Origin of the sequence: Streptomyces sp. NPDC057617 (genome assembly GCF_042800555.1) — a bacterium.
In the GTDB taxonomy this organism is placed as follows: domain Bacteria; phylum Actinomycetota; class Actinomycetes; order Streptomycetales; family Streptomycetaceae; genus Streptomyces.
In genome coordinates this window covers 880,441-938,111 of sequence record NZ_JBHVGV010000001.1, presented here as the reverse complement: position 1 = coordinate 938,111, position 57,671 = coordinate 880,441, and the positions used below count along the sequence as shown (strand labels likewise).

Annotated in this window: 43 protein-coding genes and 1 pseudogene (1 of these 44 running past the window's edge); 30 read left to right on the top strand and 14 right to left on the bottom strand. The window is 70.7% G+C overall.

All coding sequences use genetic code 11. The features are described from left to right. From ACFU9P_RS04120 to ACFU9P_RS04110, 3 genes are all read right to left on the bottom strand, one after another. On the bottom strand, positions 1-880 hold the beginning of the coding sequence (locus ACFU9P_RS04120) for an ATP-binding cassette domain-containing protein (RefSeq protein ID WP_384077691.1). It extends 1,379 nt beyond the left edge of the window; the window shows 880 of its 2,259 coding nt (coding positions 1-880); its start codon is at positions 878-880; its stop codon lies beyond the left edge, outside the window. 158 nt (positions 881-1,038) lie between these two features. Further along, the gene (locus ACFU9P_RS04115; RefSeq protein ID WP_384077690.1) at positions 1,039-2,814 is read right to left on the bottom strand and encodes an ABC-F family ATP-binding cassette domain-containing protein; all 1,776 of its coding nucleotides are present in this window, start codon (positions 2,812-2,814) and stop codon (positions 1,039-1,041) included. Positions 2,815-3,129: 315 nt separating this feature from the next. Next, positions 3,130-3,546, bottom strand: a complete 417-nt coding sequence (locus ACFU9P_RS04110; RefSeq protein WP_046503833.1) for an SsgA family sporulation/cell division regulator — start codon at positions 3,544-3,546, stop codon at positions 3,130-3,132. A gap of 193 nt (positions 3,547-3,739) precedes the next feature. Here ACFU9P_RS04110 and ACFU9P_RS04105 point away from each other — a divergent pair, with 193 nt between their 5' ends. From ACFU9P_RS04105 to ACFU9P_RS04085, 5 genes are all read left to right on the top strand, one after another. Then, the gene (locus ACFU9P_RS04105) at positions 3,740-4,771 is read left to right on the top strand and encodes a DUF4331 family protein (RefSeq protein ID WP_384077689.1); all 1,032 of its coding nucleotides are present in this window, start codon (positions 3,740-3,742) and stop codon (positions 4,769-4,771) included. 64 nt (positions 4,772-4,835) lie between these two features. Continuing rightward, positions 4,836-5,528, top strand: coding sequence for an endonuclease V (locus ACFU9P_RS04100; RefSeq protein ID WP_384077688.1), 693 nt, complete (start codon positions 4,836-4,838; stop codon positions 5,526-5,528). Between the two features lie 190 nt (positions 5,529-5,718). Continuing rightward, on the top strand, positions 5,719-6,933 hold the full coding sequence (locus ACFU9P_RS04095) for a CaiB/BaiF CoA transferase family protein (RefSeq protein WP_384077687.1): 1,215 nt from the start codon (positions 5,719-5,721) through the stop codon (positions 6,931-6,933). Then, positions 6,930-8,144, top strand: coding sequence for an acetyl-CoA C-acetyltransferase (locus ACFU9P_RS04090; protein WP_384077686.1), 1,215 nt, complete (start codon positions 6,930-6,932; stop codon positions 8,142-8,144). The genes ACFU9P_RS04095 and ACFU9P_RS04090 overlap by 4 nt, the downstream gene beginning before the upstream one ends. Before the next feature lie 116 nt (positions 8,145-8,260). Next, the gene (locus tag ACFU9P_RS04085; protein WP_384077685.1) at positions 8,261-10,465 is read left to right on the top strand and encodes a 3-hydroxyacyl-CoA dehydrogenase NAD-binding domain-containing protein; all 2,205 of its coding nucleotides are present in this window, start codon (positions 8,261-8,263) and stop codon (positions 10,463-10,465) included. A gap of 113 nt (positions 10,466-10,578) precedes the next feature. Here the strand turns inward: ACFU9P_RS04085 and ACFU9P_RS04080 are convergent, their stop codons facing one another. Together ACFU9P_RS04080 and ACFU9P_RS04075 are read right to left on the bottom strand one after the other, a co-directional pair. Then, positions 10,579-11,334 (bottom strand): MerR family transcriptional regulator, encoded by a 756-nt coding sequence (locus ACFU9P_RS04080; protein WP_384077684.1) that lies wholly within the window; start codon positions 11,332-11,334, stop codon positions 10,579-10,581. A 239-nt stretch (positions 11,335-11,573) separates the two neighbouring features. Next, complete coding sequence (locus tag ACFU9P_RS04075) at positions 11,574-12,752, bottom strand: DUF3103 family protein (RefSeq protein ID WP_384077683.1); 1,179 nt, start codon at positions 12,750-12,752, stop codon at positions 11,574-11,576. A 507-nt stretch (positions 12,753-13,259) separates the two neighbouring features. Between ACFU9P_RS04075 and ACFU9P_RS04070 the strand changes: the two genes are divergently transcribed. After that, positions 13,260-15,515, top strand: coding sequence for a glycosyl hydrolase (locus tag ACFU9P_RS04070; protein WP_384077682.1), 2,256 nt, complete (start codon positions 13,260-13,262; stop codon positions 15,513-15,515). Positions 15,516-15,611: 96 nt separating this feature from the next. Here the strand turns inward: ACFU9P_RS04070 and ACFU9P_RS04065 are convergent, their stop codons facing one another. After that, positions 15,612-16,652, bottom strand: a complete 1,041-nt coding sequence (locus ACFU9P_RS04065; RefSeq protein ID WP_376376867.1) for a LacI family DNA-binding transcriptional regulator — start codon at positions 16,650-16,652, stop codon at positions 15,612-15,614. A 313-nt stretch (positions 16,653-16,965) separates the two neighbouring features. Between ACFU9P_RS04065 and ACFU9P_RS04060 the strand changes: the two genes are divergently transcribed. Together ACFU9P_RS04060 and ACFU9P_RS04055 are read left to right on the top strand one after the other, a co-directional pair. Beyond that, positions 16,966-18,978, top strand: a complete 2,013-nt coding sequence (locus ACFU9P_RS04060) for a Xaa-Pro dipeptidyl-peptidase (RefSeq protein ID WP_384077681.1) — start codon at positions 16,966-16,968, stop codon at positions 18,976-18,978. Further along, complete coding sequence (locus ACFU9P_RS04055) at positions 18,975-20,279, top strand: M14 family metallocarboxypeptidase (protein WP_384077680.1); 1,305 nt, start codon at positions 18,975-18,977, stop codon at positions 20,277-20,279. Before ACFU9P_RS04060 ends, ACFU9P_RS04055 begins: the two co-directional genes overlap by 4 nt. A 22-nt stretch (positions 20,280-20,301) precedes the next feature. Here the strand turns inward: ACFU9P_RS04055 and ACFU9P_RS04050 are convergent, their stop codons facing one another. Continuing rightward, on the bottom strand, positions 20,302-21,303 hold the full coding sequence (locus ACFU9P_RS04050; RefSeq protein ID WP_384077679.1) for an FAD-dependent oxidoreductase: 1,002 nt from the start codon (positions 21,301-21,303) through the stop codon (positions 20,302-20,304). Positions 21,304-21,580: 277 nt separating this feature from the next. On the opposite strand from ACFU9P_RS04050, the gene ACFU9P_RS04045 reads away from it, so the two are divergent. Further along, positions 21,581-22,114 (top strand): TrmH family RNA methyltransferase, encoded by a 534-nt coding sequence (locus tag ACFU9P_RS04045; protein ID WP_384077678.1) that lies wholly within the window; start codon positions 21,581-21,583, stop codon positions 22,112-22,114. Between the two features lie 53 nt (positions 22,115-22,167). Further along, a complete protein-coding gene (locus ACFU9P_RS04040; protein ID WP_376376856.1) occupies positions 22,168-23,805 on the top strand; it encodes an ABC-F family ATP-binding cassette domain-containing protein in 1,638 nt (545 codons plus the stop codon). 59 nt (positions 23,806-23,864) lie between these two features. On the opposite strand, the pseudogene ACFU9P_RS04035 reads toward ACFU9P_RS04040, so the two are convergent. Together ACFU9P_RS04035 and ACFU9P_RS04030 are read right to left on the bottom strand one after the other, a co-directional pair. Then, positions 23,865-26,159 (bottom strand): annotated as a pseudogene (locus ACFU9P_RS04035) (Tex family protein); the annotation flags it as partial. A gap of 204 nt (positions 26,160-26,363) precedes the next feature. Beyond that, complete coding sequence (locus ACFU9P_RS04030; RefSeq protein WP_384077677.1) at positions 26,364-27,125, bottom strand: enoyl-CoA hydratase/isomerase family protein; 762 nt, start codon at positions 27,123-27,125, stop codon at positions 26,364-26,366. Positions 27,126-27,362: 237 nt separating this feature from the next. Between ACFU9P_RS04030 and ACFU9P_RS04025 the strand changes: the two genes are divergently transcribed. Continuing rightward, entirely contained in the window at positions 27,363-27,866 is a 504-nt protein-coding gene (locus ACFU9P_RS04025) for an ATP-binding protein (protein ID WP_384077676.1), read from the top strand. Here the strand turns inward: ACFU9P_RS04025 and idi are convergent. From idi to galE, 3 genes are all read right to left on the bottom strand, one after another. Beyond that, complete coding sequence (gene idi / locus ACFU9P_RS04020; protein ID WP_376376848.1) at positions 27,841-28,434, bottom strand: isopentenyl-diphosphate Delta-isomerase; 594 nt, start codon at positions 28,432-28,434, stop codon at positions 27,841-27,843. The two genes, ACFU9P_RS04025 and idi, sit on opposite strands and share 26 nt — an antisense overlap. A gap of 120 nt (positions 28,435-28,554) precedes the next feature. Then, positions 28,555-29,493, bottom strand: coding sequence for a cation diffusion facilitator family transporter (locus ACFU9P_RS04015; protein ID WP_376376846.1), 939 nt, complete (start codon positions 29,491-29,493; stop codon positions 28,555-28,557). A gap of 142 nt (positions 29,494-29,635) precedes the next feature. Continuing rightward, on the bottom strand, positions 29,636-30,655 hold the full coding sequence (galE, locus tag ACFU9P_RS04010) for a UDP-glucose 4-epimerase GalE (protein WP_384077675.1): 1,020 nt from the start codon (positions 30,653-30,655) through the stop codon (positions 29,636-29,638). A 249-nt stretch (positions 30,656-30,904) separates the two neighbouring features. On the opposite strand from galE, the gene ACFU9P_RS04005 reads away from it, so the two are divergent. From ACFU9P_RS04005 to ACFU9P_RS03915, 19 genes are all read left to right on the top strand, one after another. Continuing rightward, a complete protein-coding gene (locus ACFU9P_RS04005; protein WP_384077919.1) occupies positions 30,905-32,803 on the top strand; it encodes a DUF5941 domain-containing protein in 1,899 nt (632 codons plus the stop codon). Beyond that, the gene (locus ACFU9P_RS04000) at positions 32,800-33,549 is read left to right on the top strand and encodes a sugar phosphate nucleotidyltransferase (protein WP_376376842.1); all 750 of its coding nucleotides are present in this window, start codon (positions 32,800-32,802) and stop codon (positions 33,547-33,549) included. Before ACFU9P_RS04005 ends, ACFU9P_RS04000 begins: the two co-directional genes overlap by 4 nt. Continuing rightward, positions 33,537-34,598: an iron-containing alcohol dehydrogenase family protein gene (locus tag ACFU9P_RS03995; RefSeq protein WP_376376840.1), complete on the top strand. Its 1,062-nt coding sequence runs from the start codon at positions 33,537-33,539 to the stop codon at positions 34,596-34,598. The genes ACFU9P_RS04000 and ACFU9P_RS03995 overlap by 13 nt, the downstream gene beginning before the upstream one ends. Further along, positions 34,576-35,361 (top strand): CDP-alcohol phosphatidyltransferase family protein, encoded by a 786-nt coding sequence (locus tag ACFU9P_RS03990; RefSeq protein WP_376376838.1) that lies wholly within the window; start codon positions 34,576-34,578, stop codon positions 35,359-35,361. The genes ACFU9P_RS03995 and ACFU9P_RS03990 overlap by 23 nt, the downstream gene beginning before the upstream one ends. Before the next feature lie 5 nt (positions 35,362-35,366). After that, positions 35,367-36,239: a glycosyltransferase family 2 protein gene (locus tag ACFU9P_RS03985; RefSeq protein ID WP_384077918.1), complete on the top strand. Its 873-nt coding sequence runs from the start codon at positions 35,367-35,369 to the stop codon at positions 36,237-36,239. Positions 36,240-36,345: 106 nt separating this feature from the next. After that, on the top strand, positions 36,346-37,275 hold the full coding sequence (locus ACFU9P_RS03980) for an ABC transporter permease (protein ID WP_376376836.1): 930 nt from the start codon (positions 36,346-36,348) through the stop codon (positions 37,273-37,275). Then, positions 37,268-38,080 (top strand): ABC transporter ATP-binding protein, encoded by an 813-nt coding sequence (locus ACFU9P_RS03975; protein WP_376376834.1) that lies wholly within the window; start codon positions 37,268-37,270, stop codon positions 38,078-38,080. The genes ACFU9P_RS03980 and ACFU9P_RS03975 overlap by 8 nt, the downstream gene beginning before the upstream one ends. Before the next feature lie 409 nt (positions 38,081-38,489). After that, positions 38,490-39,407, top strand: a complete 918-nt coding sequence (gene hpnC / locus ACFU9P_RS03970; RefSeq protein ID WP_384077674.1) for a squalene synthase HpnC — start codon at positions 38,490-38,492, stop codon at positions 39,405-39,407. After that, positions 39,404-40,354, top strand: a complete 951-nt coding sequence (gene hpnD / locus ACFU9P_RS03965) for a presqualene diphosphate synthase HpnD (protein WP_384077673.1) — start codon at positions 39,404-39,406, stop codon at positions 40,352-40,354. The genes hpnC and hpnD overlap by 4 nt, the downstream gene beginning before the upstream one ends. A gap of 109 nt (positions 40,355-40,463) precedes the next feature. Beyond that, positions 40,464-41,852: a hydroxysqualene dehydroxylase HpnE gene (gene hpnE / locus ACFU9P_RS03960; protein WP_384077672.1), complete on the top strand. Its 1,389-nt coding sequence runs from the start codon at positions 40,464-40,466 to the stop codon at positions 41,850-41,852. Then, the gene (locus ACFU9P_RS03955; RefSeq protein WP_376376826.1) at positions 41,849-42,979 is read left to right on the top strand and encodes a polyprenyl synthetase family protein; all 1,131 of its coding nucleotides are present in this window, start codon (positions 41,849-41,851) and stop codon (positions 42,977-42,979) included. Before hpnE ends, ACFU9P_RS03955 begins: the two co-directional genes overlap by 4 nt. Before the next feature lie 102 nt (positions 42,980-43,081). Next, positions 43,082-45,082 (top strand): squalene--hopene cyclase, encoded by a 2,001-nt coding sequence (gene shc / locus ACFU9P_RS03950; RefSeq protein WP_384077671.1) that lies wholly within the window; start codon positions 43,082-43,084, stop codon positions 45,080-45,082. Continuing rightward, positions 45,082-45,735: a 1-hydroxy-2-methyl-2-butenyl 4-diphosphate reductase gene (locus ACFU9P_RS03945; protein WP_376376822.1), complete on the top strand. Its 654-nt coding sequence runs from the start codon at positions 45,082-45,084 to the stop codon at positions 45,733-45,735. The genes shc and ACFU9P_RS03945 overlap by 1 nt, the downstream gene beginning before the upstream one ends. A gap of 5 nt (positions 45,736-45,740) precedes the next feature. Further along, positions 45,741-46,760 carry an adenosyl-hopene transferase HpnH gene (gene hpnH, locus ACFU9P_RS03940; protein ID WP_376376820.1) on the top strand — a complete coding sequence of 340 codons (1,020 nt, stop codon included), beginning with the start codon at positions 45,741-45,743 and terminating at the stop codon, positions 46,758-46,760. Positions 46,761-46,767: 7 nt separating this feature from the next. Further along, the gene (ispG, locus tag ACFU9P_RS03935; protein WP_384077670.1) at positions 46,768-47,934 is read left to right on the top strand and encodes a flavodoxin-dependent (E)-4-hydroxy-3-methylbut-2-enyl-diphosphate synthase; all 1,167 of its coding nucleotides are present in this window, start codon (positions 46,768-46,770) and stop codon (positions 47,932-47,934) included. A gap of 24 nt (positions 47,935-47,958) precedes the next feature. Beyond that, positions 47,959-49,878, top strand: a complete 1,920-nt coding sequence (gene dxs, locus ACFU9P_RS03930; RefSeq protein WP_376376816.1) for a 1-deoxy-D-xylulose-5-phosphate synthase — start codon at positions 47,959-47,961, stop codon at positions 49,876-49,878. Continuing rightward, positions 49,875-51,266, top strand: coding sequence for an aspartate aminotransferase family protein (locus ACFU9P_RS03925; RefSeq protein ID WP_384077669.1), 1,392 nt, complete (start codon positions 49,875-49,877; stop codon positions 51,264-51,266). Before dxs ends, ACFU9P_RS03925 begins: the two co-directional genes overlap by 4 nt. Before the next feature lie 261 nt (positions 51,267-51,527). Then, positions 51,528-52,082: a helix-turn-helix domain-containing protein gene (locus tag ACFU9P_RS03920; protein ID WP_376377095.1), complete on the top strand. Its 555-nt coding sequence runs from the start codon at positions 51,528-51,530 to the stop codon at positions 52,080-52,082. A 40-nt stretch (positions 52,083-52,122) separates the two neighbouring features. Beyond that, a complete protein-coding gene (locus ACFU9P_RS03915) occupies positions 52,123-52,308 on the top strand; it encodes a DUF6126 family protein (protein WP_384077668.1) in 186 nt (61 codons plus the stop codon). A 76-nt stretch (positions 52,309-52,384) separates the two neighbouring features. Here ACFU9P_RS03915 and ACFU9P_RS03910 read toward each other — a convergent pair whose 3' ends face one another. Both ACFU9P_RS03910 and ACFU9P_RS03905 read right to left on the bottom strand, forming a co-directional pair. Continuing rightward, positions 52,385-53,386 (bottom strand): LuxR C-terminal-related transcriptional regulator, encoded by a 1,002-nt coding sequence (locus tag ACFU9P_RS03910; RefSeq protein ID WP_376376810.1) that lies wholly within the window; start codon positions 53,384-53,386, stop codon positions 52,385-52,387. A 210-nt stretch (positions 53,387-53,596) separates the two neighbouring features. Further along, positions 53,597-57,454, bottom strand: coding sequence for a S8 family peptidase (locus ACFU9P_RS03905; protein ID WP_384077667.1), 3,858 nt, complete (start codon positions 57,452-57,454; stop codon positions 53,597-53,599). Between the last annotated feature and the right edge of the window lie 217 nt (positions 57,455-57,671).

Genomic DNA, 57,671 nt, shown 5'->3' with positions numbered 1-57,671 from the left:
CCAGATCGGCGACCTCCATCGCTGTGTGGTCGGCGATGTTCAGCCCGTCGATCCGGGTCGCCAGCGCGGCCTCATTGAGTCTGGCTCCCCGGCAGGCCTCGCACAGCCGGTCCACGGTGAAGCGGGCCGCCGACTCCCGGCGCTTCTCCGACATGGCGGCGGTGTCACGCTTGAGGAAGAGCCGGGTGAACCGGCTGACTATCCCCTCGAACTTCATGTCCACCGAACCCGACTTCAGTTTCAGCCGGACCTTGAAGTCCGCGCCGTGCAGCAGCAGTTCGCGGTCCTCCTCGGAGTACTCACGGATCGGCCTGGTCCGGTCGAAGCGCCCGGAGTCCGCGTACAGACTCCACTCCCAGCTCCCCACCGAGAGCCCCGGCAGCAACAGGGCACCCTCGTCGAGGGATTTGGTCCAGTCGATCGCCCGGTCGAGATCGAGCGCGACCACCCGCCCCACCCCGTCACAGACGGTGCACATCCCCGAGGGATCGTTGAAGGAGTACGCGGCGGCCGGACCCGCGCTCGGTACGCCGTGGCGCGAGAACAGCACCCGGATCACCGAGTAGATATCGGTCATGGTGCCCACCGTGGACCGGACATTCCCCCCGATCGGCTTCTGGTCCACCACCACGGCCACCGACAGATCGTCGATCGCGTCGACCTGCGGCCGTTCGTACTTCGGCAGAAAGTTCCTGATGAACGAGGTGAAGGTCTCATTGAGCTGCCGCTGCGACTCCACGGCGACCGTATCGAAGACGATCGAGGACTTCCCCGACCCGGACACCCCCGTGAACACAGTGATCTTGTTCTTGGGAATGCTGAGCGACACATCCCGGAGATTGTTCTCCCGGGCACCGGTGATGACGATGTTCTGAGGCATGCCGCGACGCTAACGGCTAATCCCGACAACTTCTGTCGAGTTTCGGGGCCTTGGGGGTACGGAGGGCGGACCCGGACCCGGGTGCGGGTACGGGCGCGAGTGCGGCTGTGACCGGCACAGCCGCGCCCGCGCCCGGTCCGCGTCGGATCCGCGGCCGGCTACGGCAGGTGCGTCTGCCGTACCTCCTCGGCGCTTGTGTCCCGCAGCTCTCCGTCCAGGAGCAGCCAGCGGGTGATGCCGATCGACTCCAGGAACGGGACATCGTGGCTCGCCACGATCAGCGCTCCCTCGTACGACTCCAGCGCGGCGGTCAGCCGGCGGACGCTGGCCATGTCCAGGTTGTTCGTGGGCTCGTCCAGCATCAGCAGCATCGGGGCGGGTTCGGCGAGGAGGAGGGCGGCGAGCGAGGCTCGGAAGCGCTCTCCGCCGGAGAGGGTTCCGGCTCGCTGTTCGGCACGGGCGCCGCGGAACAGGAAGCGGGCCAGCCGCGCCCGGATCGCGTTGTTCGTGGCGGCGGGCGCGAAGCGGGCCACGTTCTCCACGATGGTCAGCGCGTCGTCGAGCACATCCAGCCGCTGGGGCAGAAAGCGCAGCGGTACGTGGGTGAGCGCCTCGCCTGAGAGCGGTTCCAGCTCCCCGGCGAGCGTCCGGAGCAGTGTGGTCTTGCCCGCGCCATTGCGCCCGACCAGAGCGATCCGCTCGGGCCCGTGGATCTCCAGCCTGACTCCTTTCCTGGCCTCGGCCTCGGTGGCGGTCCCGGTCCCGGTCCCGGTCCCGGTGCCGGTGCCGGTGGCGGGCTCGGCCTCGGTGGCGGTGGCGGTCCCGGTGGCGGGCTCGGCCTCGTCCGCGGGCTCGGTCTCCGCCCTCGCCCCGCTCCCGTACCGCAGCCGCACATCACGCAGGCTCAGTACGCTCTGGCCCGGGTGGACCCGGGTGTGCGGGAGGTCGATACGGACCTCGTCGTCGTCCCGTACCGCCTCCACCGCCTCGTCGAGGCGCTCCTTCGCCTCCGCGAGTTTCTCCGTGTGCAGGACACGCTGTCGGCCCGCGGACTCCTCGGCGGCCCGTTTGCGCAGGCCCATCACAATGCGCGGCTCGCGCTTGTTGTCGTTCATCTTCTGGCCGTAGCGCGCCCGCTTCGCCAACGCGACCCGCGTATCGGCCAGTTCGCGCTTCTGCCGCTGTACGTCGGCCTCGGCGACCCGCACCATGCGCTCGGCCGCCTCCTGTTCGCGGGCCAGGGTCTCCTCGTACGCCGCATACGTACCGCCGTACCAGCGCACCTCGCCGTCCCGCAGTTCGGCGATCTGGTCGACCCGCTCCAGGAGTTCACGGTCGTGGCTGACCACGATCAGCACACCGGACCAGGACGCGACCGCCGCGTACAGCCGCCGGCGCGCGTGCAGATCGAGGTTGTTCGTGGGCTCGTCGAGCAGCAGGACACCCGGCCTGGCCAGCAGCAACGCGGCCAGCCGCAGCAGTACGCACTCGCCGCCGGACATCTCGCCGATGGTGCGGTCGAGGCCGAGGTGACCGAGCCCGAGCTGATCGAGGGCGGCACGGGCGCGTTCCTCGACATCCCAGTCGTCGCCGACCGCGGTGAAGTGCTCCTCGCTCGGGTCGCCCGCCTCGATGGCGTGCAGCGCGGCACGGGCCGCCGCGATACCGAGGGCGTCGTCCACCCGCAGTCCGGTGTCGAAGACGACAGTCTGCGGGAGGTAGCCGACGTCACCGGAGACCGCGATCGTCCCGCCGGTGGGGGTGAGTTCGCCCGCCATCAGCTTCAACAGGGTTGATTTCCCTGATCCGTTGAGTCCGATCAGACCGGTTCTTCCGGGGCCGACAGCCAGTTGGAATCCGTCGAACACAGTCGTCCCGTCGGGCCAGCCGAAGGAGAGTGCGGTACAGGTGATATGGGCAAGGGAAGCGGACATACGGGTCTCCGGTTGCTGCAAAGTGCGGCGAAATGAGTGCGGCGGGATGGCGGGGCAACGGATGGAGACACCGCGATACGGGGGAGTCCCGGTCGGGGAGGACGGCTCGACGCCGAGGTCACACACGAGAACGCACAGCCGGAAGAGCTGTGCGGCACGGTGTCTCAGGACCTCAGACGAGCAACGTCCTACTCCAATCGACGACAACAGGACGCCGCCCACCGTAGGAAGGCGGGCGGGCGGGTGTCAAAGCGATTAATTACGAGGCTGGGCGAGGCCGGTGATCGGAGGCGGGGCGAGGCCGGGCGTGCGGCCTCAGCAGGCGTCGCGCAGCAGCTCGGTCAGATCGTGGTCCAGGTTCAGATGGAGATGCTCACGCCCCGCGGGGACGAGCCCCTCGGAGCGGTCCAGGAAGCGGCGCAGATCGGCGGTGCGCAGATGGACCATGGCGGTGCCCTCGGGCGCGTGGAACTCCAGGACCGTACGCCCGTAACCGAAGGGCCGTACCCGTACGTCACCGAGACCGACCGGCTCGTCCATGCCCATGGCCAGCAGCTCGCGCGAGAACTCCCAGGTCACTTCGGTGCCTTCGAGTGTCGCGGGCGGCGGGAACGACATACGCACGGCGAAGGGGTCGGCCGGCTCGTACCGGAGCGTCACGACGACCGTCTCGGTCCTGGGGGCGGACGCGACAAGCCGGGCCTGTATGGCATGTTCAATGACGGGTGACATGGCCTGTTCCCCTTCGCCGGACCGACGGTGGATCGGGTGCGCTGCTCACTCCCACAGGGAAAGACGGCTGAGCGACCCGATCCGTACTCCGGAAAATGAGTGACCTACGTCACTTGATGGGCGTTGAATTTGGCGGAAAGTTACTATGGGGTCATATCGGATCATATGGGTCTCCACAGATTGCGAGCATGTCATGTCGCACCATCTCGACTCCCCGATCGCCCGGCAGGACCCCCGGCTGGACATCACCGACTTCTTCCTCTTCCGCGGCGAGCGGGGCACGGTGTTCGTGATGGACGTCTCCCACTCGCTGGCCGGTGAGGACATCCCGCGCGGGTTCCACCCCGAGGGCCGCTACGAATTCAAGATCGACGGTGACGGCGACGCGGTGGAGGAACTGACCTACCGCTTCACCTTCGGCGAGCGGGGGCCCGATGGCCGCCAGGCGTACCGCATGCACCGCCTCACCGGTGTCGAGGCGCAGGACAGCCATGCCGAAGGCACCCTGGTCGTCGAGGGCGCCACGGACCGTACCCAGGACCTCGGCGGAGGTGCCCGGGTGTGGGCGGGCAGGGCCGGAGATCCGTTCTGGATCGAGCCGGACGTGCTGCAGGCCGTCGGCAAGGCCGTCAAGAACGGCACCCGGGCGGACCTGGAGGGCTGGGACCCGGCCAAGGCCGTGAATCTCTTCGCCGGCCACACCGTTCACTCGATCGTGCTCGAAGTGTCCGACAGCGAGCTGCTCGCACTGGCCGGCCCCGACCGGCGTATCAGCGCCTGGACGCTGGCGAGCCTGGCCACCGACGTGGGCGGCTGGAGGCAGATCAACCGGGACGGTCTGCCCATGATCCACCCCTTGTTCACCCAGCTCGATGAGGATCTGGGCGACCGTCTCAACCAGGGCAGGCCCGCCGACGACGTACGGAACTACGCGGGCACCGTGGCCGCCATGATCGCCGGCGCCGTCCGCGCGTACGGCACCAGCGCGGACCCCGACGCCTATGGCCAGAGCTTCGCCGCCCGCGTACTGCCCAACATGCTGCCCTACACCGTGGGCACCCCCGCCTCCTACGGCTTCCTCCAGTGGAACGGCCGCGCGCTGACCGACAACGCCCCCGACGTCATGTTCTCGACGGCGCTCAACACCCCGCTCGGCCTCGGTATCGGCAAGGAGTCCGTCGCTGTCGAACCCGCGCCGGTCTACCCGTACGTACCCGCGGTCTGAACGCCTGGGCCCGGCGCTCGGCCGCTGACGCCGCGTGGAGCCGCACCTCTACGCTGTGGTGACCATGACGACGATCAGGACGCCCGCCGACGAGGCCGAGGCGCGGGCCATTCAGGACGAGCTGCGCGGGCACGTCGTGCTCGACGAGGCGGGGCCGCCGGCCGGCAGCGGGCTGGTGACCGGGGTGGACGTGGCGTACGACGACGTGCGCGACGCCGTCGCCGCCGCGGCCGTCGTGCTCGACGCGGCCACCCTCACCGTGGTCGACGAGGCCACCGCCGTGGGCCGGGTCTCCTTCCCGTACATCCCGGGTCTGCTGGCATTCCGGGAGATCCCGACCGTCCTCGCCGCCCTCGAAGCACTCACCTCGGACCCTGGCCTGGTCGTCTGTGACGGCTACGGGCTGGCCCACCCGCGCCGCTTCGGGCTCGCCGCGCACCTCGGGGTGCTCACCGGACTGCCGGTGATCGGGGTGGCGAAGAACCCGTTCACCTTCTCGTACGAGCAGCCCGGCCCCCGGCGTGGCGACTACTCGCCGCTGCTGGCCGACGACGGCGAAGAGGTCGGCCGGGCGCTGCGGACCCAGCCGGGGGTCAAGCCGGTGTTCGTCTCGGTCGGGCACCGCGTGGACCTGCCGAACGCCTGCGCCCACACCCTGCGGCTGGCTCCCGACTACCGTCTTCCCGAGTCCACCCGCCGCGCCGACGCCCTCTGCCGCAGAGCGCTGCGCGAGGCGACCGCACAGCCGCCCGCATGACCGCCCACCGCCTCCGGTCGTACTCCGACATGCTATGTGGGCCTCCGCGCTGTAGAAACGACCTGTGGACAACCGCGGAACAGCGGAAGCGAGCGACCAAGCGCTTGCTTTCCACAGGGGTTGTGCGGAGTGCGGCACGTTCTTAGCATCACTGCTGTTACATCAGTTGTGTCACAGTGCTGGGGGCCCGATGACAACGACAGCCAATGGTCCGCTGAGCGGCGTACGAGTGGTCGAGCTGGCCGGAATCGGGCCGGGGCCGTTCGCCGCCATGACCCTCGCGGATCTGGGCGCCGATGTCGTACGGGTCGACCGCCCCGGCGGGGCCGGCCTCGGCATCGATCCGGCGCATGACCTGACCAACCGCAACAAGCGCTCCGTACTGATCGACCTCAAGACCGGGAGCGGCGCCGCCCGCGTCCTGGACCTGGCTGAGCGTGCCGATGTGCTGATCGAGGGGTACCGCCCCGGGGTCGCCGAGCGCCTCGGTGTCGGCCCGGACGAGTGCCTCGCCCGCAATCCGCGTCTGGTGTACGGACGGATGACCGGCTGGGGCCAGGAGGGGCCGCTCGCAGACCGGGCCGGGCACGACATCGGCTATATCGCCGTCACCGGCGCCCTCTCCATGATCGGCAAGCCCGACGAGCCGCCCGCCCTGCCGGCGAATCTGCTCGGTGACTACGCGGGCGGCGCGCTCTATCTGGTCATCGGCGTGCTCGCCGCGCTCCAGCACGCGCGTACACCGGACGGTACGGGACAGGTCGTCGACGCGGCGATCGTCGACGGCACCGCCCATCTCACCACCATGATCCACGCCCTGATGGGCGCGGGCGGCTGGCAGGACCGCCGGGGCGCCAATCTCCTCGACGGCGGCAGCCCCTTCTACGGCTCGTACGAGACCGCCGACGGCGAGTACATGGCGGTCGGCCCGCTGGAGCAGCGGTTCTACGACGAGTTCGTGAGGCTGCTCGGCATCGCGGACGAGATCCCGGCCCGCAAGGATTTCGCGCGCTGGGACGAGCTGCGGGAGGCGGTCGCGGCCCGGTTCAGGACGAAGACACGCGAGGAGTGGACGGCGGTCTTCGAGGGCTCCGACGCCTGTGTCGCCCCCGTGCTGTCCCTGCGCGAGGCCCCCGTCCACCCCCATCTCGCCGCCCGGGGCACCTTCACCCGGCACGCCGGGCTCGTCCAGCCCGCGCCCGCGCCCCGTTTCTCCGTCACACCCGGCTCGGTGCGCCGCGCGCCCGCCCTGCCCGGCGCCGACACCGCCGGGATCGCCCGCGACTGGAAGGTGCCGTCGCTCGGACCGGAGCCGTCCGCGTCCGTGGAGCCGTCCGCGTCCGCCACGGCCGACGGCCCCTCCGTATCCGCCGATGTCCCCCTCTCCGAAAGGCAGTCGCCGTGAGCACCGAAGCGTTCGTCTACGACGCGATCCGCACCCCGCGCGGCCGCGGCAAGGCCAATGGCGCCCTGCACGGCACCAAGCCCATCGATCTGGTCGTCGGCCTCATCCATGAGCTGCGCCGTCGGCTGCCAGGACTCGACCCGGCGGCGATCGACGACATCGTTCTCGGGGTGGTCAGCCCGCTCGGCGACCAGGGCTCGGACATCGCCCGTATCGCGGCCGTCGCCGCCGGACTGCCCGACACCGTCGCCGGCGTACAGGAGAACCGCTTCTGTGCCTCCGGGCTCGAAGCCGTCAATCTGGCCGCCGCCAAGATCCGCTCCGGCTGGGAGGACCTGATCCTCGCGGGCGGTGTCGAGTCGATGTCCCGCGTGCCCATGGGCTCGGACGGCGGGGCGTGGATGATGGACCCGATGACCAGCTTCGCGACCGGCTTCGCCCCACAGGGCATCGGCGCCGATCTGATCGCCACGCTCGGCGGTTTCACCAGGCGCGATGTGGACGAGTTCGCGGCGCTTTCCCAAGAGCGGGCCGCCGCCGCGTGGAAGGACGGCCGTTTCGAGCGGTCCGTCGTCCCGGTCCTCGACCGCAACGGGCTCACCGTCCTCGACCGCGACGAACACATGCGCCCCGGCACCACCGCCGACTCGCTGGCCGCGCTGAAGCCGTCGTTCGCGACGATCGGCGAGGCGGGCGGCTTTGACGCCGTCGTGCTCCAGAAGTACCACTGGGTCGAGAAGATCGACCATGTCCATCACGCGGGCAACTCCTCGGGCATCGTGGACGGCGCGGCGCTCGTCGCCATCGGCTCCCGCGAGACCGGCGAGCGGTACGGCCTCACTCCGCGCGCCAGGATCGTCTCCGCCGCCGTCTCCGGCTCCGAGCCGACCATCATGCTGACCGGGCCCGCGCCCGCCACCCGCAAGGCGCTCGCCAAGGCCGGACTGACCATCGACGACATCGACCTGGTCGAGATCAACGAGGCCTTCGCCGCCGTCGTCCTGCGCTTCGTCGAGGAGATGGGCCTTCCCCTGGACAAGGTCAATGTGAACGGCGGAGCCATCGCCCTCGGCCATCCGCTCGGCGCCACCGGCGCGATGATCCTCGGCACGCTCATCGACGAACTGGAGCGGCGGGACCTGCGGTACGGCCTGGCGACGCTGTGCGTCGGCGGCGGCATGGGCGTCGCGACCGTCGTCGAGCGCCTCTGACCGGACCCCGCCAGGCCCCCACACTCCCGGCCGGGCCTGCCCGCCGGCCTCCTGACCGGTCTGTTCGCCCCATTCCTTCGCCCGCCGTCCCCCGTCACGGATTACGGAGCAGCAGCATGAGCGAGTCCACCACCCCGGCGTCCTCGGCCATTCGCTGGGAACAGGACGCGTCGGGCGTCGTCACCCTCGTCCTGGACGACCCTCACCAGTCCGCCAACACCATGAACGAGACCTTCCGGCACTCCCTCGCGGCGATCTCGGCGCGCGCGGAGGCCGAGAAGGACGGCATCCGGGGCATCATCGTCACCTCCGCCAAGAAGACCTTCTTCGCGGGCGGCGACCTCAAGGACATGATCAAGGTCGGTCCGGCGGACGCTCAGCGGGTCTTCGAGAGCGGAATGGCCGTCAAGCACGCCTTGCGGCACCTCGAAACCCTTGGCAAGCCCATCGTCGCCGCCATCAACGGAGCTGCTCTGGGCGGCGGTTACGAGATCGCCCTCGCCTGCCACCACCGGATCGCCCTGGACGCGCCGGGATCCAAGATCGGCCTGCCCGAGGTCACGCTCGGACTGCTGCCCGCGGCCGGGGGAGTGACCCGTACGGTACGGCTCCTGGGCGTCGCGGACGCCCTGCTCAAGGTTCTGCTCCAGGGCACCCAGTACTCCCCGGGGCACGCGCTGGAGGCCGGGCTCGTCCATGAAGTCGCCGCCACCACCGACGAGATGCTGGCGGCGGCCCGCGCCTTCATCGACGCCCACCCCGAGTCCTGGCAGCCCTGGGACATCAAGGGCTACCGGATCCCGGGCGGTACGCCGTCCAGCCCGCGCTTCGCCGCCAATCTGCCCGCCTTCCCCGCCAATCTGCGGAAGCAGCTCGGCGGGGCGCCCTTTCCCGCACCGCGCAATATCCTCGCGGCGGCCGTCGAGGGCTCCCAGGTCGACTTCGAGACCGCGCAGACCGTCGAGGCGCGCTACTTCACCGAGCTGGTCACCGGGCAGACCGCCAAGAACATGATCCAGGCGTTCTTCTTCGATCTCCAGGCCGTCAACTCCGGAGCGAGCCGCCCCAAGTCCATTCCGCCGCGCGAGGCCCGCAGGGTCGCGGTCCTCGGCGCCGGAATGATGGGCGCGGGCATCGCGTACTCCTGCGCGCGCGCCGGTCTCGACGTCGTCCTGAAGGACGTGTCGCAGGACGCCGCCGACAAGGGCAAGGCGTACGCGGAGAAGGTCCTCGCCAAGGCGCTCTCCCGGGGCCGTACGACCGAGGCGCGGCGTGACGCCCTGCTCGCCCGGATCACCCCGACCGCCGACCCCGCCGATCTCGCCGGCTGCGATGTGGTGATCGAGGCGGTCTTCGAGGACCCGGCGCTCAAGCACAAGGTGTTCCAGGAGATCCAGGACATCGTCGCGCCCGACGCACTGCTCTGCTCCAACACCTCCACCCTGCCCATCACCCTGCTCGCCGAGGGCGTGTCCCGGCCCGCCGACTTCATCGGGCTGCACTTCTTCTCACCGGCCGACAAGATGCCGCTGGTCGAGATCATCAAGGGCGGGCGGACCGGCGACGAAGCCCTGGCCCGCGCCTTCGACCTGGTGCGTCTGATCAAGAAGACCCCGATCGTCGTCAACGACTCGCGCGGCTTCTTCACCTCCCGGGTGATCGGGCAGTTCATCAACGAAGGTGTCGCGATGGTCGGCGAGGGCATCGAGGCCGCCTCGGTCGAACAGGCCGCGGCACAGGCCGGCTATCCGGCCAAGGTGCTCGCGCTGATGGACGAGCTGACGCTCACCCTGCCCAGGAAGATCCGGGACGAGACCCGGCGCGCGGTCGAGGAGGCGGGCGGCACCTGGGCCGGGCACCCGGCGGACGCGGTGATCGACCGGATGGTCGACGGGTTCGGGCGTACGGGACGCAGCGGCGGCGCGGGCTTCTACGACTACGGCGAGGACGGCCGGCGCACCGGCCTCTGGCCGGGGCTGCGCGAGCACTTCGGCACGGCGGACGGCGCGCACGCGCTCACCGGCGATCCGCTGCGCGACCTGCGGGAGCGGATGCTGTTCGCGGAGGCGCTGGACTCCGTGCGCTGTCTGGAGGAGGGCGTCCTCACCTCGGTCGCCGACGCCAATATCGGCTCCATCATGGGCATCGGCTTCCCCGCGTGGACGGGCGGAGTGCTCCAGTACATCAACGGGTACGAGGGCGGCCTGCCGGGCTTTGTGGCGCGCGCCCGTGAACTGGCGGAGCGGTACGGAGAGCGGTTCCAGCCGCCCGCGCTGCTGGTGGCGAAGGCGGAAAAGGGGGAGAAGTTCAGCGACGCGTGAGGGCCGTTAGAGCCCTGACCGTGGGCTGTGGCTGTGCCTGCGTTGGGGCTGGTGGCTGTGGCTGCGGTGCTGCGGTCAGGTGCGTGCGAGCCGCGTGGAGGTCGTACCCGTACTCACTCCTCCGCCTGCTCCTGGAACGCGGCCCGCAGCTCCTCCTTCAGCGACCGCTGGAACGCTGTGATCAGCGCCTCTATCACCAGGGGCTCCATATGGGCGGAGAGCGACTTCACCGCCGCGAGCTGCTCGGGATCGGCCGCGCCCGGGCCGTACGGGAGAGACACCTCGTCCCGGAACATCCGGGTCAGTTTGCGTGCCGCCTCACGGGTGTGCTCCAGCAGCACCGTACGGGCCGCGAGGATCGTCTCCTGTGTGATCGGTACGTCGAGAAGCTCGACGCAGAGCCGCAGCAGCGCCGGGTCCAGCCGGTAGGTGTCCGGGCGGTCGGTGCGGGCCAGGGCGCCCATCGCGGCGAGCCGGTCGATGTCGTCCTCCGCCAGCGCCCGTCCCGCCCGGCGCTCCAGCTCCGCCCGGGTCGCCTCCTCCGGCGAGTCCGGTGCCCAGGACGCGACCAGCGCCCGGTGGATCGCCAGATCGCGCGGGCTGAGGCCGGGCGGCAGCCGCTCCAGATAGCGTTCGATCGCGGCAAGGGTCATACCCCGGTGCTGGAGCTCCTCGATCAGCGCCAGCCGGGAGAGATGCCCGGGGCCGTAGCGCCCGACCCTGCGCGGCCCGATCACCGGCGGCGGAAGCAGCCCGCGGGAGCTGTAGAACCGGATGGTGCGCACGGTGACCCCGGCCCGCGCGGCCAGCTCGTCGACAGTGAGCGCCGGCGGCTCGGTCCGGTCCTTGGGTTCGATTTCGGTGGCCATGGTCCGCACCTCGCTTTCCGGCCGGTGTGGTCTCGGCAGACCGGTTCACTCGGCAGTCCGACTCAGTGGAACAGTATTGCTGTGCCACCACTGTGGTGAAAGTGGTCGTGTTGTCAGAGCGGTCTGTGAGCGGCCGTGAAAGCGCCGGTCCCCGGCCCGCGCGGTCGGCAGGACCGTACGGACCGGGGACCGTTTGACCGGTCGAAGGGGATCCCGGCGGTGTCAGCAGCGCTCGTACGTCAGAACTGCTCGACGAAGTAGGGGCTGACCGTCATCCAGCCATTGCCCCGGGCACCGTTGAGGCGGCCGGACGAGTTCTGGCCCAGGGTGTACCACGAGTCCACATAGTCCGGGTCGTTCGTCCACCAGGACGTCGGGATGGCGTCGAGGATGGCGTTGACCAGCGGGATGTAGGCGCCCTGGTCGGTGATGGTGAGCAGGACGTCGGCGATGGCCTTGGCCAGCGCCTGGTAGTTGGTGTCGCCGTCGTCCTCCATCATCACGACGTCGGCGAGGTTGTACTTGTAGGACGACCAGTTGACGAGGATCTGGTTCGGGTAGTAGGTCGTGCCGTCGTTGTCCAGGTACGGCATGGTGACCGTGTCGACCCGTACCTTGCCGTCGAATCCGAAGCCGCTGACGATCGAGAAGATCTCGGCGTCGCCCGAGACCCAGGGCTCCTCGTCGCTGGACAGATAGACGGAGTCGACGCGGGTGGTCCAGAAGCCCGCGGCGGCGGCCCGGTTCTGCGTCTGAGCCTGCGTCCGCGCCTGCGGCGCCTCGGCGGAGGTCAGACCGCGCTTGGTGAGTTCCTTGTCGACAATGCCCAGACCCGCGGCCATGGCCTTGGTGACGTCGATGTCGACGACATAGACGGGCCGGTCCGGGGTGCGGCGGGCGTCCAGGGTGTGGGCGCGGCCACGGCTGTCGTACGCGGTGATCGTCTCCGCGCTGTCGTCGGTGCCGGCGGCGGCGACCAACGGGGCCGTTCCGGCGGCCAGTTCGTCGCGCATGGAGTCGGCGGCCAGGCGCAGGCGCAGCAGTGAACCGGTGTCGGCGCCGAGCCCCTTGGCCGCGGCGATGCGCTGGTCGCCCCGGGCGACCGCGGGCGCGAGGGCCTGTCCGGCGCGGGCCGTGGCCCGGTCGGTCAGCGCACCGAGATCGACCTGCTCCGAGGCGAGGGCCGCGGAGCGTATCTGGGCTCCCCATCTCCGGTCGGCGAGCGAGGTGGCGAGGGCGCGGGCGGTCTGGTCCTCGACCAGGCCGACCGCCGAGGCCGAAGCCGGGGCGGGCGCCGCGGCGGTCGGGGCCGGCTGCGAGGCGCCCGCCATCGGCGAGGCCACGCCCTGGAGGGCGGCGACGGTGACGGCGCAGAGGGTGAGGGCGGTGGCGTGGCGGCGGGTGAAACGCGTACTCAAGGGTTCCTCCTGGAGGCGTGCCGCGTCCGCCTTCCGGCGGGGCGGCGGTTGGGGGGCGTTCAGGATGGAGCCAGATCTCCGAGACAGATCTATGCGGGTAGATTCCGCTGGGGAAAGCATGTCCGTGGCATGCCAATTACGCAAGGACCCGCCACGCCGTTGTCCCCAACCGTCAAGCGCCCAAGCCGAATTGTTCGCGTCGACCCGGGCCGGAGTTCGCCCGTTGTTCAACGCAGGGTTCAGCCCTGCGCGGTGTGCCGTACGCCTGCCCCCCGAGCGCCGAGTGGGAGCGCTCTCACAGCGCTCACGACCCGGCGAACACCGCCCCCACGCCCACCGCACTCCGTCAAGACTCGAACGCACAACGGCCGCCCATACCCCTCGATCAACCCTCAACAGCCGTCCGTGTCAGACGTATTGACACCTCTGTTTCAGGAGTTTTACGTTTCATGGCATCTGAGAGCGCTCTCGGACGCCCTTTCCCCCCATGTCTTCGAGGTGCCGTCCATGTTCGTCTCCCGTGCCAGACCCGCCTCCGCGCTGGTCCTTGTCACCGCCCTGGCCGCCGTCGGCCTGGGTCCCGCCGCCGGTCCGGCGATGGCCGCGAACATCCCCGTGGGTGCGGGCAGTTACTCGGACACCCGTCCCGCAGGCACATCGGGCCCCACCACCAACACCGGCACCCCGGTCACCCCCAAACTGACCGCGGCCGCCAGGAACAAGCCGGTCCCCACCAACGACTGGTGGTCCTCGCTGGCCTTCCAGCGGTACGGCGACAACCCGTACTCCACCCCCATGTACGGCCACCCGCTCACCTATCAGGCCACCGCGGCCGGTCTCCAGGTCGGCTATCCGACCACCCCGACGGTCAGCGGCGACGGCCGCCAGTACGAGTACGCGCACAAGGCCGACCTCACCCTCGGCCTGACCGGCCTCAACTCGCCCGACACCAAGGCCGACTCCTGGTCCGACTGGACCGTCACCCCCTACTGGTCGGACGGCACCCGCACCCTGCGGACCACCATCGGCCACGGACTGCCCTTCGTATACGCCAAGGGCACCGGCGGCGACGCGCGTGTCACCACCGCCGCCACGCCCGAGGTCTTCGCCGACCAGGGCAATGTCCTCGGCATCACCGTCGCGGGTCACCACTACGCCCTGTTCGCGCCGACCGGCAGCGACTGGACCGTGGCGGGAAGCGCTCTCACGGCCGGGCTCGGCGGCCGCGACTACTTCTCGCTCGCGGTCCTGCCCTCCAGGGACGCTCTCGCGACGTACCGGAAGTACGCGTACAGCTTTGTCACCGGGTCGAAGGTGAGCTGGAGTGCCACGGGCGGGACGGTCAGGGCCACCTACAGCCTCACCACCGCGCCCCAGGAGGGCACCGAGACCGGTACGCTCCAGGCCCTCTACCGGCACCAGTGGCTGAACACCACCGACGCGCTCACCCCGTACACCTATGTCTCACCGCGGGGCACGATGAAGGTCCGCGAGTCCACCTCCTTCACGACCGGCCAGCAGTCCGCCGCGGTGCTGCCCGCGCTGCCGCCGTCCAGCGGCGTCGACCGGGCACGGCTCAAGACCCACTTGGACGAGGTGGCGAACGCGGCCGATCCGTTCTCCGGCGCGGTCGACACGTACTGGACCGGCAAGGCGCTGGGCAAGCTCGCCCAACTGGTGCCCCTGGCCGACCAGATCGGCGAGACCGCCACCCGCGACAAGCTGATCGGGCTGCTCAAGGGCAGGCTGGAGCAGTGGTTCACCGCGGGCGGCGCCAACGAGTTCTCGTACGACACGAGTTGGAAGACGCTCACCGGATACCCGGCGTCGTACGGCAGCGACACCGAACTCAACGACCACCATTTCCACTACAGCTACTACGTCTACGCCGCGGCGATCGTCGCCCAGTACGACCAGGCCTGGGCCGCGGGATCGGCCTGGGGCGGCATGGTGAAGACACTCGTGCGCGACGCGGCCAACCCCAGCCGCGACGACAGCCAGTTCCCGTTCCTGCGCGGCTTCGACGTCTACGCCGGACACAGCTGGGCCTCGGGGCACCAGGGCTTCGCCGCGGGCAACAACCAGGAGTCGTCGTCGGAGTCCACCAACCTCAGCGCCGCGCTGGTGCTGTGGGGCTCCGCGACCGGTGACACCGAACTGCGCGATCTGGGCAGCTACTTGCTGACGACCGAGTCCGAGGCGATCGGCCAGTACTGGTTCGACGCCGACCAGGAGGTCTTCCCGGCCTCCTTCGGACATGACACGGTCGGCATGGTGTGGGGCAGCGGCGGCGCGTACTCCACCTGGTGGACCGCCAACCCGGAGGAGATCCACGGCATCAACGCCCTTCCGCTGACCGGGGGTTCACTCCACCTGAGCCGTGAGAAGGACGCGATCAAGCGCAATCTCGCGGAGATGGTACGGGAGAACGGCGGCCCGGCCGTCGAGTGGCGCGACATCCTCTGGGAGTTCGAGGCACTCGCAGACCCGGCGGCGGCCAAGGCCAAGTGGGACGCGGGCAACGCCGGTTACTCACCCGAGGCGGGCGAGTCCCGGGCCCACACGTACCACTGGATCAATACCCTGAACTCCGTGGGCGCTCCGGACGCGACCGTGACCGGGTCGATCCCGACCTCCGCCGTCTTCGCCAAGGGCGGGGTACGGACCTACGTGGCGCACAACTTCGAGTCGGCGGCACGCACCGTCACCTTCTCGGACGGGACGACACTCACCGTGCCGGCGCGCTCGACAGCGACCAAGTAAGGCGATCCAGTACGGCGACCGAGCGGGCGGGGAGCGCTCTCAGCAAGCGGGAGCGCTCTCACCCGACACGTGTACGGACCGGCGGCGGGTCACGGCTCAGGCCGAGGCCCGCCGTACCAGTGTGGTCGGAGTGATCACCGAGGCCGGCGCCTGAGCGCCCTCGCGGTCCCGTTCGAGCCCGCGCAGCAGCAGCCGCGCCATCAGCCGGCCCTGCCCCTCTATGTCCTGCCGGACCGTGGTCAGCGGCGGATCCATGGCCTCCGCGACCGAGTCCATGTCGTCGAAGCCGACCAGCGCCACATCGCGGGGCACCGCACGGCCCAGTTCCTTGAGCACCCGCAACGCGCCCGAGGCCATCAGATCGTTGGCGGCGAACACCGCGTCCAGATCGGGGTGGCGCGCCAGCAGTTCCGCCATCGCGAGCGCCCCGCTCTCCGCCGTGAACCCGCCCTCGGCGATCAGCGCGGGATCCGCGTCCGGCAGCACATCCCGGTAGCCGTCGAGCCGGTCGGTGGCCGAGGCCTGGTCGCGCGGGCCCGCGATATGCGCGATCCGCCGCCGCCCCAGATCACGCAGATACCGCACGGCCGCACGGGCGCCGCCGCGGTTGTCGGCGTCCACGTACGGCACGGCCTGATGGTCCTGGGCGGCCGTCCAGGACGGTCGGCCGCCGTAGACCGTCGGGATCCCGGCCCGCCGGGTGATCTCCGGGATCGGGTCGTCGGTGTGCAGCGAGAACGCGAGCGCGCCGTCGACATGGCCGCCCGCCAGATACCGCGCGATCCGGTCGTAGTCGCCGGGCCCTTCGAGCAGCAGAAGCACCAACTGGGTGTCGTGCGCGGTCAGTTCCTTGCTGATACCGCGGATCTGCTGGGAGAAGAACGGATCGGAGAAGATCCGGATCTCCGGCTCTGCGATGATCACCGCGACCGCCCCGGTGCGCCGGGTGACCAGGGTGCGGGCCGCGTGGTTCGGTACGTATCCCAGTTCGTCGACCGCCCTGCGCACCTTCTCGACCAGCGGCTGCCGCACCCCCGCACCGCCGTTGACGACCCGGGAGGCCGTGGCCCGGGAGACGCCGGCGCGCGCGGCGACAGCTTCCAGAGTGGGACGGAACCCAGGGGACGGTTCGGGCAAGGCGTGCGCTCCTCGTCGGCGGCGGATACGGCGGATACGGCGGATACGGCGGTCAGGGCGGTTGCGTCTGGGACTGACAGGGCGGTTACGTCCGGGACTGATACGGCGGTACCGTACGGCAGCGTCGCATACGGGGGCGAGCCGGGCTGCCGGACAGCTACAGCCTAACCGCTGCCGCCCCGACGATGAGAGCGCTTCCAAAGCGCCCCATCAGGCCTCCTCGCTCTCCCCGGCCTTCAACCCCCGGCCGGCGAGGGGATGTCCGCCGACTGCCCACTTTTGCACGGGAGTTCACCTGGGTACCTTCCGCCCCATGGAGATCCGTGCGCGGGGAACCCGCTGGTCGAGCAGAACGCTGGTCGCGGCGGCCTCCGCCGCCCTGCTGGGGGTGCTGCTCACCCCGACAGGGGCGCAGGGCGCCCAGCCCGGTCCCGGTTCCGCCCCGGGCGGACGGCCGGTGAAGGAGAGTCAGCCGGTCTACTCGTACGACGACGCCATCCGGGAATCCATCTGGGTGGACACCGGGATCGACGGTGACGAGGACGGCAGGACCGACCGGGTCGCCGTCGATGTCATCCGGCCGGGAGAGCCCGCCGAACAGGGCCGCAGAGTTCCCGTGATCATGGACGCCAGCCCGTACTACTCCTGTTGCGGGCGCGGCAACGAGAGCCAGAAGAAGACCTATGACGCCGACGGCAGACCCGTCGGCTTCCCTCTTTACTACGACAACTACTTCGTCCCGCGCGGCTATGCCTTCGTCGCCGTCGACCTCGCCGGCACCAACCGCTCCGACGGCTGTGTCGATGTCGGCGGCCGCTCCGACATCCAGTCGGCCAAGGCCGTGATCGACTGGCTGAACGGCCGCGCCCGCGGTTATGCCACCCGTACGGGCACCGAGCGCGTCCGCGCCGACTGGACCACCGGCGCCACCGGAATGATCGGCAAGAGCTACGACGGCACCATCGCCAACGGAGTCGCCGCCACCGGGGTCGAGGGACTTGAGACCATCGTCCCGATCAGCGCGATCAGCTCCTGGTACGACTACTACTTCCAACAGGGCGCGCCCCTCTACGACTCGGGGCCCGAGTGGCTCTCCGACTATGTCGAGAGCCCCGAGGCCCGCGGCCGCTGCCAGGCCGTCCAGCAGCGGCTGATCGACGAGGCCCCGCGCACCGGCGATCTGACCGGCCTGTGGAACGAGCGCGACTACGTACGGAACGCGCACAAGGTCCGCGCCAGCGTCTTCGCGGTCCACGGCGGGCAGGACCTCAATGTCCGCGCCAAGCACCTGGGACAGTGGTGGGAAGCGCTCTCGGACGCGGGCGTCGAGCGCAAGATCTGGCTTTCCCAGACCGGCCATGTCGACCCGTTCGACTTCCGCCGCGCCACCTGGGTGCCCACCCTGCACCGCTGGTTCGACCACTACCTCCTCGGTTACGAGAACGGCATCGAGCGCGAGCCCATGGCGGACATCGAGCGCGCTCCCGACCAGTGGTCCACGGACCGGGTCTGGCCGCCGCGCACCACCGAGCCCACGGTCCTGCGCCCCGGTACGGGCACGGCCCCTGGTGTCGGCACCCTGAGCCGTACGCCCGCGAGGCCCGGCGCGACCGAGACCTTCACCGACGACCCCCGCCGGAGCGAGATCGACTGGTCCGCCGCGGCCGACCGCTCGACCCCCGACAAGGCCGCGTTCCTCACCGGGCCGCTCAGCCGCGATCTGCGCCTGTCCGGCGCCGGCACGGTCACCGTCACCGCCACACCCAGCACCTCGACCGCGCATCTCTCGGCGGTCCTGGTCGACCTCGGCCCCGACACGATCCGCGACTACGCGGCCTCCGGCGAAGGCATCACCACCCTGACCGAGCGCACCTGCTGGGGCCCGAGCACCACCGCCGACAGCTCCTGCTACCGGGAGACCGCGGCCAGGACCGCCGCTGTCGACTACACCGTCTTCAGCCGCGGCTGGGCCGATCTCGGCACCTACGCCTCCGCCGGCCACGGAAAGCCGCTCACCCCCGGCAAGCCGTACACCCTCACCATCGACCTCGCCGCGAACGACCATGTCGTCCCGGCGGGGCACCGGCTCGCCCTGATCGTCGCCGGTACGGACCAGGGCCTCATCGACCCGCCGTCCACCACTCCCACCCTCACCCTCGACCTGTCCAGGACCAGCGCCCGGCTGCCGCTCGTCGGCGGCGCGCAGGCCTTCGCCCGCGCCACAGCCGGGCCCGTCCCGCCGCGGAGCGCAGCCCCCGAGTCCCTCAAGAACGGCGTGGCCGAGCCGCGCCGGACACCTCCGATCCCGGGAGACAGCAGCCGATGACCCCCTCAAGAGCCACAACTCCCCGTATACGCACCCTCGTTCTCGCCGCGACCGCCACCACCGCCCTGCTCGCCCCGCTGTCCGCCGTCCCCGCCTCGGCCGCCGCCGCGCCCGCCGTGCCGCGCACCGGATTCGAGACGAGCGGGGGCGCCGACTGGACCAGCCAGCCGCAGGAGCAGGAGTTCCTCTCCGCCGTCGACCGGGGGAGCGACCGCGCCTCCCTCTCCACCATCGGCACCACCAAGCAAGGCCGCCCGATCCAGCTCGTACGGATCGGTGCCCAGCACGCGGCCACCACCGTGCTGCTGGTGTGCAGCCAGCACGGTGACGAACCGTCAGGTCGCGAAGCCTGTCTGACCACGGTCCGCGATCTCGCCTACACCAAGGACCGCGACACCCTGCGCTTCCTGGCCCGTACGAGCGTGCTCGTCGTCCCCACCGCCAACCCGGACGGCCGCGCCGCCGACACCCGGGGCAACTCGGACGGCGTCGACATCAACCGCGACCACATCGCGCTCAAGACCGCCGAGGGCCGTGCCTTCGCCGCCCTCATCCGGGACCGGCGCCCAGACGTCATCTACGACCTGCACGAGTACGGCGCCACCCCGCCGTACTACGACAAGGACCTGTTCGACCTCTGGCCGCGGAACCTCAACACCTCCGCCGCGGTCCACGACGAGTCGGAGACTCTGTCCGAGCGGTACGTACGGCCCGCCGCGACCGCGGCAGGCCACTCCATCGGCACGTACGGGATCTGGACCGACCCGGTGACCGGCGAGCCCATCCGGCAGACCGCCGGGGACGGGCAGGAGCGGATCCTGCGCAACGCGGCGGGTGTCAAGCACTCGCTCGGGCTGCTCATCGAGAGCCGGGTCGACGCGCTGACCGACGCCGAGAAGGCCGACCCGGCGCTGAACAAGCGGCGTCGGGTGGACAGTCAACTCGACTCCCTGAAGGGCCTGTTCGCCTTCACCGACGAACGCAGAGCCCGGATCGTCGCCGCCACCGCCACCGCCCGGCTGGCCGGGCTGAAGGACCGGGGCCCGGTCTATGTCGGCGGCGCGGACAATGATCCGGCGGCCCCCGAGGAGATCATCGAGAACCCGCCCTGCGGCTACCGGCTCGACGCCGCACAGTACGCGGACGTCAAGGACGAGCTGGCCCTGCACGGGGTGCTCTCGCTGCCGCTCGGCAAGGGCGCCTTCGTACCGCTGCGCCAGTCGCAGCGCAATCTCGTCCCGCTGCTCCTCGACGAACGCGCCGCCTACCATCTGACCGCGGCGGCACCCGCCGACTGCTGATCGCGCTCTCAAGGGGGCACGGTCAGGCGACGGCCAGCCGGGCCGCGTCCTCCGCGCAGCCCCAGGCCACGGTGACGCCCGCGCCGCCGTGCCCGTAGTTGTGCACCAGCCGCGCGCCCCCGGGCAGGGTCTCGGCCTCCAGCCGGACCCGGGGGCGCGCGGGCCGCAGCCCCACCCGGTGCTCCAGCACCCGCGCCCCGGACAGCGCCGGATGGATCCGGGCACAGCGCGCGACGATCGCCCCGGCCTCGGCAGGGTCGGGGCGCAGATCCCAGGAGTGGTCGGTCGCCGAACCGCCGAGCAGCACTCCGTACGGCTGCGGCATGACGTACGTCAGATCGGCGGAGCCCGGCGCGGGCACCACGAACCACTCGTCGATCCCCGGGTTCTCCACGACCACCACCTGCCCGCGCACCGGATACAGCGAGGCGTCCGCCACCAGCAGCCGGGCGCCGATCCCGGTGCAGTCCACCACGACGGGCGCCCGGCCCGCAGGTTCACCGAAACCGGTGATGGAACGCCGCTCGACAGTGCCGCCGGCGGCCCGCAGCCGCTCCTTCAGGTACCGCAGATGGACGGGCATGTCGATCAGCGGGACGGCGGCCCGCAGCGCCTGCCCGAACCCGCCGGGCAATTCGTCCGTACGGGCCTCACGCAGCCCGGGGACCCGGGAGGCCCAGGGCCCCAGACTGTCCAGCGGGGTGTCCGCCATCAGCCCGGACACGATCCGTACCCCCGTCTCGTCCGGGCGCTGCGCGAGCCGTTCGTAATGGCCGAGCGACCGCTCCAGCCAGGTGCCGACCTGCCGCTCCGGCTCGATGCGGTACGGCCAGAACAGCGCGCCCGCCACCGCCGACGTGGTCCGCCCCAGCGGATCGCGGGTCCACACCCCGACCCGGTGGCCGCTCTCAGCGAGCACCACCGCCGTGGTCAGGCCGATGACTCCGCCGCCGACCACGATCACATCTCTTGTCACACCCGCATCGCCCGTCACACGGATCTCGCCGCCGTTGCCGCCGTTCATGTCCGGACCGTAGCGGAATCCGCCGTACCAGTCCCATTCCGGGCGGTCGGTCGCCGGGGCCCGATTCTTCGGCGGAGCCGCGCGTCTTCGGCGGAGCCGCGCGTGAATTCCGTTGGACGGGCGGGCCCTCGGCGCGAGATCCTTCTTCCGGCCCGCGCCGGCGGGTGTCCATCCCCGACGACGGCCCGGGGCGAGCCGCGAATCGCCGTACCAGCATGCCGAGGAAGAACGTCATGACCATAACGACCGAGAACCGGAGGTCCGCCTCCTCACCGCGGTGAGCGGCCGGAGGAACGGCCCCGCGATCCGCACCCGTACCCCCGGTGAGCTGCGCCGCAGCCGCCGCCCGCGGGCCCACTCCTGCTGGGACCACCTGTACGCGGCGCCGCTGTGGCCGCTGCACGGCGCCAATCTGGGCACCCTCGCCCGGACCTGCGACGCGGTCGGTGCCTGTCTCGCGCTGCCCCGCCATCCCTGGGTGCCCGAAGCACTGGCTCGCGGCAACACTCTGCGCAAGCCGCCGTGTGTGCACTGGACCGGCGACCCGCTCGGCTGGCTGGCCAGGCAGCGCGCGCGGGGCGCACGGATCGTGGGCGTCGAACTCGCCGAGGAGGCCGTACGGTTGGCCGATCTTCCGGCGGCCCGCGAGCCCACGGTCATGGTCCTCGGCCACGAACAGCACGGCATCCCGCCCGAGGCACTTGACCTTCTCGACGAATGCGTGGAGATCCCGATGATCGGCACCGGCGCCAGCCTCAATGTCGCGGTCGCGGGCTCCCTCGGTCTGTACAAACTGGCGGGCCTGCTCTGACCGCCCTTGCCATGCCCCCCACCCACTGCGCACCTCGTTAGGATCGCGGTCTGATGACTGCCACGCTCGTTGCCAAAGATCTCGCCGCCGGACACGGCGACCGCTCGCTCTTCTCCGGGCTCGACCTCGTTGTCGCACCCGGCGATGTGATCGGACTCGTGGGCGCCAACGGCGCCGGAAAGTCCACCCTGCTCCGGCTGCTCGCCGGACTCGACACGCCGGGCGAAGGGGCCGTGCGGCTCTCCCCGCCCACCGCCTCCGTCGGCCATCTTCCCCAGGAGCCCGAGCGGCGCGCGGGGGAGACCGTACGGGCGTTCCTGGGCCGCCGTACCGGAGTCACCGCCGCGCAGAGCGCTCTCGACGAGGCCACCCAGGCGCTCGTCGACGGAGCCCCCGGCGCCGATGACGCCTACGCCCTCGGCCTGGAGCGCTGGCTGAGCCTCGGCGGCGCCGACCTGGACGAACGGGCCGAGGAGACCGCCGCCTCGCTCGGCCTGACCGTCGGCCTCGACCAGCCGATGACCACGCTCTCCGGCGGCCAGGCCGCCCGCGCGAGCCTCGCCTCGCTCCTGCTCTCGCGGTACGACGTCTTCCTGCTGGACGAGCCCACCAACGACCTGGACCTCAACGGCCTCGAACGCCTGGAGGGCTTTGTGACCGGCCTGCGCGCCGGTACGGTCGTCGTCAGCCACGACCGCGAGTTCCTGGTGCGCACCGTGACCAAGGTCCTCGAACTCGACCTGGCCCAGCAGAAGATCACGCTCTTCGGCGGCGGGTACGAGGCGTATCTGGAGGAGCGGGAAACCGCGCGGCGCCATGCCCGCGAGGAGTACGAGGAGTACGCCGACAAGAAGGCGGCCCTGGAGACCCGGGCGCACACCCAGCGCGCCTGGATGGAGAAGGGCGTCAAGAACGCGCGGCGCAAGGCGACCGACAACGACAAGATCGGCCGCAAGTTCCGCGCGGAGTCGACCGAGAAGCAGGCGGCCAAGGCGCGCCAGACGCAGCGGCTGATCGAGCGCCTCGATGAGGTCGAGGAGCCCCGCAAGGAGTGGGAACTGCGGATGGAGATCGCCTCCGCGGACCGCTCGGGGGCGGTGGTCGCGACGCTGCGCGGCGCCGAAGTCAAGCGCGGCGGCTTCCAGTTCGGGCCGGTGTCGCTCCAGATCGACCGCGCCGACCGGGTCGCCATCACCGGCGCCAATGGCTCGGGCAAGTCCACCCTGCTGGCCGCCCTGCTCGGCCGCCTGCCGCTGGACGCGGGCCATGCCTCGCTGGGCTCGGGGGTGGTGGTGGGAGAGGTGGACCAGGCGCGAGCGCTGTTCCATGGCCCGGAGACGCTGCTCGACGCGTTCCGCCCGGCCGTCCCCGACACCGAACCGGCCGAGATCCGTACGCTCCTCGCCAAATTCGGCCTGAAGTCGGACCACTTGCTGCGCCCGGCGACCACGCTCTCCCCGGGCGAACGCACCCGCGCCGCGCTGGCGCTGCTCCAGGGCCGGGGCGTCAACCTCCTGGTCCTGGACGAGCCGACGAACCATCTCGACCTGCCGGCGATCGAGCAACTGGAATCGGCGCTGGAGTCGTACGAGGGGACGCTGCTGCTGGTCACACACGACCGCCGCATGCTGAACGCGGTGCGTACGACACGGCGTCTGCGGGTGTCGGCGGGCCAGGTCACCGAGACCTGAGCCTGCCGTCGTCCTCGATCGCCGGACAGGCCTGGGAGGCGGGGCCAGCAAGAACAAACACCCCCAGCTATCGAAGCACCGCCGCCGCCCCCCGCACCCCTCCGTTGCTGCGGCGGACGGCCGCCCTGACGGTCCCGGTCCCGGTCACGGTCGCGCTCCGGCTTCGCTCCCGCCTCGTCGTCCAGCCGCAGCGTCAGCGAGATCCGCTTCCGGGGGATGTCGACCTCCATCACCTTCACCTTGACCACATCACCCGGCTTCACCACCTCCCGCGGGTCCTTCACAAACGTCCTGGACATCGCGGAGACATGGACCAGCCCGTCCTGATGCACCCCGATGTCGACGAACGCCCCGAACGCCGCGACATTCGTCACGACCCCCTCCAGCACCATCCCCGGCTCCAGGTCGCCGAGCTTCTCCACCCCGTCCTTGAACGTCGCGGTCTTGAACGCGGGACGCGGGTCCCGCCCCGGCTTCTCCAGCTCGCGCAGGATGTCCGTGACGGTCGGCAGCCCGAAGGAGTCGTTCACGAAGTCCGCCGGCCTCAGCGACCGCAGCACCGACGTGTTGCCGATCAGCGACGCGACCTCGCCGCCCGTCGTCTTCACCATCGACCGCACCACCGGATACGCCTCGGGGTGCACGCTCGACGCGTCCAGCGGGTCCTCCCCGTCGCGGATACGGAGGAAGCCCGCGCACTGCTCGTACGCCTTCGGGCCGAGCCGCGGCACATCCTTGAGCGCCCGCCGGGACCGGAACGGCCCGTGCGCGTCGCGGTGCGCGACGATGTTCTCCGCGAGCCCGGAGCCGATGCCGGAGACCCGTGAGAGCAGCGGCGCCGACGCGGTGTTCACATCGACCCCCACCCCGTTCACACAGTCCTCGACAACCGCGTCCAGCGAACGGGACAGCTTCACCTCGGACAGATCGTGCTGGTACTGGCCGACACCGATCGACTTGGGGTCGATCTTCACCAGCTCGGCCAGCGGGTCCTGGAGCCTGCGCGCGATCGAGACCGCGCCCCGGATCGACACATCGAGCTCCGGCAGCTCCTGCGAGGCGAAGGCCGACGCCGAGTACACCGAGGCGCCCGCCTCGGAGACCATGACCTTGGTGAGCTTCAGCTCCGGATGCTTCGCGCACAGCTCACCGGCGAGCTTGTCGGTCTCCCGGGACGCCGTGCCGTTGCCGATGGCGATCAGATCGACCGCGTGCTCCTTCGCCAGCCGCGCCAGCTTCGCGAGCGACTCGTCCCACCTGTTCGCCGGGACATGCGGATAGATCGTGTCGGTGGCGACGACCTTGCCGGTCGCGTCGACCACGGCCACCTTCACGCCCGTACGGAACCCGGGGTCGAGCCCCAGCGTCGCGCGCGTCCCGGCCGGCGCGGCCAGCAGCAGATCGCGCAGATTCGCGGCGAACACCCGTACCGCCTCGTCCTCCGCGGCCGTCCGTAGCCGCAGCCGCAGATCCATCCCGAGATGCACCAGGATCCGGGTGCGCCACGCCCACCGCACCGTGTCCGCCAGCCACTTGTCGCCGGGCCTGCCGCGGTCGGCGACCTCGAAGCGCCTCGCGATCATGTTCTCGTACATCGTCGGGCCCGGCAGCTCCTGGGCCTCGGAGGGCTCCTCGGGCTCCATCACCAGATCGAGGACATCCTCCTTCTCGCCCCGGAACATGGCGAGCACCCGGTGCGAGGGCAGCTCGGTGAACGGCTCGGCGAAGTCGAAGTAGTCGGCGAACTTGGCGCCCGCTTCCTCCTTGCCCTCCCGTACCTTCGCGGCCAGCCGCCCGCGCGTCCACATGCGCTCGCGCACCTCGCCGATCAGGTCCGCGTCCTCCGAGAACCGCTCGGTGAGGATGGCCCGCGCGCCCTCCAGCGCGGCGGCCGGGTCCGCCACCCCACGCTCCGTGTCCACGAACGCCGCTGCCGCCGCGAGCGGTTCCACCGAGGGGTCCTTCAACAGGCCCTCGGCGAGCGGCTCAAGACCCGCCTCCCGGGCGATCTGCGCCTTCGTCCGCCGCTTCGGCTTGAACGGCAGATAGATGTCCTCGAGCCGCGCCTTGGTGTCGGCCGCCAGGATCCGCGCCTCCAGGGCCTCGTTGAGCTTGCCCTGCTCGCGTACGGACTCCAGGATCGCGCTCCGCCGCTCCTCCAGCTCCCGCAGATAGCGCAGCCGCTCCTCCAGCGTGCGCAACTGCGCGTCGTCGAGCATCTCGGTCGCTTCCTTGCGGTAGCGCGCGATGAACGGCACCGTCGACCCGCCGTCGAGCAGCTCGACGGCCGCCTTCACCTGCCGCTCCCGTACGCCGAGTTCCTCGGCGATCCTGCCTTCGATGGACGTCGTCACGATCACGCTCCGCTGTTCTGTGGTCGGCCGACTGCATTGTGGCAGGTGGCACCGACATCGGTGGGCGCGACCGGCGCTGTGCCCGCCGATGGGGTCCCCGGGATTCGCGCACGGCGCCCGGCCCGGCCGTACGATCACGGCGCCCCGCCCGCGTACGGTCGTGAAGCAGCATGCCCCGCCCCCGTACGGCCGCGGCGCGCCGCCTCAGCCGTGGAAGCTCCAGCCGAAGCGGGGCTCCCGGCGCTCCAGGAACGCGGCGACCCCCTCCGCGGTCTCCCCGCTGGAGCGCGCCTGCTCCGCCCAGTACGCGGCCCGGTCGGTACGGCCGGAGGCGAACTCCTTGGCCGCCGCCTGGGTCAGCCGCGACCGGGACACCAGCACCCGCGCGAACTCCACTACCCGTTCCGCCAGCTCCCCGGCCGGCAGCACCTCGTCCACAAGACCGGTGCGCAGCGCACGCTCCGTACCGATCAACTCGGCCGAGAACAGCAGATATTTGGCGGTCGCCGGCCCCACCAGCGAGGACAGCCGCCGGGTGGACGACGCCGGATAGACGATCCCGAGCCGCGCCGGAGGCACCCCGAACAGCGCCCCCTCCTCGGCGAACCGCAGATCACAGGCCGCGGCCAACTGGCAGCCGCCGCCGACACAGTGCCCGCGCACGGCCGCCAGGGTCGGCTTGGGGAAGGCGGCGAGCGCCTCCTCGGCCCGTACGGCCAGCGCCTGCGGGTCCTCACCGGCCTCCCCCTCGGGCGCGCGCAGCGAGGAGATGTCGGCGCCCGCGCAGAAGGCCTCCCCCTCGCCGGTCAGCACCAGCACCCGTACGGCCGGATCCTCCGCCAGCCGCCCGAGCAGCGGCGGCAGCTCCCGCCACATCGGAACCGTCATCGCGTTGCGCTTGGCGGGATGACTGATCACGACGGTCGCGATGCCGTCGGCGACGGTGTGCAGCAGCTGCGGCTCCATGCGCCGGATGCTATCCCCGGCCCGCCGCACGGCCCCGGCCGCTCCTGAAGCGCCAGCGGACGGTCGGGACCGGTCACCCGGCATATGCACGCGCTCGAACGCGGTCATTCCCCACCAATAAAGGCTGACTTCTGTTCAGTAGCCCGGCAGGACCCGGTCCGTTCCCAACACTCGTATCCGTTGGACGACACCGGCCGAGCCTCCGGTCGAATCAAGTCAAGGGTGGGTGCCGCAAGGATGGAGAGCCGCGGGAGTGTTCCGGCCCGGCCGCTGTCGTACGAGGGAGTCTGGCGGTTCACCGCGCCGGCCGTCGACCTCTCCGTACCGCAGGCCCGGCACGCCGTACGCGACCTGCTGAAACGCCAGCGCGTACCGGTCCGGGACAGTGTCGTCCAGGCACTGCTGCTGATCGTCTCCGAGCTGGTCACCAACTCCGTACGGCACGCGGCGCTGCTCTCGCCGGAGGTCGGGGTCGAGGTCACCGTCGGCGCGGAGTGGATCAGGGTCTCGGTCGAGGACAACCATCCGTACCGGCCCAAGGCCCTGGAGACGGACCACGCCCAGACCGGCGGGCGCGGACTGCTGCTCGTACGGGAGATCACCCGCGAGGCGGGCGGAAGCTGCGCGGTCGAGCACACCGCGGGCGGCGGGAAGATCGTCTGGGCGCTGCTGCCCTTCAGCGCGCCGCTCGGCGGGGCGCCGGTACGCGAAGGGGTCACCAGCCCCCGGCAGACCCTGTGAGCTCCCGGATTGCCGGGCGCGCCGCGTCCAGTACGGTCATGAACCACGCCGAGAACGGGTCCGCGGCATGCCGCTCGGCCAGCTCGGCCGGGGTGACATACGCGGTGGCGCCGACCTCGTCCGGGTCGGGGCGCACCGAGGACTGCGCCATCCCGACGAAGAGGTGGTTGTACTCCTGCTCGACCAGGCCCGAGGCCGGGTCCGGGTGGTTGTAGCGCACCGTGCCGGCCTCGGCGAGCAGCGAGGGCGAGATGCCCAGCTCCTCATGGGTACGGCGGGCCGCCGCGGTGAACGGTGCCTCGCCCGGGTACGGATGGCCGCAGCAGGTGTTCGACCAGACACCGGGGGAGTGGTACTTGCCCAGCGCGCGGCGCTGGATCAGCAGCCGGCCCTGCTCGTCGAAGAGGAAGACGGAGAAGGCCCGGTGCAGCCGCCCGGGCGGCCGGTGGGCCGAGAGCTTCTCGGCGGTACCGATGGTATTGCCGTTCTCGTCGACCAGCTCCAGCATGATCGTTTCCTGAACGCCGTTCGACGAGCTGTTCGCAGCGGTGACTGGTGTGGTCGGCATAACCATCCTTCGCTTCGGGCCTCGACTGCCAAGTCTGCCGCACAAAAGCCCCGTGTCCGCACTTCGGGAGTGTGGGCATGTTTGTTTTCCCAGGCCCCCGGGGGTGTCAGTGACGGTGCGTCAGTGACAGAGCTTCGCCTCGTGCTCCGCGTGCCCCCTCGGTTCGAGCTGGAAGGTGCAGTGCTCGACATCGAAATGGTGGCCGAGGCATCCCTGCAGGTCATGGAGCATCTTCTCGTGGCCCACCGCATCGAGCGCGTCCTGGTCCACCACCACATGTGCGGAGAGCACCGGCATACCGGATGTGATTGTCCAGATATGCAGGTCATGTACGTCGTCCACACCGGGGAGCGCGAGCATATGTGCGCGTACCTCGGCCATGTCCACATCCTTGGGCGCGGCCTCCAGCAGCACATTCAGTGTCTCCCGGAGCAGCTTCACCGTACGCGGAACGATCATGAGCCCGATCAGCACGCCCGCGATCGGGTCGGCGGTCTGCCAGCCCGTGGCCAGGATGATCCCGGCCGAGACCAGCACCGCGAGCGAACCCAGGGTGTCCGCCAGGACCTCCAGATAGGCGCCGCGCACATTGAGGCTCTCCTTCTGCCCCCGCATCAGCAGGGAGAGCGAGACCAGATTGGCGGCCATACCGATGAGCGCGAAGACGATCGTCAGCCCGCCCCGGGTCTCGGGCGGCACGATGAAGCGCTCGATCGCCTCGTAGAGCAGGAATCCGCCGACGCCGAGCAGCAGTACGCAGTTGGCCAGCGCGGCAAGGATCTCGGCCCGCGCGTAGCCGAACGTACGGTTCTCGTCGGCCGGCCGGGCGCCGAAGTGGATCGCCAGCAGCGCCATGCCCAGCCCCACCCCGTCCGTCGCCATATGGGCGGCGTCGGCGAGCAGGGCGAGGGAGCCGGAGAGCAGACCGCCGGCGATCTCCACCACCATCACGGACAGGGTGATCGACAGCGCGATGCGCAGCCGTCCCCGGTACGCGGCGGTCGCGGTGCCTCCGGGCGGCCCGCCGTGCGCGTGTCCATGGTCGTGCCCTGCCCCCATGAGGCCGCCTTCCGGTCGTCTGTGCGATCTGCCGACCACGCCAGTGAACTAAGCGTGGGGCGTATCAGGCAACCCGGCACTGAACACCGTTGTCGTATGCTCTGACCTGCGGAAATGATCGCAGGTCAGAGCGGCGGACCGGTCACCCGACCGATGCGGCCGGATGGTGGAGCCGCCAGCCCTCCCAGGCCGACTCGACCATCTCGTGCACCCCCCGGCTCGCCGTCCAGCCCAGCTTCTCGGCGATCAGCCCGACCGAGGCGACGGCCCGCGCCGCGTCACCGGGGCGCCGCGCCTCGACCACCGGCGGGGTGCGGTGGCCGGTGACCTCCGCCACCAGGGCGGCCAGCTCACGGACCGAGACGCCCTCGCCCCTGCCGATATTGACCGTGAGATCCCCACCGGCCGCGAGATCCCTGTCGGCCGTGAGATCCGTGCCGCCCTCCCTTCGGGCCAGCCACCGCGCCGCCGCGAGATGGGCCTCGGCGAGATCCGCGACATGGATGTAGTCGCGGATGCAGGTGCCGTCCGGGGTCGGATAGTCGTCACCGAAGATCCGCGGCGCCTCGCCCCGGCTGATCCGGTCGAAGAACATCGGGATGATGTTGAACACTCCGGTGTCCGCCAGCTCCGGCGCCGCCGCGCCCGCCACATTGAAGTAGCGCAGACAGCCGGTGGCGATCCCGTGCGCCCGCCCCGTCGCCCGTACGAGCCACTCGCCCGCGAGCTTGGTCTCCCCGTACGGGTTGATCGGCACCGCCGGGGTCCGCTCCGTGATCAACTCCACATCCGGCACCCCGTACACGGCCGCCGAGGACGAGAAGAGGAAGCGCCGCACCCCGGCGGCGACCACGCCCTCCAGCAGCACCGTCAGCCCGTGCAGATTCTCCCGGTAGTACCGCAGCGGCTGGTCGACCGACTCCCCGACCTGCTTCTTCGCCGCGAGATGCACCACCCCGGTGACCTCGTGCTCCCTGAGCGTACGGTCGACGGCAGCCCGGTCCAGCAGGGAGCCCCGCACCAGCGGAATCCCGGCCGGAATCCGCTCGGGGACACCGGTCGAGAGATCGTCGAGGACGACGGCCCGCTCTCCCGCCGCGGCCATCGCCCGCGCCACATGTGCCCCGATATAACCCGCTCCGCCTGTGATCAGCCACGTCATGGACGCAACCCTATGGCGTGCCCCGGAGGGCCCTCTCCGCGTTTGTCCGGCGGACGCCGGATCGTCAATGATGATCAACGCGTGGGCCGTTCCTATTTCAGACCTGGGCGACTGGAGCGTAAACGGGCGGTGAACTCAGCCTTCAGTTCATCCGATAGCCTCTTTGCCGATGCGCCGCCGACCCGCAACCGGGTCCCGTCGTCCCGTCGCCGCGCACCGAGCCCTGTCAGCGCCAAGGAGTGAGTTCGTCTGCCGACCGCCATCCTCACCGGCCCCCCGGTCCCCGGATCGCCGCTCGAAGGCCATCTGAGGTCGCTGGGTTACGACGTACGGACCGCGCCGGGCGCCGAGGAGGCCCGGAGCCTTCTCGCCTCGGCCCCCGCCGCCGAGCGGGTCGCCCTCGTCGACACCCGTTTCGTCGGGCATGTCCATGCCCTGCGGCTGGCCCTCACCGACCCGCGCTTCCCCGCCGCCGCCGTACCCGGGGCGCTCACCGCGCAGCCCGGGGCCCGTGCCGCGCTGCTGCGCGCCATGGCCGTCGTCGCTGAGAGCGCTTCCACGGTGACGGGAAGCGCGCCCGGGCCGCACCGGACCGCCGCCACTTCCACCGCCTCCACCACCGTCACCGTGTCGAGCGCCCCCTTCGCCGACCGGGTCGCCGCCGCGTTCGACGCCCAGGGCCCTGGCGTACACCGCCCCGACCTGGGCTCGCTCGTCGCCGTCGTACCGGTGGACACCGCCGCCAGGGAAGAGGCTGAGAGCGCTCTCGCCGCCGTCGACGACGAGGCCGTACGGCTGCGCTCCGCCGTCAAGGCGCGCGACGGCTTCTTCACCACCTTCTGCGTCAGCCCGTACTCCCGCCATCTCGCCCGCTGGTGCGCCCGCCGCGGTCTGACCCCGAACCAGGTCACCACCGCCTCCCTGCTCACCGCCCTGATCGCCGCCGCCTGCGCGGCGACCGGCACCCGGGGCGGCTTCGTCGCCGCCGGTGTCCTGCTGCTCCTGTCCTTCGTCCTGGACTGCACCGACGGCCAGCTCGCCCGCTACTCGCTCCAGTACTCCACGCTCGGCGCCTGGCTGGACGCGACCTTCGACCGCGCCAAGGAGTACGCGTACTACGCGGGCCTGGCACTGGGCGCAGCCCGGGGCGGTGACGACGTATGGGCGCTCGCGCTGGCCGCGATGGTGCTGCAGACCTGCCGCCATGTTGTCGACTTCGCCTTCAACGAGGCCAACGCCGATGCGACCGCTGCCGCCCCCGGCGGCAAGGCCGTGACGGGCACCCCCACCGCCGCCCTCTCCACCAGGCTCGACAGCGTCGGCTGGACGGTCTGGGCGCGCCGGATGATCGTGCTGCCCATCGGCGAGCGCTGGGCGATGATCGCCGTACTGACCGCCCTGACCACCCCGCGGACCGTCTTCTACGCACTCCTGATCGGCTGCGCCTTCGCCGCCTGCTACACCACCGCGGGCCGCGTCCTGCGCTCGGTGACCCGCAAGGCCGTCCGTACCGAACGGGCCGCGCGAGCCCTCACCGACCTCGCCGACTCCGGACCGCTCGCCGAGGGAGTCGCCGCGCTGCTGCGCCGCCCGGCCCGCGCGCTTCCCGGTCTGCTGCCGTTCCTGGCCGCCCTCGCCGGCGGCGCGGTGGTCGTCGCCACCGCCTCCCTCGCGCCCCTCGACGGCCCCTGGCCGGTCGTCGCGGCCCTGGTGTACGTCCTGACCTCGGGCCTCGCCGTCGCCCGCCCGCTCACCGGCGCGCTCGACTGGCTCGTACCGCCGGTGTTCCGGGCGGCCGAGTACGGCACCGTCCTGGTGCTCGCCGCCCGCTCCGAGGTGAACGGAGCCTTGCCAGCGGCTTTCGGGCTGGTTGCGGCTGTCGCCTACCATCACTACGACACGGTGTACCGCATCCGCGGCGGCAGCGGCGCACCGCCCCGATGGCTCGTCCGCGCGACCGGCGGGCACGAGGGCCGCACCCTGGCGGTGACCGCGCTCGCCGCCGTCCTCGTGACCCGGCAGTTCGACTTTCCCCTGGCCCTGGCGGCGCTCGCCGCCGCCGTCGCGCTGGTCGTACTCGCGGAGTCCATCCGGTTCTGGGTGTCCTCCGGCGCCCCCGCCGTACACGACGAAGGAGAACCCGCATGATCGGCCTCGTACTGGCCGCCGGTGCCGGACGGCGTCTGCGCCCCTACACCGACACGCTTCCGAAGGCCCTCGTGCCCGTCGACCCCGCCGGCGAGGGAACCACCACGGTCCTCGACCTCACCCTGGGCAACTTCGCCGAGATCGGCCTGACCGAGGCCGCCGTCGTCGTCGGCTACCGCAAGGAGGCCGTCTACGAACGCCGGGCCGAACTGGAGCGGCGGTACGGTCTGAAGCTCACCCTCGTCGACAACGACAAGGCCGAGGAGTGGAACAACGCCTACTCCCTCTGGTGCGCCCGCGATGTCCTCACACAGGGGGTGATCCTCGCCAACGGCGACACCGTGCACCCCGTCTCCGTGGAGAAGACCCTGCTCGCCGCCCGCGGCGAGGACCGGCGCATTATCCTCGCCCTCGACACGGTCAAACGTCTCGCCGACGAGGAGATGAAGGTCGTCACGGACGGCGCCAAGGGCGTACGCCGGATTACCAAGCTGATGGACCCGGCCACCGCCACCGGCGAGTACATCGGCGTCACCCTCATCGAGTCCGCCGCCGCCGCCGATCTCGCCGACGCCCTGCGCACCACCTTCGAACGCGACCCCGACCTCTACTACGAGGACGGCTACCAGGAGCTGGTCAACCGCGGCTTCACCCTCGACGTGGCCCCCATCGGCGACATCCCCTGGGTCGAGATCGACAACCACGACGACCTCGCGAAGGGCCGTGAGATCGCGTGCCAGTACTGACCCGGCTCATCCCCTCCCCGGTCGTCGTAGACATCAGCCCCGGCGCCCTCGGCGATCTCGCCGGTCTCCTCGCCGACCAGCGGATCTCCAGCTCGGGCCGGGTCGCCATCGCGGTCAGCGGCGGATCCGGACAGGCCCTGCGGACCCGCCTGGAGCCGGTCCTGCCCGACGCCGACTGGTACCAGGTGGCCAACGGCACCATCGACTCCGCGGTCCGGCTCGCCGACGGCATCAAGGGCAAGCGGTACGACGCGGTGGTCGGCCTCGGCGGCGGCAAGATCATCGACGTGGCGAAGTACGCGGCGGCCCGGGTGGGCCTGCCCATGGTCGCCGTCGCGACCAACCTCGCGCACGACGGGATCTGCTCCCCGGTCTCCACCCTGGACAACGACAACGGCCGCGGCTCCTACGGCGTCCCCACCCCCATCGCGATCGTCGTCGACCTCGATGTCATCCGCGACGCCCCGATCCGGTTCATCCGCTCCGGCATCGGCGACGCCGTCTCCAACATCTCCGCCATCGCCGACTGGGAGCTGTCGCACGGCATCAACGGCGAGCCGGTCGACGGTCTCGCCGCCGCCATGGCCCGTACCGCGGGCGAAGCCGTCCTGCGCCACCCCGGCGGCGCCGGCGACGACGAGTTCCTCACCGTACTCGCCGAGGCACTGGTCCTCACCGGCATCGCCATGTCCATCAGCGGCGACACCCGCCCCTCCTCCGGCGCCTGCCACGAGATCAGCCACGCCTTCGACCTGCTCCACCCCAGGCGCTGCGCCCTGCACGGCGAGCAGGTCGGCCTCGGCGCCGCCTTCGCCATGCATCTGCGCGGCGCCCACGAGGAGTCACAGCTCTTCACCGAGGTGCTGCACCGGCACGGGCTGCCCGTGCTGCCCGACGAGATCGGCTTCTCCGCCGAGGAGTTCGTCCAGGCCGTCGCCTACGCCCCGCAGACCCGCCCCGGCCGTTTCACCATCCTCGAACACCTCGACCTGTCCACCGACCAGATCAGGGACGCGTACGCCGACTATGCCAAGACCATCAGTAGCTGAACTCCGCCCGGTCGTGCACCCGGAGGGTGTGAAGGACCGGCGCAGCGGAGAGCACTGGGCCGGGCGCCTGTACATGCGGGAGATCTCGCTGCACATCGACCCGTACCTGGTGAACACCCGGATAACGCCCAACCAGCTCACGTACCTCATGGTGGTCGTGGGGGTCCTCGGCGGCGCCGCGCTGCTGCTGCCCGGGCTCACCGGCGCGATCCTCGCGGCGGTCCTGTTCCAGATCTATCTGCTGCTCGACTGCGTCGACGGCGAGGTGGCCCGCTGGCGCAAGCAGACCTCCATCACCGGTGTCTATCTGGACCGGGTCGGCCACTACCTCTGCGAGGCCGCCCTCCTGATCGGCTTCGGTGTACGCGGCGCGGACGTCTTCCACCAGAACGGCACGGCCACCGACTGGCTGTGGGCCTTCCTCGGCACGCTCGCCGCGCTCGGCGCGATCCTGATCAAGGCCGAGACCGACCTGGTCGATGTGGCAAGGCAGCGCAGCGGACTGCCCGCCGTCAAGGACGAGGCGTCCGTACCGCGCTCCTCCGGTCTGGCCCTCGCCCGCAGGGCCGCGGCCATGCTCAAGTTCCACCGGCTCGTCGGGGGAATCGAGGCCAGTCTCTTCATCCTGGTCGTTGCCGTCCTCGACACGGCCCGCGGCGATCTGTTCTTCACCCGGCTCGGCATCGCGGTCCTGGCCGGTATCGCCGTGGTGCAGACCCTGCTGCATCTGGTCTCCATCCTGGCGTCGAGCAGGCTGAGGTGAGCGATATGCGGCTCGGCGCGGTGATCATCACGATGGGTGACCGCCCCGCCGAGCTGCGTGCGCTGCTGGACTCGGTCGCGGGCCAGGAGGGCGACCCGGTCGAGATCGTCGTGGTCGGGAACGGCGCCCCGGTGGGCGACGTTCCCGCCGGGGTACGGACCGTCGAGCTGCCCGAGAACCTGGGCATCCCGGGCGGCCGCAATGTCGGTATCGAGGCCTTCGGGCCCGCCGGCTCCGCGGTCGACGTCCTGCTCTTCCTCGACGACGACGGCCGGCTCCCGGACCCCGGTACGGCCGAGCTGATCCGCGAGGCCTTCGCGGCCGATCCGGTGCTCGGGATCGTCAGTTTCCGGATCGCCGACCCGGAGACCGGTCTGAGCCAGCGCCGCCATGTCCCGCGGCTGCGCGCCTCCGATCCGCTGCGGTCGTCCCGGGTGACGACCTTCCTCGGCGGCGCCAATGCCGTACGGACCAGGGTCCTGGCCGAGGTCGGCCCGCTGCCCGGCGGTTTCTTCTACGCCCATGAGGAGACCGATCTCGCCTGGCGGGCCCTGGACGCGGGCTGGATGATCGACTACCGCGCGGACATGGTGCTCAGCCATCCCGCGACCGCGCCGTCCCGGCACGCGGCCTACCACCGTATGGTGGCCCGTAACCGGGTCTGGCTCGCCCGCCGGAATCTGCCCGCGCCGTTCGTACCGCTCTATCTCGGGGTGTGGCTGCTGCTCACCCTCGTACGGCGCCCCTCGCTGCCCGCGCTGAGGGCCTGGCTCGGGGGGTTCCGGGAAGGCTGGGCCACCCCGTGCGGACCGCGCCGCCCCATGAAGTGGCGTACGGTGTGGCGGCTGACCCGGCTGGGCCGACCGCCCGTCATCTGACAAGCTTCGGATCTGAGAGCATCGGGGCTACGACCTGCTTCCGGGGCCTGGCCGTCCGTGCCGGTGCCCGTCCGGCTGCGCATCTTGAAGACGAAAGTTTCAACTTGTGAGTGACACAACCCAAGAGGGCGCGATCGCCGTGAGCGCCCCGCCGTCGTCCGACGACGGTCTGACCCCGGCGGAGCTCGCCGCGAAGTACGGCCTGTCCGTGAGCGGCGCCCGGCCGGGACTGGCCGAGTATGTGCGGCAGCTCTGGGGCCGGCGCCACTTCATCCTGGCCTTCTCCTCGGCGAAGCTCACGGCCCAGTACAGCCAGGCCAAGCTGGGCCAGCTCTGGCAGGTGGCGACGCCCCTGCTCAATGCCCTGGTGTACTACCTGATCTTCGGTCTGATCCTGGGCACCAGGAAGGGCATCCCCCAGGAGGTCTTCGTCCCGTTCCTGGTCACCGGGGTCTTCGTCTTTACCTTCACCCAGAGTTCGGTGATGGCCGGGGTCCGCGCGATCTCCGGCAATCTGGGGCTGGTACGGGCTCTGCACTTCCCCCGGGCCTCGCTGCCGATCTCCTTCTCGCTCCAGCAGCTCCAGCAGCTTCTGTACTCGATGGTCGTGCTGGTCGCCGTGGCCGTTGCCTTCGGCAGCTATCCGCGGCTCAGCTGGCTGCTCGTGGTGCCCGCGCTGGCGCTCCAGTTCGTCTTCAACACCGGGCTGGCCCTGATCATGGCGAGGCTCGGCAGCAAGACCCCGGACCTGGCGCAGCTCATGCCGTTCGTGATGCGTACGTGGATGTACGCCTCGGGCGTGATGTTCTCCATCCCGGTGATGCTCAAGGACCGGCCGGCCTGGATCGCGGACGTCCTCCAGTACAACCCCGCCGCCATCTACATGGACCTCGTGAGGTACGCGCTGATCGACGGTTACGGCTCGTCGAACCTGCCCGCGCATGTCTGGTTCGCCGCTCTGGTGTGGGCCGTACTGCTGGGTGTCGTCGGCTTCGTGTACTTCTGGAAGGCTGAGGAACGGTACGGGCGTGGCTGACGACAACACCGGCATCAACGACATCAACGGCAACAGGCAGGGCCGCATCCCCACCGTCATCGCCGACGAGGTGCACATCGTGTACCGGGTCAACGGCGGGGGCGGCGGGAAGGGAAGCGCCACCGCGGCGCTCAGCCGGATACTCCGCCGCGGCAAGGGCGAGGCGCGCGGAGTCCGTAAGGTCCATGCCGTACGGGGCGTCTCCTTCACGGCGTACCGCGGCGAGGCGATCGGTCTGATCGGCACCAACGGATCGGGCAAGTCGACGCTGCTGCGGGCGATCGCGGGGCTGCTGCCCACCGAGAGCGGCAAGGTCTACACCGACGGCCAGCCCTCGCTGCTCGGGGTGAACGCGGCGCTGATGAACGATCTGACCGGCGAGCGCAATGTGATCCTCGGCGGGCTGGCGATGGGCATGACCCGCGAGCAGATCAAGGACCGGTACCAGGGCATCGTCGACTTCTCCGGCATCAACGAGAAGGGCGACTTCATCACGCTCCCGATGCGCACCTACTCCTCGGGCATGGCCGCCAGGCTCCGGTTCTCCATCGCCGCCGCCAAGGACCACGACGTCCTGATGATCGACGAGGCGCTGGCCACCGGCGACCGCAAGTTCCAGATCCGCTCCGAGCAGCGGATTCGCGAACTGCGCAAGGAGGCCGGCACGGTCTTCCTCGTCAGCCACAGCAACAAGTCGATCCGGGACACCTGTGACCGCGTTCTCTGGCTGGAGAAGGGCGAACTCCTGATGGACGGCCCGACCGACGAGGTCATCAAGGCGTATGAGAAGGAGACGGGCAAGTAGCCTCCGAGGCCCCCGCCGGATCGCTCCGGACGGGGGCCTTCGGCGCCCGGACCGTTCGCTTTCCGCCGCCGGTATTCGGTCACTGATCGTCAAGGAATGGTCAAGTCCCGGGCGCGCGGGGAAGGTTGGCCGTCATTGCAGCGCTTTTGTAATGCGCGCAATACCCCGGAGGGATGCTCTTAGTTGTACAACGTAAGCTGTGCTGGTGCTGATTCGCGGCAAGTGGGGTGATACCCCCTGAGTACCTCGTCTGCGAAGGCGGCGGCCTTCTTTACTCGGAAGGACGGGCGGCGTGTCCGAAAAGGGATGTATTGGGTCAGCAGTGTAGAACGGGAGATGTGACGGCAATGACGGGAAATCTCCAGCTCCGCGAGGGTTCCGCCGTCCCCGTGCCGGGCAGCCGGCAGTGATGGGCACTCCCCGGGCGCGCCCCGATGCCGCCTCGCGCACCACACTCGACAAAGCCGCGGACGAGAACTTTCCGGTAGCCCCTTTCTTTCTGCCGCGCGCCTGGCGCGACGATCTGATGGCCGTCTACGGATTCGCCCGTCTCGTCGACGACATCGGTGACGGCGATCTCGCCCCCGGCGGCGCCGACGCCCGCCGTCTCGGCGTCGCCCCCGAGCACGCCGACGACCGGCTCGCCCTCCTCGACGCGTTCGAAGCCGATCTGCGGCGGGTCTTCGAACCCGAGGGACCGCGCCCCGGCCACCCGCTGCTGCGCGGGCTGATCCCGGCCGTACGGCGCCGCTCGCTCACCCCCGAGCCGTTCCTCGGACTCGTCGGAGCCAACCGCCAGGACCAGTTGGTGCGGCGCTACGAGACGTACGACGACCTCCTCGCCTACTGCGAGCTGTCCGCCAACCCCGTCGGCCGCCTCGTCCTGCAGATCACCGGCACCGCGGACCCCGAGCGGATCCGCCGCTCCGACGCCGTCTGCACGGCGCTCCAGATCGTCGAACACCTCCAGGACGTGGCCGAGGACCTGCGCCGCGACCGGATCTATCTGCCCGCCGAGGACATGAAGCGCTTCCGTGTCACCGAGGCGGATCTGGCCGCCGCCACCGCCAACGCCTCTGTGCGCTCACTCGTCGCGTACGAAGCCGAACGCGCGCGGCTGCTGCTGAATGAAGGCCCCCCGCTGGTGGGTAGCGTCCACGGCAGACTCCGGCTGCTGCTCGCCGGGTTTGTGGCAGGAGGGCGCGCCGCCCTCGCTTCGATCGCGGCCGCCGGGCACGATGTGCTCCCCGGACCGCCCAGACCCACCAAGCCGCGTCTGCTGCGCGAAGTGGGAGCTGTCTTGCGAAGAGCGCACAGAGAGGGGTGAGCCGGAACGTGGAGGGACAGACACCCGCGTCCGCGCCGGTACAGGCGGCCTACAGCTACTGCGAGGCGGTCACCGGGCAGCAGGCCCGCAACTTCGCGTACGGCATCAGACTGCTGCCGGCCGAGAAGCGGCAGGCCATGTCGGCGCTGTACGCGTTCGCCCGCCGGGTGGACGACATCGGCGACGGCACACTCGCGCCCGAGGCCAAGCAGAGACGGCTCGAAGAGACCCGCGCCCTTCTGGACAGAGTCAGGGCGGGCGAGGTGGCCGAGGACGACACCGACCCGGTCGCGGTCGCCGTCGCTGACGCGGCGCGCCGCTTCCCGGTGCCGCTCGGCGGGCTCGACGAACTGATCGACGGCGTGCTGATGGACGTACGGGGCGACACCTACGAGACCTGGGACGATCTCAAGGTCTACTGCCGGTGTGTCGCGGGTGCCATCGGCAGGGTCTCCCTCGGCGTGTTCGGCTCCGCGCCCGGCGCGCCGGGCGCCGAGCGCGCCGCCGAGTACGCCGACACGCTGGGCCTCGCCCTCCAGTTGACGAACATCCTCCGCGATGTACGGGAGGACGCGGGCAACGGCCGTACGTACCTGCCCTCCGACGACCTCGCCAAGTTCGGCTGCTCCGCCGGTTTCCACAGCGCCACCCCGCCCGCCGGCTCGGACTTCACCGGTCTGGTGCACTTCGAGGTCCGCCGCGCCCGTGCCCTGTTCGCCGAGGGCTACCGGCTGCTGCCCCTGCTCGACCGGCGCAGCGGCGCCTGTGTCGCGGCCATGGCCGGTATCTACCGCAGGCTGCTCGACCGGATCGAGCGCGACCCCGAGGCCGTGCTGCGCGGCCGGGTCTCGCTGCCGGGGCACGAGAAGGCGTATGTCGCGGTGCGCGGACTCTCGGGGCTCGATGCCCGGAATGTCTCCCGGCAGGGCGTCAGGAGGCGTGGCTGATGCGGCATATCGCCCGACTCGGCCCCTTCGGCGCACATCCGTACGAGGCTCTCGCAACCCGGCGCCGGTCCGGCGCGTCCCTGACTGCGACGGCCGGAGGGGGACACGCATGACGACAGCGGACGGCTCACCGCCACGGCACGCCGTAGTGGTCGGCGCGGGGCTCGCCGGAATCACCGCGGCGCTCCAGCTCGCCGACGCCGGAGTGCGGGTGACGCTCCTCGAAGGGCGTCCGCGGCTCGGCGGTCTCGCCTTCTCCTTCCGCCGCGGCGACCTCACCGTCGACAACGGCCAGCATGTGTATCTGCGCTGCTGCACCGCCTACCAGTGGTTTCTCGACCGGGTCGACGGCGCCGCCCTCGCACCGGTCCAGGACCGGCTCGACGTACCCGTACTGGACGCCGCCGGACCGCGCGGCCCGCGGCTCGGACGGCTGCGCCGCAACGGCCTGCCCGTACCGCTGCATCTGGCCGCCGGGCTCGCGACGTACCCGCATCTGTCGCTCGCCGAGCGCGCCTCCGTCGGGCGCGCGGCGCTCGCCCTGCGGCGGCTCGACCCGGCCGACCCCGCCCTGGACGGCATCGACTTCGCCACCTGGCTGGGTCGGCACGGCCAGTCGGACCGCACCATCGAAGCCCTCTGGGACCTCGTCGGCGTGGCGACCCTCAACGCCGCCGCGCCGCACGCCTCCATGGGCCTGGCCGCGATGGTCTTCAAGACCGGACTGCTCTCCGAGCCCGGCGCCGCCGACATCGGCTGGGCGCGCGTCCCGCTCGGCGACCTGCACGACACGCTCGCCCGCAAGGCCCTCGACTCCGCGGGCGTACGGACCGAACTGCGCGCCCGCGTCGGCGCGGTGACCCGTACCGAAGGCGGCGGCTGGCAGGTCGACACGGGCGGCGAGCGGCTCGACGCGGACGCGGTCGTCCTCGCCGTACCGCAGCGCGAGGCCCATGGCCTGCTGCCGCCGGGAGCGCTCGACGACCCCGACCGGCTGCTCGACATCGGTACCGCGCCGATCCTCAACATCCATGTCGTGTACGACCGCAGAGTGCTGCGCCGCCCCTTCTTCGCCGCGCTGGGCAGCCCCGTCCAGTGGGTCTTCGACCGCACCGAGGCCTCCGGTCTGGGCGACGGCCAGTATCTGGCGCTCTCCCAGTCGGCGGCCGCCGACGAGATCGACACGCCCGTCCAGGAACTGCGCGCGCGGTATCTCCCCGAGCTGGAGCGCCTTCTGCCCGCGACCCGCGGCGCGGAGGTACGCGACTTCTTCGTCACCCGGGAGCGGACGGCGACCTTCGCGCCCGCGCCCGGCGTGGGCCGGCTGCGTCCCGCCGCCCGTACCCGTGCGCCCGGGCTCTTCCTGGCCGGCGCGTGGACCGCCACCGGCTGGCCCGCGACGATGGAGGGTGCGGTACGGAGCGGCTTCAGCGCCGCGGCCGCCGCCCTCGCCCAGCTCGGCCGACGGCATGAACACCCCTTGCAGGAGGCGGCATGAGATCGGGTACCGCACCTACGAGTACGGGAACAACGAGTACTGGAACAAGAGGAGAGACCGTGCCGACCGTCCCCCCGGTGAATCCGGCTGTCGACACCGCGGACGTCTACGCGCTGCTGGAGCGGGGGCGCGCCCTGTCCGCCCCGGTACTGCGGGCCGCGGTCGGCCGGCTCGCCGCGCCGATGGACACCGTCGCCGCCTACCACTTCGGCTGGATCGACGCCGAGGGCCGGCCCGCCGACGGCGACGGAGGCAAGGCGGTGCGCCCGGCGCTCGCGCTGCTCTCCGCGGAAGCGGCGGGCGCCGCGCCCGAGACGGGCATCCCCGGCGCGGTCGCGGTCGAGCTGGTGCACAACTTCTCGCTGCTGCACGACGATCTGATGGACGGCGACGAGCAGCGCCGCCACCGCGACACCGTATGGAAGGTGCACGGCCCCGCGCAGGCGATCCTCGTCGGCGACGCCCTCTTCGCGCTCGCCAACGAGGTACTGCTGGAGATCGGCACCCCCGAGGCGGGCCGCGCCACCCGCCGGCTGACCACCGCCACCCGCAAGCTGATCGACGGTCAGGCGCAGGACATCTCGTACGAACACCGCGAGCGGGTCACCGTCGAGGAGTGCCTGGAGATGGAGGGCAACAAGACCGGCGCCCTGCTGGCCTGCGCCGTCTCCATCGGCGCGGTCCTCGGCGGCGCCGACGACCGTACGGCCGACACGCTGGAGGCGTACGGGCACCATCTCGGCCTCGCCTTCCAGGCCGTGGACGACCTGCTGGGCATCTGGGGCGACCCCGAGGCCACCGGCAAGCAGACCTGGAGCGATCTGCGCCAGCGCAAGAAGTCCCTGCCGGTCGTCGCCGCGCTCGCCGCGGGCGGTCCCGCCTCCGCGCGGCTCGGCCAACTGCTCGCCGCCGACGCCAAAAGCAATGATTTCGAGACCTTTTCCGAGGAAGAGTTCGCCACCCGGGCCGCGTTGATCGAGGAGGCGGGCGGCCGGGAGTGGACCTCGCAGGAGGCCCGCAGGCAGCACGCCGTCGCCATCGAGGCCCTCGATGGCGTCGAAATGCCGGCCAGGGTAAGGGCGCAGCTCATCGCGCTTGCGGACTTTGTCGTCGTACGAAAGAGATGATCACTATTCCCATATGACCGCAGTCGCCGTCCGGGCCCACAGGGCGAAGGACGACGGAGACCCCAGCACAGCAGAAGCACACCACTGCACGAAGGGGAAGCCATGACAGCGACGACCGACGGAAGCACCGGGGCCCTGGGACCCCGCGCGACCTCGGCGAGCGGACCGACTGAGACAACCCCCGCCACCGGCGGTGACCTTCTGGCCACCGCGCAGCGGGCCACCGCACGATCCGTCGAGTTCCTGCTCGGCAGGCAGGACGCCCAGGGATGGTGGAAGGGCGACCTGCAGACCAATGTGACGATGGACGCCGAGGATCTGCTGCTCCGGCAGTTCCTCGGCGTCCTGGACGCGCGCACCACCGAGGCCGCGGGGCTCTTCATCCGCGGCGAGCAGCGCGCGGACGGCACCTGGGCCACCTTCCACGGCGGCCCCGGCGAACTCTCCGCCACCATCGAGGCGTACGTAGCGCTCAGACTGGCCGGCGACCACCCCGACGAACCGCACATGGCGCGCGCCTCCCAATGGGTGCGCGAGCAGGGCGGGATCGCCGCGAGCCGGGTCTTCACCCGTATCTGGCTGGCCCTCTTCGGCTGGTGGAAATGGGAGGACCTGCCCGAGCTGCCGCCCGAGATGATCTTCCTGCCCAAGTGGTTCCCGCTCAACATCTATGACTTCGGCTGCTGGGCCCGCCAGACGATCGTGCCGCTCACCATTGTCTCGGCGAAGCGGCCCGTACGGCCCGCACCCTTCGCCCTCGACGAGTTGCACTCCGGCACTGCCGCCGTACCCGCCAAGACGTCCGCGCCCGTGACCAGTTGGGACGGCGCCTTCCAGCGTCTCGACAGGGTCCTGCACGCCTACCACCGGATCGCCCCGCGCCGGCTCCGCCGTACGGCGATGAACGCGGCGGCCCGCTGGATCATCGAGCGGCAGGAGAACGACGGCTGCTGGGGCGGGATCCAGCCGCCCGCCGTCTACTCCGTGATCGCCCTGCATCTGCTCGGATACGACCTCGACCACCCGGTCATGCGCGCCGGACTCGAATCGCTCGACAGGTTCGCCGTCTGGCGTGAGGACGGCGCCCGGATGATCGAGGCCTGCCAGTCACCGGTCTGGGACACCTGCCTGGCCACCATCGCGCTCGCCGACGCGGGCGTGGACCCGGACCATCCGGCCCTGGTCAAGGCCGCCGACTGGATGCTGGGCGAGGAGATCGTCCGCCCCGGCGACTGGTCCGTACGCAGGCCCGGACTCGCCCCCGGCGGCTGGGCGTTCGAATTCCACAACGACAACTACCCGGACATCGACGACACCGCCGAGGTCATCCTCGCGCTGCGCCGGGTCAGCCACCCCGAGCCCGAGCGGATCGACGCCGCCATCGAGCGGGGCGCCCGGTGGAATCTGGGCATGCAGTCGAGGAACGGGGCCTGGGGCGCCTTCGACGCCGACAACACCAGCCCGTTCCCCAACCGGCTGCCCTTCTGCGACTTCGGCGAGGTCATCGACCCGCCGTCCGCGGATGTCACCGCGCATGTCGTCGAGATGCTGGCGTACGAAGGGAAGAGCCACCACCCCAGGACGCGGCGGGGAATCGAGTGGCTCCTCGCCGAACAGGAGACCAGCGGAGCCTGGTTCGGGCGCTGGGGGGTCAACTACGTATACGGCACGGGGTCGGTGGTGCCCGCGCTGGTCGCGGCCGGGCTGCCCGCCTCCCATCCCGCGATCCGCCGGGCCGTGAGCTGGCTCGAATCCGTGCAGAACGAGGACGGCGGCTGGGGCGAGGACCTGCGCTCGTACCGCGACGATCAGTGGATCGGACGCGGTGCCACGACCGCCTCCCAGACCGCCTGGGCGCTGCTCGCGCTTCTCGCGGCCGGGGAGCGGGAGAGCAAGGCCGTCGAGCGGGGCATCGCCTGTCTGGCCGCGGCCCAGCGCGAGGACGGCTCCTGGGACGAGCCGTACTTCACCGGCACCGGCTTCCCGTGGGACTTCTCCATCAACTACCACCTCTACCGGCAGGTGTTCCCGCTCACGGCACTCGGCCGGTATGTCCACGGCGAGCCGCTCGCCGCCCGTACGGGCAGCCGCAAGGGGGGCTGATGGACCGGTCCCCGGGGCCGGCCGGCCCTCCGGCACCGCTGCTGATCGCCTGCGCGCTCGGCATCGAGAGCCTCGCGCTGCGCGGGTCCGGCGGCGGCGACCCGGCCGGACCGGTGACCGTCCTCCGTACGGGCATGGGGCCCAGGAACGCCGAGCGCGCCGTGGCGCGCGCGCTCGGAGAGCCCCGGAACAGGGACGCGGTGCTGATCGCGTCCGGATTCTGTGCCGGGCTCACCCCGGGGATGCACCCCGGGGATCTGATCGTCGCCGACGAGACCCGGGACCCGTACGGCTCCACGCCCTGTACGGGCACCGGGCTGCTCGTCGACGCGCTGGCCCGGGCCGTGCCCGGCCGTACGGTCCACACCGGTCCGCTGACCGGGTCCGACCATGTGGTCCGCGGACAGGAACGGGCCGTACTGCGCACCACGGGGGCGGTCGCGGTGGACATGGAGTCCGCCGCCACGCTCCGTACCGCTCTGAGCGCGGGCACCCGGCCGGTCGCGGCCGTACGGGTGGTCGTGGACGCCCCGGAGCATGAACTCGTCCGGATCGGCACCGTACGCGGAGGAATATCGGCCTTCCGTGTACTCCGTGCCGTCGTTCCCGCTTTTCATGAATGGCACCGTTCTTTGCTGCTCCCCAGGAGGTGAGCTAGATGGCCATGCCGCTCCGTCAGACCATCAGGGTCGGGACGTACCTCTTCGAACAGAAGCTCCGCAGGCGAGAGAAGTTTCCTCTCATCGTTGAGCTGGAACCGCTCTTCGCCTGCAATCTGAAATGTGAGGGCTGCGGCAAGATCCAGCATCCGGCCGGCGTCCTGAAGCAGCGTATGCCCGTTGCCCAGGCGGTCGGCGCGGTACTGGAATCCGGGGCGCCCATGGTCTCCATCGCCGGCGGTGAGCCGCTGATGCACCCGCAGATCGACGAGATCGTGCGGCAGCTCGTCGCCAAGAGGAAATACGTCTTCCTCTGCACGAATGCGATGCTGCTGCGCAAGAAGATCGAGAAATTCACCCCCTCGCCGTATTTCGCCTTCGCCGTGCACATCGACGGATTGCGGGAGCGGCACGACGAATCGGTCGCGAAGGAGGGCGTGTTCGACGAGGCGGTGGAAGCCATCAAGGAGGCCAAGCGGCGCGGTTTCCGGGTGACCACCAACTCCACCTTCTTCAACACGGACACCCCGCAGACCGTTGTCGAGGTGCTGAATTACCTCAATGACGAACTGAAGGTGGACGAGATGATGATCTCGCCCGCCTACGCCTACGAGAAGGCTCCCGACCAGGAGCACTTCCTCGGCGTCGAGCAGACCCGCGAACTGTTCAAGAAGGCGTTCTCCGGCGGAAACCGGGCCCGCTGGCGCCTCAACCACTCGCCGCTCTTCCTGGATTTCCTGGAAGGCAAGGCCGACTTCCCGTGCACCGCCTGGGCCATTCCCAACTATTCGCTCTTCGGCTGGCAGCGCCCCTGCTATCTGATGAGCGACGGATATGTGCCCACGTACCGTCAGCTCATCGAGGACACCGACTGGGACAAGTACGGCCGCGGCAAGGACCCGCGCTGCGCCAACTGCATGGCGCACTGCGGCTATGAGCCCACCGCCGTACTCGCCACCATGGGCTCCCTCAAGGAGTCCATCCGTGCGGCCCGCGAGACCGTCGCCGGGACCAGGTGACCACGCCATGACCAGTGGAGAGCCGGTCTCACTGGGGCTTCCGGCGCTGCCGCCCCGGCCCATCGCCGAGCGGCGGGTCAGCCGTCAGATCCAGGTCGGGTCGGTGGCGGTCGGTGGGGATGCGCCGGTGTCGGTGCAGTCGATGACGACGACGCGTACCTCGGATGTGGGTGCGACGTTGCAGCAGATTGCTGAGCTGACGGCGTCGGGGTGCCAGATTGTGCGGGTGGCGTGTCCGACGCAGGATGATGCGGATGCGTTGGCGGTGATTGCGCGGAAGTCGCAGATTCCGGTGATCGCGGATATTCATTTCCAGCCGAAGTATGTGTTCGCGGCGATTGACGCGGGGTGTGCGGCGGTGCGGGTGAATCCGGGGAACATCAAGCAGTTCGACGACAAGGTGCGGGAGATCGCGAAGGCGGCGGGGGAGGCGGGGACGCCGATCCGGATCGGGGTGAATGCCGGTTCGCTGGATGCGCGGCTGCTGCGGAAGTACGGGAAGGCGACGCCGGAGGCGCTGGTGGAGTCGGCGCTGTGGGAGGCGTCGCTGTTCGAGGAGCACGGGTTTAGGGACATCAAGATCTCGGTGAAGCACAACGATCCGGTGGTGATGGTCAACGCGTACCGTCAGCTGGCCGCGCAGTGCGACTACCCTCTCCACCTCGGCGTCACGGAAGCCGGCCCGGCGTTCCAGGGGACGATCAAGTCGGCTGTGGCTTTTGGTGCGTTGCTGAGTGAGGGGATCGGGGACACGATCCGGGTCTCGCTGTCGGCGCCGCCGGCCGAGGAGGTCAAGGTCGGCCTGCAGATCCTGGAGGCCCTGAACCTCAAGCAGCGCCGTCTGGAGATCGTCTCGTGTCCTTCCTGTGGGCGTGCGCAGGTGGATGTGTACAAGCTGGCGGACGAGGTGACGGCGGGCCTGGAGGGTATGGAGGTCCCGCTGCGTGTGGCCGTGATGGGCTGTGTGGTGAACGGTCCGGGCGAAGCGCGTGAGGCGGACCTCGGTGTTGCGTCGGGCAATGGCAAGGGGCAGATCTTTGTGAAGGGTGAGGTCATCAAGACCGTTCCCGAGTCGAAGATCGTGGAGACCCTGATCGACGAGGCCATGAAGCTCGCCGAACAGATGGAGGACGCAGGGGTGCCCTCGGGGGCTCCCGCCGTCACTGTGAGCTGAACGAATCCGAGAGGGGGCCCGAGCGTGTCAGTCTTGGAGAACATCCGGGGGCCGCACGATCTCAAGGCGCTGACGAGCGGCGAACTCGACGAACTCGCCCAGGACATCAGAGACTTCCTGATCGAGGCGGTGGCCAGAACCGGCGGCCATCTCGGGCCCAATCTCGGGGTGGTGGAGCTGACCATCGCCCTGCACCGGGCCTTCGACTCACCCGCCGACCGTATTCTGTGGGACACCGGACACCAGAGCTATGTCCATAAACTCCTCACCGGCAGAAAGGATTTCTCCAAACTGCGCGGAAAGGGCGGCCTTTCCGGCTATCCCTCCCGTGAGGAGTCCGAGCACGACATCATCGAGAATTCGCATGCCTCCACCGTGCTCGGCTGGGCCGACGGACTGGCCAAGGCACGTGACGTACTCGACCGCGACGAACATGTCGTCGCGGTCATCGGTGACGGCGCTCTCACCGGCGGAATGGCCTGGGAGGCACTCAACAACATCGCCGCTGCCAAGGACCGGCCACTGATCATCGTGGTCAATGACAACGAACGCTCCTACGCCCCGACGATCGGCGGCCTCGCCAACCATCTCGCCACGCTCCGTACCACGGACGGCTACGAGAAGTTCCTGGCCTGGGGCAAGGACGTACTGCACAACACCCCGGTCGTGGGCAGGCCGTTGTACGGGTCGCTGCACGGCGCGAAGAAGGGGTTCAAGGACGCCTTCGCCCCGCAGGGCATGTTCGAGGATCTCGGGCTGAAATACGTCGGCCCCATCGACGGGCACGACATCGCCGCCGTCGAGTCGGCCCTCAGCCGGGCGAAGCGCTTCCACGGGCCCGTACTGGTGCACTGCCTGACGGAGAAGGGCCGCGGTTACCGGCCGGCGCTGGAGGACGATGCCGACCGCTTCCACACGGTCGGGGTGATGGATCCGCGGACCTGCGAGCCCCTGGCACCGTCCAACGGCCCTTCCTGGACCTCGGTGTTCAGTGACGAGATCCTCGCGATCGGGGAGGAACGGCCGGATGTCGTGGCCATCACCGCGGCCATGCTGCACCCGGTCGGGCTGACGAAGTTCGCCGAGCGCTTCCCCGACCGGGTCTGGGACGTGGGGATCGCCGAGCAGCACGCGGTGGTCTCCGCGGCCGGGCTCGCCACCGGCGGGCTGCATCCCGTCGTCGCCGTGTACGCCACCTTCCTCAACCGCGCCTTCGACCAGCTATTGATGGATGTGGCGCTGCACCGGTGCGGAGTCACCTTCGTACTGGACAGGGCCGGGGTCACCGGGTCCGACGGGCCCTCGCACAACGGGATGTGGGACATGTCCCTCCTCCAGTGCGTGCCAGGACTGCGGATCGCGGCGCCGCGCGACGCCGGGCAGTTGCGTGCCCAGCTCCGCGAGGCGGTCGCCGTGGACGACGCGCCGACCGTGGTGCGCTTCCCCAAGGAGTCGGTGGGCGCGGCGGTCCCGGCCGTCGGCCGCGTCGGCGGCATGGACGTACTGCACCGCGCGGAGCGCGCCGATGTGCTGCTGGTGTCGGTGGGGGCGCTCGCGCCGGTCTGTCTCCAGGCGGCGGAGCTGCTCGCCGGGCGCGGAATCGGCTGCACCGTGGTCGATCCGCGGTGGGTCAAACCCGTCGACGAACAGCTCGCGCCGCTGGCCGAGCGGCACCGGCTGGTCGCGGTCGTCGAGGACAACAGCCGCAGCGGCGGGGTGGGTTCGGCCATCGGCCAGTCGCTGCGGGACGCCGGGGTCGACGTACCCCTGCGGACCTACGGGATCCCCGAACAATTCCTGGCCCACGCCAAACGGAGCGAGGTCCTCGCCGACATCGGCCTCACCCCGGTGGAGATCGCGGGGCGGATCAGCGCCGCCCTGGGCCTCGTACTGCCGCGACAGGGCACGGGACCTGTCCGAGCGCGCAAGGAGAGCACGGAATGACCGAGCCCAAGGGCTTCGACCTGGCGCGGCTGCTCGCGGAGCGCGGCGCCGAGCGCTATGAGCTGCACACCAGGCACCTCAACCACCAGCTCCCGCGCATGCTGCACACCATCGGCTTCGACCGGGTCTACGAGCGGGCCGAGGGCGCCTACTTCTGGGACGCGGACGGCAACGACTATCTGGACATGCTCGCGGGGTTCGGGGTGATGGGCCTCGGCCGGCACCATCCCGTCGTACGCAAGGCGCTCCACGATGTCCTCGACGCCTCGCTCGCCGATCTCACCCGCTTCGACTGCCAGCCGCTGCCCGGGCTGCTCGCCGAGAAGCTGCTGGCCCACAGCCCGCATCTGGACCGGGTGTTCTTCGGCAACAGCGGTACGGAAGCGGTTGAGACCGCTCTCAAGTTCGCCCGGTACGTGACCGGGAAGCCCAGGATCCTCTACTGCGCGCACGCCTTCCACGGGCTGACCACCGGCTCGCTGTCGGTCAACGGCGAGGACGGCTTCCGGGACGGCTTCGCGCCTCTGCTGCCCGACACCGCGATTCCGCTGGGCGATCTCGAAGCGCTGGAGCGGGAGTTGAAGCGCGGCGATGTGGCCGGCTTCGTCGTCGAGCCGATCCAGGGCAAGGGGGTGCACGCGGCTCCGCCCGGGTTCCTGCGTGCCGCACAGGAGTTGCTGCGCGCGCACAAGGCGCTGCTGATCGCCGACGAGGTGCAGACCGGTCTCGGCAGGACCGGTGACTTCTACGCGTACCAGCACGAGGAGGGCGTCGAGCCGGATCTCGTCTGTGTGGCGAAAGCGCTCTCGGGCGGCTATGTGCCCGTCGGCGCCACCCTCGGCAAGGACTGGATCTTCAAGAAGGTCTACTCCTCGATGGACCGGGTGCTGGTCCACTCGGCGAGCTTCGGCTCCAATGCCCAGGCCATGGCGGCGGGGCTGGCGGTGCTCGCGGTGATGGAGGACGAGGGGATCGTCGCCAACGCGCGGGCGACCGGGGATCTGCTCAGGACCAGGCTGGCCGCGCTGGTCGACCGCTATGAGCTGCTGTACGAGGTACGGGGCCGGGGCCTGATGATCGGCATTGAGTTCGGGCGGCCCAGCTCGATCAAGCTGCGCGGCCGGTGGACGATGCTCCAGGCGGCCCGTAAGGGGCTGTTCGCGCAGATGGTGGTCGTACCGCTGCTCCAGAAGCACCGGATCCTGACCCAGGTCTCCGGTGACCATCTTGAGGTGATCAAGCTGATTCCGCCGCTGACCATCGGCGAGCGGGAGGTCGAGCGGTTCGTGGAGGCGTTCACGGCGGTCATGGACGATGCGCATGGCGGGGGCGGGCTGATGTGGGACTTCGGCAGGACACTGGTGAAGCAGGCGGTCGCGCACCGGTAGGGGGCTGGGCTGGGCTGGGCTGGGACTGCCGGGCCTGGGCGGGGCCTGGTCTGGCGTGCGGCCTGAGCTGGGGCTGGGCTCCGGCCTGTGCGGGGCGGGCAGGCAGGTTTTTGCCTCTCGGGCAAGAAATTTGCCTGAGAGGAAAGTTCCTGGCCCAATGGACGTGTGAGCACATCTTCTGCCGGAGGGGCGGCCGCCCCGTCGCCTCTCCGGCTTCCCGATGCCGAGGCGACCGACGCGCTCCCCGATGTCGCGCCCCGGCTGCGTGAGCTGCGGCGCGACCGCCGGCTGACGCTGGAGGCCGCGGCCCGGCGGGCGGGGCTCTCGCCCGCCCATCTCTCCCGGCTGGAGACGGGCCGGCGGCAGCCCTCGCTGCCCATGCTGCTCGCGCTGGCCCGAATCTACGGTACGACCGTCTCCGACCTGCTCGGGGAGGTACCGCCCGAGCGCGACCCGATCGTCCGGGCGGGCCGCACGGAACCCGTCGAGGCCGGCGGCTGGACGTACCACCAGGCGGGCGGCTCGGGCCGGGCCATGCAGCCGCTGCGGGTCCGCGTGCCGTACGGGGCGCAGGGCGACCTCGTCCGCGTACACCCCGGGGAGGAGTGGCTCTATGTCCTCGAAGGACGGCTGCGGCTGAACCTCGGGGACACCGAGCATCTGCTCGATCCCGGGGACAGCGCGCACTTCGACTCGCTCACCCCGCACCGCATCGCGGCGGCCGGGCCCGAGGGCACCGAACTGCTCTTCGTACACACCCTGTTGCAGAGTCCGGCGGCCGAGCTGTGCCTCGGTGGCGGGGCCCATCGCGGCTGACTCGTGAGAGCTGATCCTTGACGCTCAAGAGAGGACTGACATGTCGGAGCCGGACAACCCCGTACAGCTTCCGGCCGGACCGGAGGAGCGGTCGCCGAAGCAGACCGGCGATCAGGAGAGTTCGTTCCCGAGAGGGCTGGTCATCCGGCTCTTCGCCTATCTGATCGCCGGCCATCTCTTTGCGGGCTTCCTCTATCTGCTCTTCCACATCGGCGCACAGCAGTAGCGGGCAGGATCAGCGGCGATCGGCGGGCCGGCGGCTCAGAGGTCTGAGAGCGCTCCCGTGGCCGGCCTGCGAGGGGTCACAGCCAGCCGCGGCGCGCCGCCTGCCACGCGAGCTGCATCCGCGTCGTCGCCCCCGCGAGCGTCATCATCCCCTGGATGTGCCGCTGCACGGTCCGTCTGCTGAGACCCATCTGACTCGCTATGGCCTTGTCGGCGACGCCCGCCACCAGCAGCGACAGCAACTGCTTGTCCGTCGCTGAGAGCGCGTCCCCGTGCGTGACCCCGTCCGTCCCGCTGACCGTGCCCGACGGGCTGACGTCCAGGGGTACGGCATCCTCCCAGTAACGCTCGAACAGCGCGACCAGCGCCTCCAGCAGACTGCTGCCGCGCACCAGCGCGGTTGTCGGCTCCTCGGAACTGCCGGACGGGCCGCCCGGTACGAGCGGACAGATCGCGATGGCACGGTCGGCGACGGCCAGCCGCAGCGGGAGATGCGGCACCGCGCGGGCGATCTCCCCGGCGCGCACCCCCTCCACCACATTGTCGACGGCGCCCGGATCGTCGAAGAACGCCCGCTCGTACAGCACCCGGTAGCGCACTCCGCGCGCGAGGGCGTCGTACTCGGCACGGTTGCTGCCCGACGGCATCGCCACATACTGCGCCTTGCAGAACCACAGCATCTCGTGGCGGGTGCTGTCCTGGATCTGGCGGAGATGCTGGCGCAGTGCCTCCGCTCCGGTGATCACTTCGATGAGCTGGTCGGGATCGCGGCGGCGCCGGGTGCGGCGGTAGGTCTCCAGCAGGTCGGTCACCGCGGTACGTGCCTTGTCCAGGGCGTCGGAGTTGCGCTGGAGCGGCGGCAGCAGGGCGACGTCCGGGGGAGTGGCGGCGAAGCTGCGCGGCGCCCGGTCCGTACCGCTCGCGAGGCCCTTGGCGGTGAGCGAGGCCAGGACGCGTTCGGTCTCGTCCGGCGGCAGACCGCAGTGGGCGGCGATCTCGTGTGCCGGGGCCGCGGGCACCGTCACGAGCATGCGGTAGACGGTCTCCTCGGCCGGTGTGAGGCCCGCCGGCTCCAGCATGGTGCTCCCTCCCCGTGGAACGCCCGCTCTCCCCGGCGGTCCACACACGCGCGAGCGCACTATACGCCCTGGTCGCGGAGGCGCCTGGGACACGGGGAGGGGGTGGACGGCGGGGCAGCGGGCGCGGCGTGGCGGGGTACGGGACACGGCGCGGCGGGTGCGCGGGCCGTACCGCCCCCGCCCACCCGCCGCTCCCGGTGCCAACTCCCGCTATCCGCGCAGCAGATAGGCGCGCTCGACGGTCTGCCGTATGCCATTGCCCGCGCGGTCGGTGACGGACACCCGCAGGGTCACATAGGCGTCGCCGTGCTGCCGGGCCGGTCGCTCGGCGGTGGCGGTGAAGCCGTTCTGCCCGCGCTTGCCGATCCGCGCCGCCGTCCAGGTCCTGCCGTCGTCGTACGAGGTGTCGACCCGTACGGTCAGGCCGCTCGGTGCGGACGTACCGTCCTGGCCCCGCACGGTGAGAGCGATTTCATGGCTGCGCCCGCCGGCCACGGCGTTGTGGGCGTCGGCCCTTACGTCGTAGTCGAGTTGGAGAAGCGACAGCGGCTTGCGCTCGGCGGTGGTGTCCGAGCGGAAGGACCACGAGGTGGCCGTACGGGTGCCGAAGTCCCACTCGTCCGAGACGTGCGAGGTCGTCAGATCGAGCCGGAAGCCGGCCTTCCCGGGGGCGACTTCGATGTCACCCCATGCACCCTCGGTCTCACCGACCTTTGTGCCGTCGCGGTACAGAACGGCGGAACTGGAGTCGCCCTCCTCGGCGTCGGCCTTGGCACTGAGTCCCGTGTCGGTACCAGAGGTGCCGATGCCGCCGCCGGCCGTGACCGTGCGCGACCAGTGGCCGGGCGTGGAATCGGTGAACTCCGGGATCCGCAGCGCCAGTACATCGCCCGAGCGGGTGGAGACCAGCCCGGAGCCCGCCGGGGCGGCCGGCCGTACCACCGCGCCGAACCAGCGCTCCTCGCTCCGGGCGCCGGCCCGGTAGGTGCGCGGCGCGTCCTTCAGCCCGGCCATCAGCGGGGCGTCGATGTCGAAGGTGGTCGTGTGGTTGACGAAGTGCTGCCAGAGCGTGTCGCCGGAGCTGATGTACTCGGTGCGCTCATGGGCCGTCGGCACATGGCGGGTGTACTGGTTCCAGGCGGTGGACTGGTATGGGCGCCAGCCGAACCGCTGCTCGCTCGCCCACGGCACACCGCCGTTGTCGGCGTAAGTGGTGTGCACCTGGGCGGTGTTACGGTCCGAGACGGTGTGCACGACCCGCCGGGGGACCTGGCCCGCGGACACCTGCATCACGTCGTAGAGATAGGGGCTCCTGGCGGTGCCGGAGATGGCGACCGTGGTGCTGTGCTTCCTGAGCCGGGCCAGCAGCGCGGTGCCGCCGGTCTCGCTCACCCGTACCACCGGCACGGCATACCGTTCGCCCACCGGGTTCCACCGGGTCCATGGGTAGCGGGACGGGAAGACCAGAAGGATCCCCTTGGCGCCGGCCTTGGCCGCCGCCTGCGCGAGGTCCCATTCGTTCCCGCCGTCGCCACGGACGACCGCGAGCTTGCCGCGCACCCGGGAGGTACGGAGGGCGGGGGCCGCGACCGTACCGGCGTCCACCGCGGTCAGCCGTACGCCCTTGTCGCTGAAGAGCGGGGACGACGCTGTGTAGTACGGGTCGAGAGCGCTCTCAGCGCCCACCACTCCGGCCTCGATCAGCGGGGCCACAAGCTGCCAGCGCGAGGCGAATTCAAAGGTTCCGTCGGTCACGGGCGCGGTGGGGCTGACGTACACACGCTTGGCGATGTCGAAGAACATCACCCCCTGGATCAGGCTCTGCCCGTCGATCTGACGGTACGTCTGGTAGCTGACGATGCCGCGCTGTTCGGCGGGGCGAGGGGTACGGATCTCGACCGGGGTGGTGGCGCGCTCGTCCAGGGTGACGGACCTGTCCTCGGTGACCTTCACCTCGGGCACGACGACCTGGCGCAGCTCCTGCCCGTCGTCCGCGTCGGTGATGGAGGAATAGCTGAGCTGGTACGTGCCTTCCTCCACCTCGGCGACGGCCGGCGAGAGGCTCGTGTAGTCGACAAAGCCGTCCGGGCCCCAGATGGTCGGGAGCGCTTCGGTGCGATTGCCTTGCAGATCGATGGTGTTGACGGTGAGGCGGTGGACCGGGCCGTCGACGACAAAGCTCACCGTGGTGTGGACGGCGGTCCTGCCGTCGGCGGTGGTGGCGGTGACATAGCCGTAGTAGTCGCCGCGCTCGGCCCGTGACGGATCGGCGCTCAGCGGTACGTCGACGGTGGCGCCGGGAGCGACCTCCACCGACTCCGCTCCGAGCCGGAGCGCGCCGGCCGCGAGAGCGCGCCCACCGCTGGTGGCGAGCCGGGCCGTCAGCCGGAGGGAGAGCGCGGCGGCGGAGGTGTTGGTGTAGCGGATGGTGCCCGAGGCGTCAGCGGCGCTGGGTGTGCCGCCTGTCCGGAACGGGCCCAGCGCGAGGGTGCCGGTCGCGGTGAGCGGGCCGAGTGCCGCTGCCGCCAGGTCGATCCGGCCGCCGCCCTGCTGGGGCGGCTGCTGCCCTTCCACCGTACGGGCCGTGCTGACCAGGGCGTCCTTGAGCCGGTCCGCGCGCCAGTCCGGGTGCTCCTGCGCGAGCAGGGCCGCGGCACCGGTCACATGCGGGGTGGCCATCGAGGTGCCGGACGCCGCGATGTAGTACGCGTCGACCGGGTCGCCCATGGTCGTCCCCGCGGCCCGCGCGGCCACGATTCCGACGCCGGGGGCGGTGACATCGGGCTTGACCGCGCCGTCGCCGAGACGGGGCCCGCGGCTGGAGAACGGAGCGAGCGAGTCGTCGCGGTCCACGGCGCCCACCGTGAGGGCCGCGTCGGCGGCGCCGGGTGAGCCGACCGTACGCTGCCCCTGATCCCCGCTGTTGCCCGCGGCCACCACGAACAGGGCGCCGCTGCTTTCGCTGAGCCCGTTCACCGCGAGGCTCATGGGGTCGGTGCCATCGGTCGGGGTGTCGGAGCCCAGGCTCATGTTGATGACCCTGGCGCCCTCGGCCGCGGCCCACTCCATGCCTTCGATGACCTGGGACTCGGTGCCGTACCCGTCGTTCCCGAGGACCTTGCCGATCAGCAGGCCGGCCTCCGGGGCGACGCCCTGGCGGCTGCCGCCCGAGGCGGCGCCGGTGCCGCCGACGGTGGACGCGACATGGGTGCCGTGGCCGAAGACGTCCTCGGTCCCGCCGCTGGCGGAGAAGTCCTTGGCCTCCAGGATCCGGCCCGCGAGATCGGGGTGCGTTCCGTCGGCGCCGGTGTCGAGGACGGCGACCTTGACACCCTTGCCCCGGTAGCCGGCGCCCCAGGCCGCGGGGGCGTTGATCTGTCCGGTGCTGCGGTCCAGGGCGGCGCCGACCTTGCCGTCCAGCCAGACCTTGGGCGTCGCACGAAGGCCGGCGGCGCTCATCGGGTCCCCGGCGGGGGCGAGTGTCTTCCAGAACGCGCCGAGGTCGTCGGCGGGTATCCGCAGCGAGCGGGCGCCGATGCTCTCCAGCGTGTGCGCGGGTACGGAACCGTCCTGGAAGCCGGACAGGGTACGGAGGGTCTCGGCGGCCCGTGCCCCGGCGGGCCGCGAGACGATCAGCGGCAGGGCGGAGGTGTGGGCCTCGTCGTACCCCTGCGCGACGAGCGCGGTCACATCGAAGAGTTCGCGGTCGAGCGTTCCGGCGGAGACCAGGTCCATGGCGTCGGAGGGCAGTACGGTCAGCCGGCCGTTCTGCTCGGCGGTCTGGAAGAGGACACCGTCGCGGCCGGGGCCCGGCAGGACCGAGGCGGCGCGCTTTCCGTCCGGGCCCGTGCTGAGCGTCACCCGGTCACCGGTGATCAGCCGTACCGTCGCCGCGGTGCTCGTCGAGTCGGGAACTGCTGCGGTCCCCGGGCCCTGGGCGGCGGACCGGGCGGAAGTGGCGGCGGACCGGGCCGCGACGGCGGCGGCCTGGGCCGAAACCGGCGCCATGGCACCCGCGGTCATCAGCAAGGCCATGGATACCGCCGCCGTCAGGCGGATACGTCTCATCTGTCCAGCCCCTTCGTTCAACTCCGTGGTCACGCGGTGTTGGACAGAATCTGGTAGCGGCGGAGGGGCTGTCACTGCTTCACGGTGTCGGGGGGGGGGGGGGGGGGGACCCCCCCCCCCAAACAAACAAGAGAAAGGGGGGGGAGGGGGGGGGGGTCCGGCCGCACCCCCCCCTCCCCCTGAGCCCGCCAACCAAACCCCCCCCTTACTGCCCCCC

Coding starts and splice junctions, on each gene's coding strand:
- galE (WP_384077675.1), bottom strand. CDS start 30,655: ATGACGTGGCTGATCACAGGCGGAGCGGGTTATATCGGGGCACATGTG.
- ACFU9P_RS04095 (WP_384077687.1), top strand. CDS start 5,719: ATGACAACGACAGCCAATGGTCCGCTGAGCGGCGTACGAGTGGTCGAG.
- ACFU9P_RS03915 (WP_384077668.1), top strand. CDS start 52,123: ATGTCGGAGCCGGACAACCCCGTACAGCTTCCGGCCGGACCGGAGGAG.
- ACFU9P_RS03925 (WP_384077669.1), top strand. CDS start 49,875: ATGACCGAGCCCAAGGGCTTCGACCTGGCGCGGCTGCTCGCGGAGCGC.
- ACFU9P_RS04000 (WP_376376842.1), top strand. CDS start 32,800: ATGATCGGCCTCGTACTGGCCGCCGGTGCCGGACGGCGTCTGCGCCCC.
- hpnE (WP_384077672.1), top strand. CDS start 40,464: ATGACGACAGCGGACGGCTCACCGCCACGGCACGCCGTAGTGGTCGGC.
- hpnC (WP_384077674.1), top strand. CDS start 38,490: ATGGGCACTCCCCGGGCGCGCCCCGATGCCGCCTCGCGCACCACACTC.
- ACFU9P_RS04080 (WP_384077684.1), bottom strand. CDS start 11,334: ATGGCCACCGAAATCGAACCCAAGGACCGGACCGAGCCGCCGGCGCTC.
- ACFU9P_RS04115 (WP_384077690.1), bottom strand. CDS start 2,814: ATGTCCGCTTCCCTTGCCCATATCACCTGTACCGCACTCTCCTTCGGC.
- ACFU9P_RS04105 (WP_384077689.1), top strand. CDS start 3,740: ATGTCGCACCATCTCGACTCCCCGATCGCCCGGCAGGACCCCCGGCTG.
- hpnH (WP_376376820.1), top strand. CDS start 45,741: ATGGCCATGCCGCTCCGTCAGACCATCAGGGTCGGGACGTACCTCTTC.
- ACFU9P_RS03945 (WP_376376822.1), top strand. CDS start 45,082: ATGGACCGGTCCCCGGGGCCGGCCGGCCCTCCGGCACCGCTGCTGATC.
- ACFU9P_RS03955 (WP_376376826.1), top strand. CDS start 41,849: ATGAGATCGGGTACCGCACCTACGAGTACGGGAACAACGAGTACTGGA.
- shc (WP_384077671.1), top strand. CDS start 43,082: ATGACAGCGACGACCGACGGAAGCACCGGGGCCCTGGGACCCCGCGCG.
- ACFU9P_RS03905 (WP_384077667.1), bottom strand. CDS start 57,454: ATGAGACGTATCCGCCTGACGGCGGCGGTATCCATGGCCTTGCTGATG.
- ACFU9P_RS04070 (WP_384077682.1), top strand. CDS start 13,260: ATGTTCGTCTCCCGTGCCAGACCCGCCTCCGCGCTGGTCCTTGTCACC.
- ACFU9P_RS03990 (WP_376376838.1), top strand. CDS start 34,576: ATGCCAAGACCATCAGTAGCTGAACTCCGCCCGGTCGTGCACCCGGAG.
- ACFU9P_RS04025 (WP_384077676.1), top strand. CDS start 27,363: ATGGAGAGCCGCGGGAGTGTTCCGGCCCGGCCGCTGTCGTACGAGGGA.
- ACFU9P_RS04040 (WP_376376856.1), top strand. CDS start 22,168: ATGACTGCCACGCTCGTTGCCAAAGATCTCGCCGCCGGACACGGCGAC.
- ACFU9P_RS04015 (WP_376376846.1), bottom strand. CDS start 29,493: ATGGGGGCAGGGCACGACCATGGACACGCGCACGGCGGGCCGCCCGGA.
- ispG (WP_384077670.1), top strand. CDS start 46,768: ATGACCAGTGGAGAGCCGGTCTCACTGGGGCTTCCGGCGCTGCCGCCC.
- ACFU9P_RS03985 (WP_384077918.1), top strand. CDS start 35,367: ATGCGGCTCGGCGCGGTGATCATCACGATGGGTGACCGCCCCGCCGAG.
- ACFU9P_RS04050 (WP_384077679.1), bottom strand. CDS start 21,303: ATGAACGGCGGCAACGGCGGCGAGATCCGTGTGACGGGCGATGCGGGT.
- ACFU9P_RS04110 (WP_046503833.1), bottom strand. CDS start 3,546: ATGTCACCCGTCATTGAACATGCCATACAGGCCCGGCTTGTCGCGTCC.
- ACFU9P_RS03910 (WP_376376810.1), bottom strand. CDS start 53,386: ATGCTGGAGCCGGCGGGCCTCACACCGGCCGAGGAGACCGTCTACCGC.
- ACFU9P_RS04100 (WP_384077688.1), top strand. CDS start 4,836: ATGACGACGATCAGGACGCCCGCCGACGAGGCCGAGGCGCGGGCCATT.
- ACFU9P_RS04030 (WP_384077677.1), bottom strand. CDS start 27,125: ATGGAGCCGCAGCTGCTGCACACCGTCGCCGACGGCATCGCGACCGTC.
- ACFU9P_RS04060 (WP_384077681.1), top strand. CDS start 16,966: ATGGAGATCCGTGCGCGGGGAACCCGCTGGTCGAGCAGAACGCTGGTC.
- ACFU9P_RS04085 (WP_384077685.1), top strand. CDS start 8,261: ATGAGCGAGTCCACCACCCCGGCGTCCTCGGCCATTCGCTGGGAACAG.
- idi (WP_376376848.1), bottom strand. CDS start 28,434: ATGCCGACCACACCAGTCACCGCTGCGAACAGCTCGTCGAACGGCGTT.
- ACFU9P_RS04055 (WP_384077680.1), top strand. CDS start 18,975: ATGACCCCCTCAAGAGCCACAACTCCCCGTATACGCACCCTCGTTCTC.